The organism is Microbacterium sp. BG28 (assembly GCF_034044005.1).
Lineage (GTDB): Bacteria > Actinomycetota > Actinomycetes > Actinomycetales > Microbacteriaceae > Microbacterium.
Window position 1 is genome coordinate 1,012,565 of sequence record NZ_JAXCHA010000001.1, and the last position, 55,830, is coordinate 1,068,394.

Consider the following 55,830-nt stretch of genomic DNA (forward strand, 5'->3'; position numbering starts at 1 on the left):
TACGCGAGCATTTGGCGCGCTCTCACGTAGAGGTGCGCGGTGCTCTCGTCGCGCGCACCTCGACGGCCACTGCCACCGTCGGCGCTGATGGCCAGGCGAGCTATGAGTTCGACATCCGCTGGCAGCGGATGACAGCCGACATCCCGATGCAGCCGCGACTGGTGCACACCGGCTCGATCGCCGTCTTCGTGCAGCCCGGAGCGGACTCGGTGTTCGACATCATCGCCTCCCAGACCGAGGACGTCGTCGTCACACTGGACCCCAACATCCGTCCGGCCCTGGTCGGCGATGCGCGAACGGCGAGACGGCGCTTCGAGGAACTCGGACGATTCGCGGACATCGTCAAGCTGAGCGACGAGGACGCCGCGTTCCTCTACCCCGAGGAGCCGCTCGAGGCGGTTCTGGACCGCGTGCTCGGGTGGGGCGTCCGCATCGCCGCCGTCACGCGAGGCGACAAGGGAGCAACCCTTGCCTCCGCCAAGGGGAGTGTGAGCATCCCCGCCGCACCGGTCCAGGTCGTCGACACCATTGGCGCGGGGGACACCTTCATGGTCGGGCTGATCGACGGCTACCTGGACTCCGATGCGACCGATGGCTCGGCGTTGCACGCCCTCGGTTCCGCTGCCGCGGCGCTCGCCGCGCAGACCGTCAGTCGCGCCGGGGCGGACCTTCCCTGGCGAAGTGTGCAGAGCTGAGTGACGCTACCGAAGCGCACCGTATCGAGTTTGATAACGATTATCAGTAGGCGTAGAGTGACCGCCATGCCCCTGAAGACCCGACTTCTCCTCGCGCCCGCCCTCGTCGCCGGCGCCGCCCTCACGCTCGCCGGATGCGCGTCGGCCACGGCCGATCCGTCGCAGAGCTCCGCGTCCGACGGCGCGATCACCATCGTCACCTCGACGAACGTCTACAGCCAGATCGCCGAGGAGATCGCGGGGGATGCGGCCACGATCACACCCGTGATCTCGTCCGCCGCGCAGGATCCCCATGACTACGAAGCCACCGCGGCCGACCAGCTGACGGTGCAGAAGGCCGACCTGATCATCCAGAACGGTGGCGGGTACGACGCGTTCATGGACTCGCTCATCGACGCGAGCAAGTCCGAGGCGCCGGTGATCGTGGCCGCCGAGTACTCCGACAGCTGGCAGGGCACCGAGGCGACCGAGCACGACACGGACGAGCTCGAGGCGAGCCCGCACTCCGAGCTGGACCACGACCACGACCACATCGAGGGCTTCAACGAGCACGTCTGGTACGACCCGCACACGATCGAGCACGTGACCGAGGCCATCACCGAGGAGCTCTCGCGGCTCGTTCCCGACAAGGCGGAGACCTTCCAGGCGAACTCGACCGCGTTCCTCGCGCAGGTCGCCGGCCTCGAGAAGTCCCTCGACGACATCAAGGCCGCCCACGGCGGTGCCGAGGTCTTCGTGACCGAGCCGGTGCCCGGCTACCTGATCGCCGCCGCCGGCCTCGAGAACGCCACGCCGGACGAGTTCAGCGAGGCCGTCGAAGAGGGTCAGGACGTGCCCGCGGCCGTGCTGCTGGCGGCTCTCAACGAGGTGAAGTCGGGCGAGGTGAAGGTCGTCATCGCGAACGCGCAGGCCGGCGGCGCCGAGACGACGCAGATCATCGACGCGGCGGGTACGGCGGGTGTTCCGGTGCTCGAGTTCACGGAAACGCGTCCGGACGACCAGACTTACATCCAGTGGATGCAGAAGAACATCGAGGACCTCGCCGGGGCTCTCGACAAGTGACGAACGAGCGCGACCCGCTCGTCATCGCGTCCGCTGCGCTTCGGCGCGGCGGACGCGACCTCTGGCGCGGGCTGGATCTGACCGTCGCGCCCGGCGAGCTGGTCGCCGTGCTCGGACCCAGCGGCGCGGGAAAGACCACGCTGCTGCGGGCGATCCTCGGCCTCGACAGGCTCAGTGAGGGAACGATCACCGCTCTCGGGGCGCCGGTCACCCGGGCGGGGAACCGGCGCATCGGCTACATCCCGCAGCAGCGCCCGCTGCCGCGAGACACCTCGATGCGCGGCCGCGACGTCGTCGCGCTCGGCGTGGACGGTCACCGATTCGGTCTGCCGATCTCCCGCAGGCGCGACCGGGCGCGCGTCGACGAGCTCCTCGCCGCCGTGGGTGCCGAGACCTTCGCCGACCGTCCGGTCGGACTGCTCTCGGGCGGGGAGCAACAGCGGCTCCGCGTCGGGCAGGCGCTCGCCGACGACCCGCGCCTGTTGCTGTGCGACGAGCCGCTGACGAGTCTCGACCTCGCGAACCAGCAGGCCGTGGTGTCGCTGATCGACCGGCATCGCCGGGAGCGTCAGGCCGGCGTCCTGCTGGTGACCCACGACATCAACCCGGTGCTCGACACGGTCGATCGCATCCTCTACATCGCCGGCGGCACCTTCATGCTCGGCACCCCCGACCAGGTGCTCGACTCCGCCGTGCTCAGCGACCTCTATGGGGCTCCCGTGCACGTGCTCCGCGCGGGCGGACGCCTCGTCGTCGTCGGAGCGCCGGATGCGGAGCAGTCGCACCACCATCATCACGACCTCGAGGACCACGCATGAACTGGAGCGACGTCGGCGACGCGCTGTTCGGAGGCGTGGCCCAGTACGGCCAGATCCTCGAGCTCGTCCAGAACTCGGTGTGGGCGGGCGCCGTGCTCGGCATCGTCGGCGGTCTCGTCGGCGTGTTCGTGATGCAGCGCGACATGGCCTTCGCGGTGCACGGCATCAGCGAACTCTCCTTCGCCGGCGCCGCTGCCGCCCTGCTTCTCGGGTTCGACGTGGTGACGGGATCGATCGTCGGCTCGATGATCGCCGCCGCGCTCATCGGCTGGCTCGGCTCCCGCGCGCGTGACCGGAACTCGATCATCGGTGTGCTGATGCCCTTCGGCCTCGGCCTCGGCATCCTCTTCCTCTCGCTGTACAACGGACGAAGCGCCAACCGGTTCAGCCTGCTCACGGGCCAGATCGTCTCCGTGCAGACGGGACAGCTCGGCGTGCTGATCGCGATCGCAGTCGTGGTGCTGGTGGGCCTGCTGCTCATCTGGCGCCCGCTGCGCTTCGACTCGCTGGATCCCCAGTCGGCCGCCGCGCGCGGTGTGCCCACGAGGGCGGTCTCGCTCGCGTTCATGCTGCTGCTCGGGCTCATCGTCGCCGTCGCCGTGCACATCATCGGCGCGCTGCTCGTGCTCGCGCTGCTCGTGACCCCGGCCGCGGCCGCGATGCGCATCTCGACCGGACCGCTCGCCGTGCCGCTGTGGGCGGCCCTGTTCGGCGTCGTCTCCGCCGTCGGCGGCATCCTGCTCGCCGTGGCGGGCACCCTGCCGGTGAGCCCGTACATCACGACGATCTCCTTCGTCATCTACATCGTCTGCCGCGCGATCGGAGCACGCCGCGACCGTGTGACGCGTGCCGCCTGAGAACAGCGCCCGGCCCGCTGCCAGGGTGCGCGGGTAGGATTCGGGCATGGCTCAGCGCAACACCTGGCAGCGCGAGCGCGTCCGCGAAGCCCTCTCCGACGCGCAGGGCTTCGTCAGTGCCCAGACGCTGCACGCGCGGTTGCGCGACGACAACACCGGCATCGGCCTGGCCACGGTATACCGCGCGCTCGCGGGACTCGCCGCCGGTGGTGACGCCGACTCGCTGCAGAGCCCCGAGGGCGAGAACCTCTACCGCGCCTGCGTGACGAGCGGCCACCACCACCACCTCATCTGCCGGCAGTGCGGTCTCACCGTCGAGATCGAGGCCTCGGAGGTCGAGGAGTGGGCCCAGCGCACGGCCGCGAGCCACGGCTTCACCTCGGCCGAGCACGTCGTCGACATCTTCGGGCTCTGCGGTGCGTGCACCGCCGCCCGGGCGAATGAGCGTGACGACTAGCCGCACCGAGCGCGCGAGGTCGGCGTCCCCGCGACGCTCGTCCGGCTCGCGTACGTCCGTGGCGCTGAGTCTCGGACTGGCGCTCATCGTCGTCATGGCGGCGATCTACATCTTCGCGCCGCAGCTGCTCCCGGCGGACGTCCCCACGCGCCTCCAGGACGGGGTCACGCTCGCGCTCAGCGTGCTCATCGAGTCGCTGCCGTTCGTGGCGCTGGGAGTCGTGCTCTCGATTCTCGTGCAGGTGTGGCTGCCGGCCGGGGTCCTGGAGCGCTGGATGCCACGTCGCGCCTGGGCGCGACGTGCGGTGCTGTCGCTGCTGGGCATGATCGTGCCGGTGTGCGAATGCGGCAACGTCCCGTTCGCGCGCGGCCTGCTCATGCGGGGCTTCAACGTGTCCGAGACGATGACCTTCCTCATCGCGGCACCGATCGTGAACCCCATCGTGATCATCACGACCCACCAGGCCTTCGGCTTCAGCGACGGCATCCTCGTCGCCCGCCTGCTCGGAGGCTACGCGGTGGCGAACCTCATCGGGTGGCTCTACAGTCGCCACCCGTCACCCGACGCGTTGCTGACCGACCGCTTCCGCGCCACGTGCGAGGTCGTCGTTCACGAGCGCGGCGGCCGCGGGCGCCGTTCTCTGGCGCAGTTCCTCGTCGAGCTGCGCGCGGTCATGCCCGCGCTCGTCATCGGCTCCGCGCTCGCCGGCGCGGTGCAAGTGCTCGTGCCGCGCAGCGCGCTGCTGGCGATCGGATCGAACCCCGTGCTGTCGATCGTGGCGATGATGATGCTCGCGATCGTCGTCTCGATCTGCTCGAACATCGACGCCTTCTTCGCGCTCTCGTTCGCCTCGACGTTCACCCCCGGCTCGTTGGTCGCCTTCCTGGTGACCGGTCCGCTGGTGGACGTGAAGATGATCGCCCTGCTGCGTACGACCTTCTCCACCCGCGCGCTCGTCGGGATCGTCATCACGGTCCTGCTGTTCGCCTTCGCGCTCGGAGCGGTGGTGAACCTCCTTGCGTAGCGTGCTCACTCGCTGGCTGGGCGCAGGGCTCGCCGCCGCCCTCGCCGTCATCACCCTCGTGCTGGCTGTGACCGGCCGCATCGGCCTGTACATCAACCCGGACGGAGCGTGGTTCGCGATCGGCATGGCCGTGGTCGTGCTCGTCGGAACGGCGCTGAGCTTCGTGCTGCCGCTCGGGGCGGAGGACGACCACGGTCACGACCACGGCGACGCCCACGATGAGGATCACCCGCATGACGGGCACGAACGCCGGGTGTCGGCGGGAGCCGTCGCCGCGGTGGCCGGCGGCCTCCTCGCCTCCGGCGTCGTGGTGACGATGCTGGCGCTCCCGCCGGCATCCCTCTCGGCGGAGCTCGCCGCATCGCGCGACGTCGGCGCGCCTCCGCTGTTCGCGGGATCGGATGTGATCTCGCTCGCCTCCACCGGCGACACCTCGAAGTTCGGGGTGGGGGACTGGGCCGCGGTGTTCGCCACGGCGACCAATCCCGACGCGTTCGAGGGCGACGCGGTGACCCTCACGGGCTTCGTCAGCGGCGACATCGACGGCGGGTTCGATCTCAGCCGTCTCGTCATCACGCACTGCGTGATCGACGCGCAGCCCGCGCGTCTGGCCATCTCGGCGGATGCGGCCGCGCCGGCCACCGGGCAGTGGGTCACCGTGTCGGGCACGGTGCGCGCGACCGGATCCGGACAACTGGCGATCGTGGCCGAACAGGTCACGCCGATCGACGAGCCGAGCGATCCCTATGAGTACTGAGGCCCAGCGCCCGTCGCGACGCGAGCAGTCGCGGCGCCGCCGCGTCCGCACATATCTCGGGGCGTTCGCGATCGTGCTGACCGTGCTGGCGCTCGCGGGCGCCGCCGCGGGCGCGGTCGGGACCCTGCAGGGCCCGCGGGTGACGAACGTGCAGTTCGACCCGCAGGCGGCGGTGTCCACATCCGGCTCACGCCTCATCCTCACCACGACGCAGACCCTCACGGCGATCGACCCGTCGCAGGTGACCGTCAGCCCGGTCGCGGACTTCGCCGTCGAGACATCCGGCCGCAGCATCGGGGTGCGCTTCACGCTGCCCCTGCGCGACGACACCGACTACACGGTCACCGTCTCGGGTGTCGCGGGGCAGGGATCGGATGCCGCCGTCACCCTCACCGAGAGCTTCCGCACCCCACCGCTGTCGGTGTACCTGCTGCAGCGCGGCGAGGACGGTGAGCACGACACGGTCTTTCGCACCTCACTCTCCGGCGAGGACGCCGTTCCCGTCTTCACACACCGGCACATCGAGGACTTCCGCGCGACGAGTGCGCATCTCGTGATGTCGGTCGTCGACGACGACGGCTCGAACGAACTCATCGTGACCGACCCGGACGGCACGGAACAGCGCTCGCTGCCCCTTCCCGGCACGGGGCCCATTCAGGACCTGCAGACCGCCGATCGCGGTGAGACCATCGGCTACACCTATACGGACCCCGACATGTCGGCCGCGGGGGCCCGGGCGAGCGTGCTCTACACCGCCTCGCTCAAACCCGCCGATGCGGATACCCCGCCGACCCGCATCGACGTGTCGGGCGAGCCGGCGAGCGTCGCGCAGTGGAGCTTCGTCCCCGATACCGACAGCATCCTCATGCTCTCGTTCCAGGGCCGGTTGCTGCTCGCGCCGCCGTCGGGGGCGAACCCCGTCGATCTCGGGGCGGCCGCGCAGATCGAGGGCATCGCCCGCGGCTCGACCACGGCCATCGTGCTCCGCGCCGACGGCCTCGTCACGATCTCGCTCGTCGACGGCTCGGAGACGCCGCTCGTCTCGGCACAGGACGCGACGGGCTATCTCGGCGGCGTCGTGCCGCTCACCGGCGATCGGACGCTGCGGCAGTACACCGATCCGAACGGCGCAGGCTCCTCGCTCCTGCTGGTCGACGGCGAGGGTCACGCCAAACCGGTGTTCACGGTGGCGGCGAGCTCGGCGCTGCTGCAGACGTGCGTCTCGCCGTCCGGTCGCTACGCGGCCGTGCTCGTGCAGCCGGATGCGGCCAAGAACCCGTACGTGACGAGCTACGCCCTGCCGGTGCCCGAGACGGTCGAGACCCACATCCTGGATCTTGACAGCGAGACCGAGGTGTCCAGCCTCGGCGCCTTCGACATCTCGTGGTGCCAGGTTCCGCTGCGATGACGACGACGCACGTGCCGGCCACGCGCGAGGCGTTGAGCGCCCTACCGGTGGAGGTCGCGCCGCTCCTGCTCGACGCGCTGCTGGAGACCGAGCTCGACGGCGAACGCGTCGTGCTGCGCCTCAGCGAGGTCGAGGCGTACCACGGCCGCGGCACCGGTGACGTCCCCGACCCCGGCTCGCACGCCCGCATGGGGCCGACGCCGCGCAACGCCACGATGTGGGGCGAGCCCGGGCACCTCTACGTGTACCTGAGCCACGGCATCCACTCCTGCGTGAACGTGGTGTGCGGCCCCGAAGGGGTCGCCGGCGGTGTGCTCCTGCGCGGCGCGGAGGTCGTCGAGGGTGCGGATGCGGCTCGTCGCCGCCGCAGCGAGCGCGGTGTCGTGCGCCATGACCGCGACCTGGCGCGCGGGCCGGGACGTCTCGGCGACGCGTCGGGGCTCCGCCATCCCGTGCACGACGGCCTCGACGCCGTCAGTGACGGGAGTCGGGCGGGGGCGCGCGCCCGACTCCTCCTGCCGGTGAGTCCTCGCCGGGACATCGCCACCGGCCCGCGCGTCGGCGTGGCGGGTGTCGCCGGCGGCGACGAGTTCCCGTGGCGCTTCTGGATCCCCGACGACCCCACCGTCTCGGTGTTCCGCTGGGGCCGCGGTGCCGGACCCGGGCTCAGCGCAGCGCGGTGACCGCGGCGAAGGCCGCCTTGAGAGCCCGCATCCGCTTCTCGTAGCGGGCCGCGAGGAAGATGAGCGCCACCCCGCCGAGTCCCAGCCACAGCCACCAGAAGGCCACGTAGGCGGCGGCGATCCACGGCCACAGCTGCGCGATCGCGTGAACGAGCAGCACGACTGAGCCCACCACGAGCGGCGCCTGCAGAGCGCGGACCGCGCCGACGACGATGAGGACGATGGCCACGGTGCCCAGCGCGATCACGCGCCACAGGGCCGCGTCCGCGTCGAAGTCGTACGCGAGCGAGGGCAGCGTCAGCAGGGCGACCCAGCCGCCGAGCGCGGGCCATGAGCGCCGCGCGGGTTCGGCCCGCATCCGGGCGATGCCCACCGCGAGTCCCGCGAGAGCGGGCGGCAGCGTGATGACCTCGATCATCGTGATGACCGAGGGCGCCGTCGACGCGGCGGTGACGAGGGCGAAGGCGCCGGCGGCGCCCAGCAGCACGAGGCCGCTCCGGGGACGCAGCGCCCACCCCGCTGTTCCCGCCGCGCTCAGCACCACCATGATCAGCAGGACGCGGACCGTGAACGGCGCGCCCTCGAACGCGGCGAGCTCAGCGATCGTGAACGAGCCGACCGCCGCCGAGAGCACGATCATGGCGGCGATGTCGACGCGGCTGCCGGAACGCGTGCGCAGCGCGGCGACCGCGATGGCCGTGACGAGCCCGAGCGCCGCGAGCGTCCAGATCTCCGGTTCGATCGTGAAGAGCGCGCCCGGAAGATCCGTCAGGAGCAGGATGCGGGTTCCCGCCGCCGTGACCAGCGTCACCGCGCTCGCGACCGCCGCGACGGCCGCGACGCCCCGCCAGCGCTGGCGTCCGAGCACGAGGGCGGACGCCACACCGACCAGCGCCGCGGAGATCATCGTCACGGCCGTCGTCGCCGGCGCCCCGTCGAGCCGCAGGGCGACGGTCACGACCACGAAGGTCGAGCCGACCGCGGCGACGGAGGAGGGCACGCCCGTCCGCGCGCCGATCCGGACCATACCCACCGCCACGGCGACCGTGCCGATACCGGCGACCAGAGACGCGATCGTGGGTGCCGTCGCATCCGTTCCCGCGCTGCGCACCGCCATCGCCCAGACCGCGACGAGGAGTACGAGCGCGGAGGGCGTCTTGAGGCGGCCGATGTCGGGCAGGGGAGCCAGAACGAGGATGAGGGCGGCCGCGAGCGCCAGCGAGATCACCAGCCACGTGCGCAGCGGCTCGGCGGGAGCGAGAACGCTCGGCAGGGCGGTGATCGCGAGGCCGACCAGCCATGCGATGCGCTCGAGGGGGCTGGTGCGGTCGGCGCGGAGCGCGGCGATGACCGCCCCTGTCGCGAGCGCGACGCCGGCGGGCGCGAAGGCCAGCTCGACCTCGGCGAACACCCCGCCGGCGAGCATCAGGGCGCCGGCGGTCAACGCGACGGCCCACGTGGTCCAGCGCAGTGCCGGTGTCAGCGGGATGCGGTGCGCACCGGCGGATGCCAGGTGCAGGGCGAGCAGGACGAGAACCAGGGTCAGGCCGACCGCGAACGAGTCGTGCGTCGCGACGGCGCTGAGGACGGCGGCCGCGGCCACGAAGGTCGCGACGGGGCCGGCAACGGTCGCGACGCTCACCGCGGCGGCCGAGGTCTCCCGCGCGAGGCCGGCGCTCACGATCAGTGCCACCGCCACGGCGGCCGCCGCCCAGAGGCCGGCGATGTCGGGTCCGGTGATGACGAGGCCGCACGCCGCCAGGAGCAGTGCGCCGAGCGCCGTAGCGGCGGCGGCGACCCCGGGAGCGGACGAACGAAGCCGCGCCAGGAACGCCGACGCGCCGGCGATGGCCGTCGCGATGGCGGCCGCGACGATTCCGCGCGTCACGTCGTGGCTGAGGGCGGTGGCCGCGGGCGGCAGAAGCCCCATTCCCACGCCGAGCGCCGCCGCGACCGTCGCCTCGGGGATGCGGCCGAGCCTGCTCAGCAGGAGCGCGAACGCGACGAGGCCCACGGCCGGTGGAACGACGTACGCCTCCAGGGCGGCGTCGGGCCATGCCGACCCGAGCCACAGCCACAGCGCCGCGGTCGCTCCCGCGAACGCCGGCCAGGCCAGGAGACGTCGCGGAACTGCGGCGAGGGGAACCCCGCCCGCCTGCGGGGCGCGCCAGCCCCGGGTGACGGATGCGGCGCCGATCGCGATCGCGATGATCGCGACGAACGCGCCGCGCCACTCGGTCGGGACCGGGAAGAGCACCCGGCCGCCCGGGAGCGGAGTCGGCCACGCCGCCAGCAGGATCACGACCACCGCACCCAGATCTGCCGCGAGACGCACACGCGGCATGCGGGCCCGGAGCGCGAGGGCCGCCCCGCCGGCAATGACGACCGCGGCGACCGCGGCCGTCACGAGCGTAGCGGTGAACGGCGGCGCGACGACCAGGGTGAGCACCGTGACCGCACCGGACGCCGCGGCGGGCGCGACGAACGCGGCACTCGCCCAGGCGACCGGACTGTCGCGGTGCCGCGCGGTCAGCGCGATCAGCGCGCCGACTAGCAGGGCCACCCGGACGATGCCGAGGCCCGGTTCGAGCAGGGCTCGCTCGGCGAGCGGCGAGGCGCCCAGTGCCGCCGCCGCGGGGAGCGAGACGGCGAGCAGCACGGTCGTTGTGAGGGCGAGCGCCCGGCGCGATGGGACGTCGCGCCAACCGAGCAGCGAGGCGAGCGCCGACACCAGGGCGACCCACTGCAGCAGCACGAACGCGCAGCCGGCGGCGTCCGCATCCGATGCTCCGCCGAGCTGCACGGCCAGCGCGTTCGGCGCGACCGTCGACGACACCGCGAGCACGCCGATCGGAAGGACGGCGTAGGCGACGGCGAGCCCAGCCGTCGCGCGCGCGGCGAGCCGATGAGCCACGGGCAGCACTGCGGTGACGGCGACGGCGGTGACCCACAGCCAGATCGCCGACAGGCCGGTCAGGTAGGCGGCGCCGGCGCCGATGAAGCCCGCGGCGATCCATCCCACTGTGTCCGCACGCCTGCGCAGGGCCACGACGGAGGCCGCCGCCACGAGGACACCGCCCACGACCGCGGCGGCCGGTATCAGGGTGAGGGCCGCGGCGGAGGTCAGCAGGAGGGCGCCCACGATCGGCCGGAGGTGCCGCACGGCGTCTCGTCGTGCCACGGGAGAGATGAACAGGAGCACGCTGAGCACCGCCGCGGTGACGAGCGCGAGCAGCGGGATCTCGAGCGAGCTGCCGGCGGCCTCGAACGCCGACGTGCGCCATAGCGACCAGTTCCCGGAGATCGCGAGCGCTGCTCGCGCCGACCACATCACGATGTGCACCGCGAGCGAACAGACCGCGATCACCCCGGCGGCGATGGCGGCGGGAACCAGCCAGGGCAGCCGAACCCGTAGTCGATCCAGCGCGACCGCCGTGGCGACCGCCATCACCGGAGCCACGAGCACGCCGAACACGGGCAGATCGCTGCGGGCGGCGAGCTGCCACCCGGCGGTCGCGAGGGCGAGGGTCGCCAGCACGGATGCCGCAGCGCCGAGCCACGCGCCGGCGATGCGTTCAGGTGCCGCCGGGCGCAGCACGAACGCATAGGCGGAGCCGATCACGAGCACGCCGGCATTGGCCCAGATCGCCGCGCCGACACCCTCGACGAACAGCGGCGTCAGCAGTGCGCCCGCCGCGAGAGCGGACAGGCCGACGATCGCGAGCATCAGGCGCTCGACGGCGCCGGCCTCGCCCGACCGCGCCGAGGATGCGGGAGCGGGAAGCGCGCACGCGAGCCCGCCGACCGCGGCGCCCAGGAGTCCCGCGATCAGCGCCTCGGACGAGGGCAGTGCGAGGGCGCCCCCGACCAGGAACCCGATCCCCGCAGGGAGCGCGAGGGATGCGGCGAGATCGGGAGTGCGCAGACGGGAGAGACGGGCCCACGCCCGGCCGATGACGGCCACGGCGAGGGCTCCGATGCCCGCCCACACGGCCGGTCGGAGGCTTGCCGCGCCGAACAGATCGTTGGCGTACACCGCCCAGGTGTCGAGTCCCAGCAGCACGACGCCGAGCGCTGCGATGCCCTCCGCCGTCGCCGTGAGCCCCCGGCGCCGCAGGAGCGACGCGCCGCCGATCGTGAGGAGCGTGATCGCGCCCACGATGACCGCGCGCAACGCGATGCCGGCCACGAACCAGGCGAGCAGCAGGAAGAACACCGCCGCGACGCCGACGAGCGAGACGCCCACGATGAGCAGCAGCACCGGAACGGTGAGCCGGCGACGGCGGGGTGTCTGCTCAGCGGCCGGCGACTGCGTCCCCGGATGCGGGGATGCGGAGGTCGGGGGAAGCGGTGCGGAGCGGACGGGATCGACACGTGCGGCATCGGACGCGAGCCCGCGGGCGTCCGACGCATCGGGCGCGGCGGCGTCGACGGGCGCGGGAATGACGGAGATCGGCGGCATCGCTCGCTGCTGCGCGGCGACCGCGGCCTGCTCGGCGAGGGCGGCACGCTCCGCGAGGGCCGCCTGCCGTGCGGCGACGACGCTCTCGCGGACGGCGGTCATGATGCTCTGACGCGTGGCCTCCGCCTCCGCCATCGTCTGGCCGATCGCGAGGACCTGCCCCATGCGCGGATCGTCCAGCGGCTGCCCGCAGGCGGGGCAGGGCGAACCGCTGATCACCGTGAAGCAGGAGGGGCACTTGTGCGGATCGCCGAGCTCGCGCGCGGATGCGGGCCAGCGCCCGCGCTGCGGTGTATCCGTCATCGTCTCCCCCGATCCGACGGCGTCGCAGCCGCTCCGCCATCGTGGCAGTGCGGCGCCGGTCGAGAGCGCCAGCGCGCGGTGCGCTGTGGAGAACGCGGCGTGAAGGCCGGCGGGAGAGGGGCTTCGTCAAGGCGACACGCCGCGCATGCTAGACTGACTCCTTGTCTGTGCGCACTCCTGCGCGCAGTTCGTGTCCACATCCTCTTCCGGGTCGGAAACGGCCGGGTCGATCGTGGGCGCAGACAAGGGATCTTGGGTGGCGCCGTCCGGCGTCACGGTACAGAAGGAGACATCACCATGGCAGCAGTGTGCCAGGTGACTGGAGCGGTTCCCGGCTTCGGTCACAACATCTCGCACTCGCACCGCCGGACGAAGCGCCGCTTCGACCCGAACGTGCAGAAGAAGACGTACTACGTGCCCTCGCTGGGTCGTAACGTCAAGCTCAACGTCTCGGCGAAGGGCATCAAGGTCATCGACGCGCGCGGCATCGAGTCCGTCGTCAAGGACCTCATCGCGAAGGGTGTGAAGCTCTAATGGCGAAGAAGGCTCAGGACGTCCGTCCGATCATCAAGCTGCGTTCGACCGCCGGCACGGGCTACACCTACGTGACGCGCAAGAACCGTCGCAACAACCCCGACCGCATCGTGCTCAAGAAGTACGACCCGGTCATCCGCAAGCACGTCGAATTCCGAGAGGAGCGCTGATCCATGGCTAAGAAGAGCAAGATCGCGCGCAACAAGCAGCGCCAGGAGGTCGTCGACCGCTACGCCGCCAAGCGCGCCGAGCTGAAGAAGGCGCTCGTCTCGCCCGAGTCCACCGACGAGCAGCGCGAGGCCGCACGTGTCGGCCTGCAGAAGCTGCCGCGCAACGCGTCGCCCGTGCGCCTGCGTTCGCGCGACGTCATCGACGGCCGCCCTCGCGGTGTGCTGTCGAAGTTCGGCATCTCGCGTGTGCGCTTCCGCGACATGGCCCACCGTGGCGAGCTGCCCGGTGTGACCAAGTCCAGCTGGTAAGCACCAGCATTTCGCACGAAGGCCCGGAACCCTTGAGGTTCCGGGCCTTCGTCGTTCTCGGATTCCCCGTCGGGCCGATTCCGACCCATTTGGGTGATTTCGGGTGAGACACGCCGTCGGATGTGGGCGGTTCATGCCCAAAATCCGCGGAATCACGGGGTTCGTGGGTATATTCGTGCTCGGTCGATCCGACCAACCGGGGCCGAGCCCCGGACCGAAGTCAAGAAAGCGGCGTACCGCCGCCTGGAGGACAACCCACATGGCCGACAAGTCCATCACCAAGACCGAGCTCGTTGCGAGCATCGCCAGCGCCACGGGACAGAGCCAGTCCACCGTGTCGAGCGTGCTCGACTCCCTCTTCTCCACGGTCTCCGAGGCCGTCGCCAAGGGCACCAAGGTCTCCATCCCCGGCTGGATCGCGTTCGAGCAGGTCGAGACCTCCGCTCGCACCGGCCGCAACCCGCAGACCGGCGCCGAGATCGCCATCCCCGCCGGCAAGCGCGTCAAGGTGACCGCCGGTTCGAAGCTCAAGGCCGCCGTCAAGTAATCGACGACCGTCTGTGAGGGGGGAGCCGTGAGGCTCCCCCCTTTTCGTCGTCTGGGCGAGCTGACAGCGCACCGCGCCTAGGCTGGAGCAGTGATGACGACCGCCTCTGCCCGTGCCGCCGGCCCGCGCCCCGGCGGGGCGGGAGGGGGCTCGGCGACCACGCTGCGCGTCGCGGGCCCGGTCATCCTCGCAGTCACCGCCCTCGTGGCCCTCATCGTCGCCCTGGCCTACGGCGGGGGCGCGGCGCCGCTCGTCATCGCCGACGCCGGACCCGTCGTCCGCTGGGGCCTTCCCATCGCCACCCTCGTGCTGAACCTCGCGGCGGCGACCATGGTCGGCTCTCTGGTGCTGGCGCTGTTCGGCCTGCGGCCCGAAGACCGCGCCTTCGAGGTCGCGCTGGACACCGCATCCATCGGCGCCGCGGTGTTCACGGTCGCTGCCGCCGTCACCGGGTTCTTCACCTTCGTCAACGTCTTCAACGCGGCCCCGAGCGCGGATGCGGTCTTCGGGCAGCAGCTCGGCCGCTTCCTCGTCGAGGTCGAGCTCGGCCGCACATGGCTCATCACCACGGTCGCCGGCGCTGTGCTCACGGTGCTGACCTTCGCGGTGCGTGCGTGGACGCCGACCCTGCTGGTGGCCATCCTCGCGCTGGCCTCCCTCGTGCCGATGGGCACGCAGGGCCACTCCGGAGACCTGGCGAACCACAGCGTCGCCGTCACCTCGCTCGTGCTGCACATCCTGGCCGCCGCCGTCTGGCTGGGAGGCCTCCTGCTGCTCGTCGTGATCCGACCGGTCGTGGCGCGCTCGGGTCAGATCGCCCTGCTGCGGCGCTACTCCAGCATCGCCCTCGTCGCCTTCATCGTCGTCGCGGTCTCCGGATCCGTCCGCGCCTGGGTCAGCGTGGAGACGCTGCCCGCCCTGCTGAGCCCCTACGGCGGCATCCTGGCCGTCAAGGTCGTGGCCCTCATCGGACTCGGCCTGCTCGGCGCGTGGTACCGGCTGCGGCTCATCTCGCGGATGAACGAGAACGCGAGCGCCCGGCGGTTCTGGACGCTCATCGGTGTGGAGCTGGCGCTCATGGGCATCGCCAGCGGAGCCGCCGCCGCCCTCGCGCGCACACCCCCGCCCACCGATCAGCAGCCGCCGGTGGCGCAGACGCCCGCAGAGTTCCTCACCGACGCGCCCGTGCCGCCGGAGCTCACGCCGCTGCGGTGGATCACGGCGTGGAACTTCGACCTGCTGTGGCTGTTCGTCGTCGCCTTCGGGATCTTCCTGTACCTCGCCGGCGTGTGGCGCCTGCACCGCCGTGGCGACCGCTGGCCGATCTATCGCACGATCATGTGGGTCGCCGGCATGCTGCTGCTGCTGTGGGTCACCTCGGGTGCGGTGAACGCGTACCAGGAGTATCTGTTCAGCGTGCACATGGTCGGCCACATGCTGCTCACGATGGCGATCCCGCTGCTGCTCGTGCCCGGCTCGCCGGTCACGCTGGCACTGCGCGCCATCCGCAAGCGCGACGACGGCACGCGCGGCGGCCGCGAGTGGATCCTGTGGGCGGTGCACACGCCCTTCGCGAAGGTCGTCACGCATCCGATCTTCGCCGCCCTCAACTTCGTGGCGTCGCTGTGGATCTTCTACTACACGGACCTGTTCCGCTGGTCGCTCTACGACCACCTCGGACACATCTGGATGGTGACGCACTTCCTGATCACGGGCTACCTGTTCGTGCTGTCCCTCATCGGGATCGACCCGGTGCCGCTGCGCTTCCCCTACCCCTTCCGGCTGCTGACCCTCGTGGTCGTGATCGCGATGCACGCCTTCTTCGGCGTGGCGATCATGATGCAGACAGGCCTGTTCGCCGCCGAGTGGTTCGGCGCGATGGGTCGCACGTGGGGCGCGACACCGCTCGAGGACCAGTACGTCGGCGGCGGCGTCGCCTGGGGCGTCGGAGAGATCCCCTCCCTCATCCTCGGCATCACCGTGGCGATCCAGTGGAGCCGCAGCGACGAGCGCCTGCAACGATCCAACGACCGCCAGGCCGATCGCACCGGCGACGCGGAGCTCGAGGAGTACAACGCACGCCTGGCGGCCATCGCCGCCCGCGACGCGCGTCGCGGCCAGGGCTGACTCAGAGCCCCGGGTCGTAGCCGCCGATGCGGATCGACGCGGTTCCGTCGGGGAGGATGTCGATCGTGCCGTTCACCACGAACGGAACGTCCTCGGACACCTCGCGCAGCGAACCGTCGGCCAGGGAGCGCACCTCGAGATCGATGTGCGCGACCGCATCCGCGTCGGGGATGACCCATCCGGCACCGTTGGGAAGCACCTCGACGGTGGGCTGCTCGGTGATCGACCAGGTCGGGAGCTTCTCGACGCGGTTGCGTACGACGAAGCCGAACGGGCAGCCCGTCGGCTGCAGCACCTGCTGCGTGGTGCACGCGGTGAGGAACTCCTCGACCCGCTGCTGCACGACCTTCACGAACTCGTCCGTCGGCTTGGTCTGCACGGTGACGGGCACATTGACCATGGGTGCGTCCGCGAGAACGGCGAGCCCTTCGGAGGTCGAGAGGGCACTGTCGACGGTGACCGAGTAGAGGTTCGGTGAGAACACCAGCAGCGACACGGGCGCGACAGGATCGGCGTCGACGCCGTCGGGGGAGACCTGGCGGCGGTCCACGCGGAATCCGTTGACGTCGAAGGTGGACGAGCCGAGGACCATGAGGTTCATGACCGCGAGAGGGCTCTGGCTGAACCGCCACGTCGGGATGAAGCCGAGCGTCCCGTTGCTGCGGACCCGGAACGAGGTGGTCCCGTCGTGGCCGCCTGCGACGTAGCTGGCCGTCACGACGGTGTCGGCGCCGTCGGTCTGCTCGGACACCACGTGGGCATCGGTGAGCGAGTTGAGCGCGGCGCTTCGTAGGAGTGCATCGGATGCGGATGCGGGTAGTCCCGCATCCGTCAGCTCGGACGAATCGAGCGAGACGCCGGGCAGGGCCAGAGCGTCGGCGGCGCGGCCGGATTCGAGCATGCTGAGGTAGCGCTGCACGAACGCGGAGGGACTGTAGAACTCCTGGTACAGGGCCGCCGTTCCGGCGCCCAGTGCGGCGATCAGGAGGGCGCCGATGAGGCCGAGGGTCGTGAGATCGAACGCCAGGCGCGCGCCACGGCGCCGGGATCGTCTCAAGCGGCTCACGGGGCAAGTCTAGGAAAGGGTCCCCGCGAAAGCGCGGGGAGTCGCCGCGGGGCGTCACGTGGCCGCGCGGCGCCTAGCATGGATCGGTGAGCACCCCCGCCCTGTCCGCCGAACAGCAGGCGCTGTTCCGGCTCATCGAGGACACCCGGGAGCACGTGTTCGTCACCGGTCGCGCCGGCACCGGCAAATCGACGCTGCTGCAGCACCTGGCCTGGAACACGTCGAAGCAGATCGCCGTGTGCGCTCCGACCGGCGTCGCCGCCCTCAACGTCGAGGGACAGACCATCCACTCGTTGTTCCGGCTGCCCATCGGCCTCATCGCGAACAGCGAACTCGACCAGTCGGATGCGACCCGCAAGCTCCTCAACGCGATCGACACGCTCGTGATCGACGAGATCTCGATGGTCAACGCGGACCTCATGGACGCCATCGACCGGGCGCTACGCCAGGCGCGTGGCCGCCGGGCGGAAGCCTTCGGCGGCGTGCAGATGGTCATGTTCGGGGATCCGTACCAGCTGGCGCCCGTGCCGCCGCGGGGCGACGAGCTGCGCTACGTGCGCGACCACTACCACTCGTTCTGGTTCTTCGACGCGCATGTGTGGGCGGGGGAGTCGAGCGGCGACGGACTCATGGACATGGGGCGGTACGGCGCCGACCTCCACGTCGCCGAGCTGCGCGAGATCCACCGGCAGTCGGATCCGGGGTTCAAGGCCCTGTTGAACGCGGTGCGCTATGGCCAGGTGACCGCGGACATGGCGAAGATCCTCAACGACACGGGCGCCCGCACGCCCCCGGAGTTCTCGGCGGACGAGCCCATCATCACGCTCGCGACCCGCAACGACCGCGTCAACGCGATAAACCGGCGTCACCTCGACGCCCTCGCCGGGCGCGTGCAGACCGCGCGCGCAGAGGTCAGCGGAGACTTCGGGCGTGGAGAGGCCGCCTTCCCCGCCGAGCAGGAGCTGCAGCTGAAGGTCGGTGCGCAGGTCATGTTCCTGCGCAACGACACCCAGTCCTACGGCGACGGACCGCGCTGGGTGAACGGCACGATCGGCACGGTGGTCAAGATCGCCGGGAGCATCGTCCGGGTCGAGATCGACGGCCGCGACTACGACGTCGAGCCCGCGGTCTGGGAGCGTTTCCGTTACGCGTACGACGCCGCATCCCGTTCGCTCAGCCGGGAGGTCGTGGCCGAGTTCACGCAGTTCCCGCTGCGGCTGGCGTGGGCGGTCACGATCCACAAGTCGCAGGGCAAGACGTACGATCGCGCCATCGTCGATCTCGGCGCGGGCGCCTTCGCGCCCGGCCAGACCTATGTCGCGCTGTCCCGGCTCACCTCGCTCGACGGCCTGTACCTGTCGCGGCCGCTCCGGCCCTCCGACATCCGCGTGGACCCCGACGTGCAGCGGTTCATGTCCCGCGCCCGCGCCTGACCGCATCCCTCCGGTCCCGGTCACCCGCGAGGGCGGACGCCCGCGGGTCAGGCGGCGGCTTCGGCCTTCGCGCGGGCGAGGTCCTCGAACAGCTCCGTGTTGAACCGGTAGGCCAGCAGCACCTCGTCGATCACGCGCTCCTTCTCGGCCTCGTCCCAGGGGGCGGCGTCGAGCTGAACGCGGTAGTGCTCCTTGAACTCCTTCGGGTCGGCGATGTCCGCGAAGATGTAGAACCCGATGCCGTTGGTGTCGAAGCCGAACCTGCGCTGCATGAGCTTGCCGATGAACAGCCCGCCCGACAGGTCGCCGAGGTAGCGGGTGTAGTGGTGGGCGACGAACCCGCCCGGCCACGTCGCGCCGACCTGGTTGATGCGGTCGACGTAGCGGCGCGTTGTCGGCAGCGGTTCGATGCGCTCCCGCCAGTCGGGACCGACGAGGAACTCGAGATCGGCGGCGAGAGCGGGAAGGCGGGTGAGGCGCTCGCTGATGAACACCGCCGCCACCGGGTCGCGCCGCATCCGCTCGGCCGCCGACTCCAGCGCCTCGTAGATGAACCAGTGCTGCGCGACGAGCGCGATGTAGTCGTCGCGCGTGCCCTCGCCCTTGATCAGGTCGGACATGAATCCGGCACCCTCGCTGCCCGAGTGGGCACCGCTGGAACGCTCGCGGAGGGCTGCGGAGAACGGGATCGGCTCGCTCATGCGGCCCACTATACCTTCAGGTAAGCAGAACCTAAATCGTCAATTCGCCGAGGATGCCGGATGTGGTCAGTGCGGGCGCGGTTCGATGCCGAGCTCGGCGCACGCCGCGTCGTACAGCGCAACGATCTCGCGCCGCACCTCGGCCCGTTGGGTGATCGGCCCCCCGGGCCAGGTCAGCCGCATGTCGACGCTCGCGCCTCCGGCAGCCGTGATCACCCAGTCCCCGCCGTCGCCGTCGAATCCGACCATGCGGGCGCCGACCGGCGCCGGATGCGGGCCGAAAGCGCGTGCGAAGAGCATGTTGTCGTCGGAGTGGTCGGAGTTCATGTGCCCCAGGACCCCGGCCAGTGTCTCGTCGTCGAAAACGTGCGTCATGAAGCACAGCCTAGGAGTCGTGATGGTCTTGTGATGTGGGTGTGTTTGAATGCTGGAGCACGACCGCGGGGGTGAAATGCCGATCAGTTCCGGCTTCAAACGCGCTGCCGCCGCGATCGCCGGCGCAGCCGCCATCGTTCTCGCGCTCGCGGGATGCACGCAGGCCAAGAGTGTCGATATCGACATGCCCCCGCAGGTGGAGGGCGCCTTCCCCGCCGACACGCAGGCGCAGCTCGAGTCGGCGGTGGACTTCGCGATGGCCGCGACCGGTTCGACCGGCGCGATCGTCGGCGTCTGGGCGCCGTGGAGTGGATCGTGGGTGGCCGGTGTCGGCGATGCCTCGGTCGACGACGTGTTCCGGGTGGGCGATCTCACCCGCCCGATGATCTGCGACGTGCTCTACGAGATGGTGGATGCGGGCAAGGTCTCGCTCGACGACGAGGTGCGCACGTACGTCCCCAGTGTCGCCGGTCTCAGCGGCGTGACCCTCGGGATGCTGTGCGACGGAACGAGCGGTCTGGGCTCGTACGGCGCCGTGCTGCAGGACGACGCGATCGGGCTGCCCGCCCGTGAGTGGAACGCCGCGGAGCTCGCCGCCTACGGGATCACCGGGTTCGACCCGGCCACCGCAGGCGCCGCGTGGCGGGACTCCGATACGGGGTACGTGCTGCTCGGACTCGCGCTCGAGAACGCCGGCTCTCAGAGCGCCTCAGTCCTGCTCGACGAGCACGTGTTCGCGCCGCTGGGGCTGACTCACACGAGCCTGCCCGGGCGCACCGCCGCCAAGCCCGGACAGCCTTCGCTGACGGGTCTGCTGTCGCAGCCGGGCCCTGACGGCGCCATGAACTGCGCCGAGCCGCGCGACATGACAACGATGTCGTCCAGCTTCGGCTTCACGAACGCGGGAGTCGTCTCCACGATCGCCGATGTCGGCCGGTACACGCAGGCGCTCGCCGCCGGATCGTTCGGCGGCAAGGAGCGTTTCGCGTCGCCGATGCTCGTCTCGCCCGACCAGCCGTCGTGGCTCACCGCCACGGGCGGCGCCTTCCAGGCCGGCTCGCTCATCGGCCAGTTCGGGTCGGTGCCGGGATACATCACCGCATCCTTCGCCGACCCGACCACGGGAATGACCGTCTCGGTCGTGCTGAACAACTCGGCCGCCACCGACATGGTGGGCGCGTACCTCGCGTGGGAGCTCGCCTCCATCGCGTCCAAGGCGCCCGCGGCCAGCGGCCAGAGCGCCCCGGACGCGGGTCTGCCCTGGACCGCGCAGCAGTACCACGACGCGATCGCCGCTGCGGCCGTGTGCCCGCTGCCCGCTTCGTGACCGGTCGCTCCGGATCCACCTCCGCCGTCGCGCTGGTTCTGGTCGGCCTCGCCTGCCAGGAGGTCGGCGCCTCGCTGGCCGTTCTGCTGTTCGACGAGGTCGGGCCCCTCGGCATGGTCATGCTGCGGCTCGTCTTCGCGGCGATCGTGCTGCTGCTCATCGCGCGGCCGAGCCTGCGGGGGCACTCGCGGGCGGCCTGGCTCGCGGTCGTCCGGTTCGGGCTGGTGCTGGCCCTGATGAACGGGCTGTTCTACCTCGCTCTCGAGCGCCTGCCGCTCGGCGTCACCGTGACGATCGAGGTGCTCGGCCCGCTGACGCTGTCGATCATCGCGGCGCGTCGGGCCTCCGCGTGGCTCTGGGCGGGCCTCGCGTTCCTGGGCGTCGCCGCACTCGGCGGGGGCGGATGGGACCGCCTCGATCCGCTGGGTGTGGTCTTCGCCCTGGGAGCCGCCGCGAGCTGGGCGCTGTACATCCTCGCCTCGGCGCGCGTCGGGCGCGAGTTCGTGCGTCTCGACGGCCTCGCCCTGGCCATGGCCGTGGGCGCCCTGCTCTCCCTGCCTTTCGGCATCGTGGATGCGGGTGGCGCGCTGCTGCGCCCCGACCTGCTGGCGCTCGGAGCCGGGGTGGCCGTGCTGTCCTCGACGATCCCCTACGCGCTCGAGCTGTCGGCGCTGCGGCGACTGGCCGCATCCACGTTCGCGATCCTCATGAGCCTCGGACCGGCGACGGCGTCGATCGCCGGCTTCGTCCTGCTCGGGCAGCACCTGAGCGTGCTCGAGATCGCGGGCATCGCCCTGGTGATCGCCGCCAGCATCGGCGCAGTGCTGATGGCCCCGCGTGCCCGGCGCCCGGACGAACCGGTGGCCTGAGGCTCAGCCCGCGAGGATCGTGTCGATCAGATGATCGGCCACACCGGCGTCGACATCGAGCACGATGCGCGTGCGCACGCCATCGTGATCGCGCATCGCCACACGCTGGCCGCGCAGGTCGGCGATCGTCTGACCGCGCCCCGGTCCGTCGGTGACGTCGACCGTCACCGGCACGCGGGGTGCGCGAGAGGGGCTGATGCCGCCCACGATCGCGGCGGCGAGCGGGTCGTGCAGCGCGCACGTGCGGTGCCCGTAGGTGTCGCGATAGAAGTCGAAGTAGTGATCGAGGATCTGTCCGATGGCCGAGACGAACGGGCGTTCGTCGGCGACGAGCCTCTCCCGCTGCTGCTCGCTCATGGTGTGTTCCATGGTCGCGTCCAGGGGCACGAGCGTCACGTCCCAGTCGGCGGCCAGAAGGGCTGCCGCCGCCTGCGGGTCGTTGTAGACGTTCGCCTCGGCGGCTGCCGTGATGTTGCCGGGCGCGAGGGCCGCGCCGCCCATGGCCGTCACCGCGGCGACGCGCTCGGGCAGAGTGGGATCCGCCTCCAGGGCGTGCGCGAGGTTCGTCATCGGCCCGATCGTCAGCACGTGCAGGCGCCCGGCGTACGTGTGGGACAGGTCGATGAGCAGCTCGACGGCGGTGCGGGAATCGGCTGCACGGGGGCTCGGCGGCAGCTCGACGCCGCCGATGCCGTTCTCGCCGTGCACCCACTGAGCGCCGCCCCCGTAGGGGTGGTCGAGATGATCGTGTGCGCCCTGTGCCACGGGGATGTCGTCGCGGCCGGCGAGGGCGAGCAGATCGAGCGTGTTGCGCGTGGCCTCGGCGGCGGAGATGTTGCCGCTGACGGTGCCGACCCCGACGAGGTCGATCGTCGGGGAGGCCAGCAGGTACGCCAGCGCGACGGCGTCGTCGACGCCGGTGTCGCAGTCCAGGTAGACGGGGGTGGGCTCGGTCATCGTTCTCCTCGGTGGTCGCGGCGCGACCCCCTCGTCCGCCTGTTCGGTTATATCTCCTCCAGCGCCGAGGCGCCGCATCCGGGGCTTCGGTGCGTGGTGGAATGGGGGGATGCTCGGTCCCCTCTGCGTCGTCGGAAGCATCAACGTCGATCTGACGGCCACCACCGATCGGCTGCCCGGCGCCGGAGAGACGGTTCTCGGCGGACGGTTGCGGCGCGACCCCGGCGGCAAGGGCGCCAACCAGGCGGTGGCCGCGGCGCGTCTGGGGGCTCGCGTGCGCATGGTCGGTGCCGTCGGTGACGACACCGACGGTCACGCGATGCTGCAGAACCTGCGGGAGGCGGGCGTGGACACGAGCGATGTCTGGCTCGGCGACGATCCGACCGGAACCGCGCTGATCATCGTGGACGGGGCCGGTGAGAATCAGATCGTCGTGTGTCCCGGCGCGAACGACACCGTGCGACTCGACGGCGTGGCGTTCCAGGCGGACGAAGCGGTACTCGCGCAGCAGGAGATCCCGGTTTCCGCGATCTCGGCACTGGCCGAGGTACCCGGCTTCCTCGCGCTGAATGCGGCGCCCGCGCGCGAGGTGCCGCAGGCGGTGCTCGAGCGCGCGGACCTCGTGATCGTGAACGAGACCGAGTACGAGCTGCTGCCGGCACTCGCCGCCGCCCGCCGCGTGGCGGTCACCTACGGCTCCGACGGTGCAGCGCTGCGGGAGGGTGGCCGCGAGGTCGCACGGGTCAGCGCCCCCCAGGTCGCCGCGATCAACTCCGTCGGAGCTGGCGATGCGTTCTGCGCCGCGCTGACCCTCGCGCTGCACGCCGGGTGGGACGACGTCGCGGCTCTCACCGCCGCCTGCGCGGTCGGTGCGGATGCGGTCACCTACGAGGCGGCGCAGCCGCCTCTGCGCCGCCTCGAGACCTACCGCTGACACACCGCGGAGGTGCGCAGAGCGGGTCGGACCCGTGGGAATTGTCTGGACAGATGTCGAAGCACCGGGCGTGAGGCGCGGAGCTATCGTGAACGCACCCTCGGCCCCTGCGGCTCGAGAGCGCTCCCCTCAACGACGGCGAAACAAGACACCCTGGAGGCTTGCCATGGCTTACGTGACCACCGAAGACGGCGCAGAGATCTACTTCAAGGACTGGGGCAGCACCGATGCCCAGCCCATCGTGTTCCACCACGGCTGGCCGCTCTCGTCCGACGACTGGGACGCCCAGATGCTGTTCTTCCTCAGCAAGGGCTTTCGCGTCATCGCGACCGACCGCCGCGGCCACGGCCGTTCCTCGCAGATCGGCACCGGCCACGACATGGACCACTACGCGAGCGACGTGAACGCGGTCGTCGAGCACCTCGACCTGCACAACGCGGTCCACATCGGACACTCGACGGGCGGCGGTCAGGTGGCCCGCTACGTCGCGAAGTACGGCGAGCCCCAGGGTCGCGTCGCCAAGGCGGTGCTCGTGTCGTCCGTGCCGCCGCTCATGGTGCAGACCGAAGCGAACCCCGAGGGCACGCCGATCTCGGTGTTCGACGGCTTCCGTGAGGCGCTCGCCGCCAATCGTGCGGAGTTCTTCGAGGCCGTCGCATCCGGGCCTTTCTACGGCTTCAACCGCGAGGGCGTCACCCCGTCGCAGCCCGTCATCGACAACTGGTGGCGTCAGGGCATGACCGGCAGTGCGCTCGCCCACTACCTGGGCATCAAGGCGTTCTCCGAGACCGACCAGACGGAGGACCTGAAGGCCATCACGGTTCCGGTGTTCGTCATCCAGGGCGACGACGACCAGGTCGTCCCGTACAAGGATGCGGCGCTCAAGCAGCACGAGCTGCTGCAGAACTCGACACTGAAGATCTACGAGGGCTACCCGCACGGCATGCTGACCACGCACGCCGACGTGATCAACCCCGACATCCTGGCTTTCATCCAGGAGTGACCCCCTGACACCCGGCCCCGGCCCGCAGTCCGCTGCATGCCGGGGCCGGGTGTCGTCCGGGTGTGGCAGGCTTGCGAACTGCACCCCTTTCCCTCCCGAAGGATCGTCATGCCCATCGCCGCCGATGACCCCCGCCTGCTCTCGCCGTACATCGCGAAGGCGACCCGCTACGACGATGTGCCGTTCGCGCGAGCCGGCGCCAGCGGCGTGCGTCTGCCCCGTGTCTCGCTCGGGCTGTGGCAGAACTTCGGCCGAGGTCGGTCGATCGAGGCGCAGCGTGAGATCCTCCTCCACGCGGTCGACCGCGGCGTCGTGCACATCGACCTCGCGAACAACTACGGCCCGCCCTACGGCGCGGCCGAGACGACGTTCGGCACCGTGCTCGAGAGCGACCTGCGCCGCTACCGCGACGAGCTGTTCCTGACGACGAAGGCCGGATACGACATGTGGCCGGGGCCGTACGGTGACGGCGGATCACGCAAGTACCTGATGCGTTCGCTCGAGCAGAGTCTCACGCGGATGCGCACCGACTACGTCGACGTGTTCTACTCCCACCGCGTCGACCCCGAGACGCCCCTCGAAGAGACGATGCAGGCGCTCGTCGACATCGTGCGCAGCGGCAAGGCGCTGTACGTCGGCATCTCCAACTACCCGGCCGAGCTCACGCGTCGCGCCCACGCCCTGTTGGCCGCGGAAGGTGTGCGCCTGCTCGTGCACCAGCCCCGCTACTCGCTCTTCGACCGCACCCCCGAGGCGAAGCTCTTCCCCGCGCTGCGGGAGCTGCAGGTCGGCAGCGCCGTGTTCTCGCCGCTGGCGCAGGGTCTGCTGACCGCCAAGTATCTCGACGGCACGGTCCCGGCCGACTCGCGCGCCGCCGACAGTCACTTCCTCAACAGCAGCGCGCTCACCGACGAGTACCTGCGCCGCATCCGTGGCATCGACGGCGTCGCACGGGATGCGGGTCTGTCGATCCCGCAGCTCGCGATCGCGTGGGTGCTGCGCGACGAGGTCGTGACCACCGCGATCATCGGTGCCTCGCGCCCGGGCCAGATCGATGACGCGATCGCCGCGAGCAAGGCGGAGCTCTCGCCCGAGGTCGTCGCCGCGCTCGACGAGTTCGCCGCGCCCGTCGGCGGCTCGGTCAACTGACGCGGGTTCACCGCGGGCACCTCACCCGCGGCAGGATGGACGCGGAGGCACGAATGTCGCGAAACGACCAGAAGAAGCTGGCGCAGCACCGGCGGATCGTAGAGCTGCTCGAAACCGAGCCGCTCTACGTGATCACCCGGGCGCTGCAGAACGTGCCGCGCAAGCGCGAGACCACGGAGGGCGGAGCACGCGCGGCCGTCGAACGCTGGAATGCGCTCCTGCGCACGCACGACGTCGACGGCCTGCGGCAGGCGCTCCTCGGCGACGATGACGAGAGTCGCGCCATGCGCAACAATTCGGTGTTCGGCGGCATCGTGCCCCGCGACGAGGACGCGACGTGAGTCGTGTGCTCGTCGGCATCGAGACCGGCGGCACCAAGATCGTCTGCGCCGCGGCGCCGGAGGGCGACCCTCGCCGCATCCTGAGCCGGAGCTCCGTGGCGACCGGTGCGCCCGACGCCACGCTCTCCGCAGTCGGCGCCTTCATCCGGTCGCTCGACGACGAGATCGCCGGGGTCGGGATTGCGGCCTTCGGTCCGCTCGACCTCGACCCCGCCTCGCCGACCTACGGATCCATCACCTCCACACCGAAGGCGGGGTGGGACGGCGTCGACGTGCTGGGCCGCATCCGCGCGGCAGCCTCGGGTGCCCCCGCCCGCATCACGACCGACGTCACAGGGGCCGCCCTCGGCGAGCTGCAGTGGGGCGCCGCGCAGGGCGCGAGCGACGTCGCCTACGTCACCGTCGGCACCGGTGTGGGTGCCGGGCTCATCGCGGGCGGCCGTGCGCTGGTGGGCACGGGGTGGCCCGAGATCGCTCACCTTCCCGTCGCACGGCACCCCGACGACGTCTTCGCGGGTATCTGCCGCTTCCACGGCGACTGCCTCGAGGGCGTCGCGTCGGGCCCTGCTGTCCGCGCGCGCAACGGCGTCGACACCCAGGAGCTGGATGCGGCCTCCCGGGCGAAGAGCAACGAGATCACTGCGTTCTACCTCGCCCAGCTCGCCGCCACGCTGTACTTCACTCTCGGCATCGAACTGATCGTGTTCGGCGGCGGCGTGCTCAAGACGCCCGGGTTGATCGAGGCTCTGCAGGAGGCCGCCGCCGTGCGCGTGGGTCCCGCAGGGGCGCGGGGCTCGTCACGGGACCTCGCCATCGCCCGCACCGAGCTCGATGGCGAGGCCGGGCTCTACGGCTCTCTGCTGCTCGCCGAGCAGGCCGCCGCGGGCTGAGCCCCCGCATCAATCTGCGGTGATGGGGGAAATGTATGAGAACGCTGACAGCGGTTGTGGGTGGGACGCCCACCTCAAAGCACGGCGAGTGTTTCATCTGGGCTGGTGACGCAGAACATGCAGTTGTCGCAGTCGACGCTGGCGGCTCCGCGCAGGTGGGTAGAGATGGCGGTGAGCGTAAACCGCGCATTCTTGTTCTGAGCCATGACGACCATGACCATATCGGCGGTGCGGTGGCCCTCATCAAGGCTGCTCGAGGGACTCTCCGGCAGCTTTGGGTTCCGGCTGAATGGGCCATCCTCGTTCGACAAGTGGCTAGCACCGATGCATCCAGCATCGCGGGAGCCGCAGAGAGTTGGGTGACGCTCGATGAGGTGGAGCGCGAGGTGGCGATTCAGCTTGTAATCACCGCTGACGAGGAGCCTCGCGTCGGGCTTGAATCGCAGCTCTCGGCGGCTAAGCGGAACCTCGAGTCGTGGAACTCAGTCGACGTCAATGCCCCGCGCAGTTCCCAGTCGCTCAACGCTCTCCTCCATGAGAGACCACCCTACGGAGCGAGGGGCTGGTCAGAAGTGTTGAGGCGCGTCCAGAAACGTGCACGGGCGCTCATCAGGATCTTTGATGAAGCGATTCTTCATCAAGTGCAAATCCGCTTCTTCTCTGTGGATCTCGCCCGGGAACTCGATGGTCGTCATTGGGAAAGCAGCGGTCAGTCTGGCGTTGTGACGATCGCGAATGCGCTGGAGGCGCCTCATGCGCTCGCGGTTCAGATACCGGCAGGCATTCCGTATGCGTTTGCGCTCACCCACTTGACTGTTCAGAATCGTCGCGCACTGTGCACCCTTCTTTGGACCAAAAAAGCTATGCCGTCGCCCAGCGTTCTGATCTGGAGTGACACCGATGGGCAGTGGCTTTGTAGCGCCCGTAGGCGGGGTTTCGCGGAAGTGACTGCGAAACTCCTGGCTTGTTCCGCACCGCATCATGCGTCTGCGAACGATGCTCACAATGAGGTTTGGGTAGAGATTTCAGCTGCGCCCGCTGATTTGATTGTTTTGAGCGCGGGTGGACAAGCCAATCAGCGTGTCCGTGCCGAGTACAACGCTAAGAAGAAGAACCGGTGTTGCACGTGGTGTCGTGCTGTGGCCAACCAGTACCAGGAGGTGTCGATCTCATTCGAGAGCGACGCTAGGTTGCAGCAGGCCTGTATCGGTCGGCACTAATCGGACGAGGAGCGAATGCCGCGGGAGAACACCGCGCACCAAAGGGGTCTACGCCGAGCGCCGCGCTCGTCGGTCGAGGGTCAGCTGCGTCGCCACGACCGCCAGCACGACGGCGGCGCCGGCGGCGGCCAGCAGGACCGGGCTCAGGATGTCTCCCGTCGGCGCGGTCGTACTGCCTGCCGCATCCTGCCAGGGCCAGAGAGCCCGGAGGGAGCCGAGCATGAGCCCGGTCATGATCGCCAGCATCGTTGCGTGGAATCGGGTGAGCAGCATCCGCAGGATGTTGACGAACAGGCTGAGGCCGACGACCGCGCCGATCGCGAAGGCGAGGATGTAGGGCACGTTGCGCTCGTTCAGGGCGACGAGCGTCGTCTCGTAGAGGCCGAACACGAGCAGCAGGAAGGCACCTGACAGGCCGGGGAGCACGAGAGCGCAGACGGCGACGGATGCGGCGAGGGCGACGACGGCGAGCGGCGGATCCTCGAGGGTTCCCGACGGCAGGCCGGTCAGGAAGAAGGCGGCGACCGCCGCGCCGAGGGCGACAATGGCGAGGCGCCAGGTCCAGTCGCGTCCCAGCATCCGGATCGGGATGAGCAAGGATGCGGCGATCATGCCGCCGAACACCGCGCGGGTCTCGGTGGGGAAGTCCTGCACCAGCGGGGCGAGCAGCTTCGCCCCGAGGACGACCGCGAGCACCATCCCCAGGAGCACCGGCACGACCACCGCCCAGCGCACGGCGCGGAAGTGGGAGGCGGCGCGCGCCAGACCGTTGCGGCGGAAGACGTCGGTCAGCGCGAGCGTGCCGCGCACGACGTGACTGGCCGCTTCGATGAGCGTGGCGTAGACGCCCACGATGAGGGCGACCGTGCCGCCGCTGACCCCCGGAACCACCTCCACCGCGCCGATCAGGGTGCCGCGGACGAGATCCACGGCGGGTCGGAGGGGTGAACGTCGGTCGGCAAGGGTGTCGGCCATACCTCCCCACGCTACGGGAGGCGTCTGTGAGGGGGCTGCTCGGGCAGGATGGAACCGCATCCCGAACGGCGTGTGGAAGGCGGGCGGACATGGCGGCGGACGAGACCCGGACCTACCCCGAGGGGCCCTGGTATCTCGGCGGCTCTCTCGATGTCTCCGTGTTCCTCGTGCCGGAGCACGAGCTGCCCCCGTTGGCGCTGCCGCGGGGCCGTCGCCCGCTGATGGTGGGACGTCGGGTCGTGGTGGGCGTCGCGTCGGTGCGGTACGTGCCCGGCGGCGTGCTGGCCTACGACGAGCTGCTCGTCGCGATCCCCACCCTCGGTGCGGGCGGCGCGGCGGTGACGATCCCGCAGATCTGGGTGAACAGCGACGCTTCGCGTCGGGGTGGGCGGGAGCTGTGGGGGATCCCGAAGGAGCTCGCCGACTTCTCCCGTTCCGGTTCCGTGACGACGATGAGCGTCGACGGGAGGGACGTCATGAGCGTGCGGGCGCGCCGCGGATCGCCGCTTCTGCCGGGGATGCGACAGATTCCGCTGCCCGTGCTGCAGGTGCTCGACGGCGTGCGCACGCGCTCGGTGAACCGCGTCATCTCGAAGGTGTCGGGTCTGCGGACCTCGTGGCGCTTCGCCGCCGATGGGCCGCTCGGATACCTGCGTGGCCGGCGACCGATCATGAACATCGCGCTGCACGACGGATCGGTCGTGTTCGGCATGGATGTCGAGCGCAGCGCCGAGAGTGGGGATGCCGCGCATCCGGCCGACCGGGGTGTCGCCGTCGTCACGGGTGGCGCGCGGGGGATCGGATATCAGGTGGCACGCGACCTGGGCGCGGCGGGCTACACCGTCGTGATCGGCGACCTGGACGAGGCCGAGACGGTGGCCGCGGCGGAGAAGCTGGGCCGGGGCGCCGTCGGTCTCCGGCTCGACATCACCGACGCCGACCTCGTCTCCACGGTGGTGGACCACATCGAGACGGAGGTCGGTCCGATCTCCGTGTGGGTGAACAACGCGGGCATCATGCCGACGGGGCGGTTCGCGGAGCAGGATGCGGATGTGGCCCAGAAGACGATCGACGTCGACTACACGGCGCTCGTGCGCACCACATCCGCCGTGCTGCCGCGGATGCTGGCGCAACACCGCGGCACGATCGTGAACCTCGCCAGTGCCACGGGGCTGAAGCCGCTCGCCGGTCTCGCCGTCTACTCCGGCGCGAAGGCCGCGGTCATCGGATTCAGCGACGCCCTGCGGCGAGAACTGCGCGGCACGGGCGTGGACGTGCACGTCGTCCTCCCGAACCTCGTCTCTACGCCGATGGGCGCGGGCATCACGCCGCCGAAGGTCTCGCCGGCCGTGACCCCGCAACAGGTGAGCCGAGCGGTGGTCGACGTGATCGGCTCGTCGCGCTTCGCTGTCACGGTGCCGCGGGTTCTGAGTCCGGTGCTTCGCTTCTCGCGGCTGCTGCCAACCGCGGTGCAGGACTGGCTGGACGATGTGATCGGCACCGACCGCATCGGCCTCGGCGGCGACCCCGAGGTGCGCGCCCGCTACCTGCGTGAGGTGGATCAGCGGCTCTCTCGTGCCTGAGGTCGTTGCCGCAGACTTCACGGGTACGCCGGCCGACCCCGGAGCGTGGAGGCTATGGATGCTGCGTCGTGTCGCCCCGCGTATGATCGCACCGCTTCGACGAGCTCTCGCCGACATCGCGACCGCTCGCCGACACCTTAAAGCCCGGGCAGCGCGACTCACCGACTATGCCGCCCTGATCGTCGCTGGTGCGACGTCTGCAGCGGTCGCCATGATCGACTTGGACCACGCCGCGGATGCGGTAGATACGCAGTAAGGAACACCCATGCCCCGCACCCCGAAAGCCGCCCCGGCGCCGTCGACCATGAAGGAGCTGAAGGACACGCTCTGGAAGGCCGCCGACAAGCTGCGCGGCTCGATGGACGCCTCGCAGTACAAAGACGTCATCCTCGGCCTCGTGTTCCTGAAGTACGTCTCGGATGCCTTCGATGAGCGTCGCGCCGGCATCCGCACCGAACTCGCCTCCGACGGGTACGACGATAACCAGATCGCGGAGCTGATCGACGACACCGACGAGTACACCGGGCGCGGGGTGTTCTGGGTGCCCGCCATCGCGCGATGGGGCTATCTGGCCGAGAACGCGAAGGGCATCGGTCCATCGATGGACGCGCCCGAGAAGTCGATCGGCGCGCTCATCGATGAGGCGATGGATGTCGTCATGCAGGCGAACCCGCAGCTGTTGGGCACGTTCCCGCGCATCTTCAACCGCGACAACGTCGATCAGCGCCGGCTCGGTGAACTGATCGACCTGTTCAACTCCGCGCGGTTCACGACGCAGGGCCAGGGCGGGGTTGACGGGCGTCGCGCCCGCGACCTGCTGGGCGAGGTGTATGAGTACTTCCTTGAGAAGTTCGCCGCCGCCGAGGGCAAGCGGGGCGGAGAGTTCTACACGCCCGCCGGTGTCGTGCGGGTGCTCGTCGAGGTGCTTCAGCCCACGCACGGGCGCGTGTACGACCCCGCCTGCGGGTCTGGTGGCATGTTCGTGCAGGCCGAGAAGTTCATCGACGCCCACCACGGCGAAGGATCCGACATCTCGGTCTACGGGCAGGAGCTGAACGAACGCACCTGGCGGATGGCGAAAATGAACCTCGCCATCCACGGGCTCACCGGCAACCTCGGCTCCCGTTGGGGTGACACGTTCGCCCGCGACCTGCATCCCGACTTGCAGGCCGACTTCGTCATGGCGAACCCACCCTTCAACATCAAGGACTGGGCCCGCAACGAGTCCGACCCGCGCTGGCGATTCGGCGTTCCCCCCGGAGGCAACGCGAACTATGCCTGGATCCAGCACGTCCTCTCCAAGCTCGCCCCCGGCGGTCAGGCCGGCGTCGTCATGGCAAACGGGTCGATGTCGTCGAACTCCGGCGGTGAGGGCCAGATCCGCGCCGAGATCGTCGAAGCCGACCTGGTCTCCTGCATGGTCGCACTACCGACGCAGCTGTTCCGCTCCACCGGCATTCCGGTGTGCGTGTGGTTCTTCGCGAAGGACAAGGGGAAGCGTGCCGGCGAGGTGCTGTTCATCGACGCTCGAGGGCTCGGCCACATGGTTGACCGTGCCGAGCGCGCGCTCTCGGATGAGGACATCGCCCGCATCGCCGACACCTACCACGACTGGCTCGGCCGCACCCCGGTCGTTGAGCGAGAAAGCGAAATGACCGAGTCGAAACGCCCGACCGCCTACGAGAACATCCCCGGCTTCTGCTACTCCGCGACGCTCGCCGAGATCAAGGCGGCGGACTACGCACTGACGCCCGGGCGCTATGTCGGAGCGGCCGAGGCCGAGGACGACGGCGAGCCGATCAAGGAGAAGCTCGCACGGTTGCGGGCAGAGCTCGAGGCGCAGTTCGCCGAATCGGCACGATTGGCTGAGGCTGTGCGCGAGCAGTTGGAGCGCGTCGATGTCGTCGGCTGAGCGGAGGCTGTGCCGGCTCGGCGACGTCACGGTCAGCCAGAACTCGCGGCGGCGTCCCGTTAAGAGCACTGAAAGGAGCTCCGGCCCGTACCCGTATTACGGAGCGTCGGGGATCGTGGATTACGTCGACTCTTACCTGTTCGAGGGGCTTCACCTTCTTATCGCAGAGGACGGCGAGAACCTTCGCTCGAGGACCACGCCGGTTGCATTTCTGGCCGACGGCCAGTTCTGGGTGAACAACCACGCTCACGTTCTCCAGGGCAACTCTTTCAGCGACACCCGGTACTTGGCGTACGCAGTCGGGCAGTTGGACCTATCGAGGTACTTGACGGGCTCGACCCAGCCAAAGCTCACCAAAGGCGCGCTTGAATCCGTGATGCTCGACTTGCCGCCCCTCGCCGAACAGCAGGCGATCGCCGAGGTGCTGGGCGCCCTTGATGACAAGATCGCCGCCAACACCGCCCTTGCCGCCAATGCAGAACGGCTTCTTCGAGCCGAGGTCGACGTGGCCTGGTTACGCAGGGAGGACAGATCATCCACGCTAGCTGAGTTCGTTGACTTCAATCCAAAGGTCAGTGTGCCGCGCAGTGAGTCCGCGGTCTACGTTGACATGAAGCGGCTTCCCGAGTCAGGTTGGTCTATCGACGGGTACGACCATCGCGAGCCGCGAGGCGGGGCACGCTTCCGGAACGGCGACACACTTCTCGCTCGAATCACTCCGTGTCTCGAGAACCGAAAGACTGGCTTCGTCGATCATTTGGAGGACGATGAAGTCGGTATTGGCTCAACTGAGTTCATTGTCATGCGCGCGCGCCATGGCATCGCAGCGCCCGTTTCATTTCTCCTGGCTACGGAAGCACGATTCCGAGAGTTCGCGATTCAGCACATGATCGGCACCTCCGGACGTCAGCGAGTGGCTGCTTCCGACCTCGCGGCGTTCGAGTTGCCGACGCCCGACTTCGCTTGGCTGGATCAGTTCGGCGAACGCGTCGATGCGCTCTTCGCCGCGGTTGCTGCGCAAGCACGCGAGAACCGCACCCTTGCCGCGACGCGCGACGCGATGTTGCCGCAGCTGATGTCGGGCAAGCTGCGTGTCCGTGATGCCGAGAAGGCGGCGGCGGAGGCAGGCGCCTGAGCCCCCAGCGACGCCGATACCCGATACATTCAGAAGACTGCACCGTTGCATGAATCTTGGGGGATTCACCGCATGACCGAGTACTCCGAACTCCATGAAGCGCCTGAAAGTGACCCGGGGAGCGAGATCGAGCTGATCAGCGATGGCGACGGGCTCGTCGTCATCGGCCCGCCGGCGGCCGTCGACCTTTTCGTCGCGTCGGCGGGGGTACCCTCACGCGAGCTCGATCTGCGACGACTGAACTCGGCGGTCGCGAAGGGCGGGTCGGCGATACACACCGCCTCGGAGGTTTCGGCCAACGCCGGACGGTGGATGAAGCTGACCGAGGAGTCGGCGCGTGCTGCCCACAGCGCGAATCTCGTTCAGCGTTCGGGTGGGCAGTTCGTCCAAGCCACGACCCGCGGGGCGAGCGGCCAATTCACCAAAAACCTGCAATTCATCAAGCCCGCGAATGCGGGTGCGTTCCTCACCAACCCAGCGATTCTCGCTGGGGTCGGCGGCATCATGGCGCAGTACGCGATGCAGAAGCAGATGGAGGAGATCACCGAGTACCTCGCGAAGATCGACGCCAAGGTCGATGACATCCTCCGGGCCCAGAAAGACGCCGTGCTCGCCGACATGATCGGCGTAGAACTGATGCTCGACGAAGCGATGGTCGTCCGCGCAGAAGTCGGCCGCGTCTCGGAAGTCACCTGGTCGAAGGTGCAAGGCTCGGCCGCGACCATCGCTCGCACCCAGGCTTACGCGCTGCGTCAGCTCGACGCGCTGGCAGAAAAGCTCGAGAAAGAGACAAAGGTGGGCGACCTCGCCGAGCTGTCGAAGCAAGCGCAGGACACGGTCGTCGAGTGGCTTGCCGTCCTTGCGCGCTGCTTCCAGCTGCAGGACGCGATGGCGGTACTGGAGATCGATCGTGTGCTCGAGAGTTCACCCGACGAGATCGATAGTCACCGGCTTGCCTTGCATACGGCGCGTCAGCGGCGACAGGATGCGATCTCAAAGGCCACGTCGAACCTCGTTTCGAGGATGGACGCGGCAGCCACGCGCGCAAACGCCAAGGTGCTGCTGAACCCGGTCTCGGCCAAGGTCGTCGTGAAGGCGAGCAACGAGGTCGCGTCTGGTGTCAGAGACCTTCACCTCATTCTCGGGCTCGCTGACGAGCGTGACCTCCTCGAAGCCCGCCGCTGGTCAGCCGCGGCCGCCGATGCGCGTGATGACATGGTCGGCGCGAGCAAGGCCGGCCTGCAAGCCGCCGGTCGCTTCGGCACCGAGACGCTCGAGAGCGCCCGCCAATCGACAGGGCGGCTGGCAGAAAGGCTCGCGAGCCGGCTCCAGCGCACCAGTGACTCCTCGTCAGCGGATACCGGAAGCCACCTCGAAGAGGAACCATCATGAGCTTCGCGGTCGTCGATTTCGAGACCACGGGCATCCTGCCGTCGTACCACCACCGGGTCGTCGAGATCGGGGTCACGCACGTCGAGGATGACGGCACGATCACCGCGCGCTGGGAGACGCTGGTCAACCCCGAACGCGACCTGGGGCCGCAGAGCATCCACGGCATCCACGCCGCTGACATCCTGGATGCGCCCGTATTCTCCGACATCGCTGCGGAGTTCGCCGATCTGCTGCGCGGACGGGTGTTCGCGGCGCACAATGCGACGTTCGATCTGCGGTTCTTGCACGCTGAGTTCGAATGGGCCGGGTACTCGCTGCACGCCGATACGCCGAGCGTCTGCACGATGGCGCTGGGGTCGAGCTTCGGTCTCGGAGCGTCCTGCTCCCTGGTACATGCATGCGTCACCTGCTCCATCGAGCCCGGCCTCTCGCACAGCGCCGGCTCCGATTCTTACGCGACCGCCCAGCTGCTCTCGCACTACCAGCGGACGAGTTCCACGTGGCCCGGATGGGCAGAGTACTGGCAGCGCACTGCCCAGGCCGGGCGTGCTCACGAGTACCCCTCGGGGCGCCGGACAAGCACAACGGCCAAGCCTCGGTCTGCGGCACCTGTCATCCCCGCGAGCTTTCTCGAGCGAATCTCGACCGAGCCTGCGCGGGGCGCCGTGGAGGGAGCAGCGGCGCAATACATAGCCCTTCTCGACCGCTGTCTGCTGGACGGAATCATCTCGGTGAGCGAAGGCGCCCAACTCGCTGCGGTAGCCACGGAGCTCGGACTCACACGAACTGTGGTCCACGGCATCCACCGCGACTACTTCTTCGAACTTGAACGACGCGCGTGGGCAGACGGAGTGCTGACGGAGGAGGAGAAGGCTGACCTCCGTGCCGTGGGCGCGTTGCTGCAGCTCGATGCGGACGACATTGCTGCCGCCGTCGATGATGTGCGGCCCGAGGCCGACGCCCTCGCCTCGGAAGAATTCGCTCTCGCGACGGGCGATCTGATCGTGCTTACCGGCGACATGGTGCGCCCGCGCGAAGCATGGGAGGCAGAACTGCGCGACCGCGGCTACCTGCCTCACCCCACCGTGACCAAGAAGGTCAAGCTCGTCGTCGCCGCCGATCCTGACTCGCTCTCGGGAAAGGCGAGGAAGGCGCGCGATTACGGGATCCCGATCGTCAGCGAAGACGGACTCACGAAGCTGCTCGAAAGGCGATGATCCATGACCGCGCTGCCTGAATCTGCGTGGGAGCAGGACGCTCTCGAGATGCTCGCCGAGCCGCTGGGGTGGCGACCGGCGAAGGGCGACGAAGTCGCACCTGGGAGCGGCGAGCGCGATACGTGGGATGACCTGCTGATCCGCCCGCGCCTGCTCGACGCGCTCCGGCGGCTCAACCCAGGGATTCCCGGCGAGTACCTCCAGCAGGCGGTCGCGGAGATCGCGGCGCCGAAGTCGCAGGATGCGATCACCGAGAACCACCGCATCCACCAATACCTCGTTGGCGGATATCCGCTGAGCTACATCGACAGCGACGGCATCGAACAGAACCCGCGGCTCCGACTGCTCGGCGCTGAACCGTCCGACAACGACTGGCTCGCGGTGAATCAGCTGACGCTGCGGCGCGGCGACCTGCACCGGCGCTTCGACATCGTGCTGTTCGTCAACGGGATGCCGCTGAGCATCCTCGAGCTGAAACGCGCGGGGTCAGCATCCAGCGGTGTCGCCCCTGCACACGCGCAGCTGCAGACGTACCTGCGTGAGTTTCCGATGGCGTTCCGATTCTGCGTGCTCACGCTCGCGACCGACGGCATTGATGCGAAGTACGGTACGCCGTTCACACCGTTGAACCACTTCGCGCCATGGAACGTCGACGACGATGGCGTGCCGCTCGTACAGCCGCGGATCGAGACGGGTGTATCGGTCGAGCCGATCGACGACGCGCTCAGCGGCCTGTTCAATCAGGAGCGGTTCCTCCAGCTCGTGCGCAACTTCACCGCGTTCGACGAGAACGCCGACGGACTCACGAAGCGCATTGCGAAGCCGCACCAGTATTTCGCGGTGACGAAGGCGGTCGGCTCGACGGTGCAGGCGGTCGAGACCAACGGCAAGGCCGGTGTGGTCTGGCACACGCAAGGGTCGGGCAAGTCCATGGAGATGGAGCTGTACGCGAACCTCGTGTCGCGGCATCCGAAGCTGAAGAACCCCACCGTCGTTGTCGTCACGGACCGCACCGAGCTCGACGGGCAGCTGTTCCAAACCTTCGATCAGAGTCTGCTGCTTGCCGAGAGGCCCATCCAGGTGCGTGAACGCGCGCAGCTGCGCGACGAGCTGCGCAACCGTGTGACCGGCGGCATCTACTTCACGACGCTGCAGAAGTTCGGGCTCACCGAGGCAGAGAAGGCCTCGGGTACACAGCATCCGCTACTGACCGACCGGCGCAACGTGATCGTTGTCGTCGATGAAGCCCACCGCAGTCACTATGACGACCTCGATGGCTACGCCCGTCACCTGCGCGATGCGCTGCCGAACGCGACGCTCATCGCCTTCACCGGTACGCCGATCTCCTTCGCGGAGCGCGATACGCGCACAGTGTTCGGCGACTACATCGACATCTACGACCTCACACGGGCGGTCGACGACGGCGCGACCGTGCCTGTGTACTTCGAGCCGCGGCTCATCAAGGTGTCGCTCACCGAAGGTGCGAGCGACGACGATATCGACCGTGCCGCCGACGAATACACCGTCGGGCTGGATGACACCGAGCGGGCGCGGCTCGAGGCATCCGTCGCCGTCGTCAACGCCGTATACGGCGCGCCAGAACGAATCGAGACGCTCGCAGCCGACCTCGTTCGGCACTGGGAAGAGCGGCGTGAGCGGATGAAGCCATTCCTCGCATCCCCCGGCAAAGCACTGATTGTTGGGGGCACACGCGAGATCTGCGCGCGACTGTACGCGGAGATCGTTCGTCTGCGGCCTGACTGGCACTCCGACGCGCTGGATACCGGCAAGATCAAGGTCGTCTACTCGGGGTCGGCATCCGACCAGCCGCCGGTCAGCGACCACGTGCGCCGAGACTCCGAGAACAAGGCGATCAAGGCGCGGTTGAAGGATGCCGACGACGACCTCGAACTGGTCATCGTCAAAGACATGATGCTGACCGGGTTCGACGCTCCGCCGCTCCATACGCTCTACCTCGACCGGCCGCTCAAGGGTGCCCTGCTGATGCAGACCCTTGCGCGCGTGAACCGCACATTCCGAGGAAAGAAGGACGGGCTGCTCGTCGCGTATGCGCCGCTCGCCGATAACCTCGCGAGCGCGCTCGCGGAGTACACGACATCGGATCAGCAGAACAAGCCCGTCGGCCGGGATGTCGACGAAGCAGTCGCGATCGCGATCGAACTCGTCGCGGAGATCCGCGAGATGCTCGGCGGTTGCGAGTGGCAAGCGATCGTCGCGCGCGGCGGCTCTCGCGCCTGGCGGACAGCAGCAACGACCGCAACCAACTTCCTGCGAGACGCGGCGAGTGCGCTGAACGACCCTGCACTCGCCAACCGCCGGCTGTCGGTGCGGTATCGCACCGCGACCGGTCAGCTGGCTCGGGCGTGGGCACTCGCGTCTGGCCGCGACGGGCTCGCTGAACTGCATGACGAGATCGCCTTCTACGAAGAGGTCCGCGTCTGGATGGCGAAGTTCGACGCCGCCGAGCGACAGTCTCGCGACGAACCGATTCCCGAGGAGATCTCGCGTCTGCTCGGAGCGCTCGTCGCCGATTCGATCGCTCCCGGCGAGGTTCTGGACATCTACGATGCGGCCGGACTTCCGCGGCTCGCACTGGACAACCTCGGCCCCGACTTCCTGACGAAGGCGCAGTCCGCCCCGAACGCGCATCTCGCGATCGAGGCGCTCCGCAAATCGCTGACCGATGCCGGCGTGAGCGCAACCCGCGGCAACCTCGTGCGCCAGCGGGCGTTCTCAGAGCGGATCGCCGAGATCATGAACCGCTACACGAACCAGCAGCTCACATCCGCCGAGGTCATCGCGGAGCTGGTCGAACTGGCGAAGGATGTTGCCGCCGAGGCATCCCGTGGCGCGACCTTCTCCCCGCCGCTTTCGAGTGACGAACTGGCGTTTTATGACGCCGTCGCCACCAATGAATCGGCGGTCGATGTGCAGGGCGAAGACGTGCTCGCGCAGATCGCCCGGGAGCTCGTTGCCGTGATGCGCCGCGACGTCCGCACCGACTGGACCGTACGCGACGACGTCCGCGCGAAGCTGCGGTCGTCGATCAAGCGGCTGCTCGTGAAGTACAAGTACCCGCCGGACAAGCAGCCCGAGGCGATCAAGCTCGTCATGGACCAGATGGAGTCGATGGCGCCAAGATTTGCGGACGAACGCGGATGACCAGAGTCGAAGCACTGACAGATCCACAGTGTGCAGCCACCGCTGGCGGTCGCCAGTCGTCGCAGAAAGGCAAAGAAGTTGAGTGAATCCACGACGAGCTTCACGGCGAGTTCGATCGGCCTCTTGACCCTTCTCAAATCCGGCCACGATGGGCGCTTGCAGCTGCCCGACTTTCAGAGGAGTTGGGTGTGGGATGAGGAACGCATCCGCAGCCTCATCGCGTCCGTGTCCCGAGGATTCCCGGTGGGTGCGGTCATGACGCTCAAGACGGGTGGTGCAGTCGAATTCAAGCCACGTGTTTTGGAGGGAGCTCCGCTCGAGGCAGGGCAGAAAAGTCCTGAGTCACTCCTGCTTGACGGTCAACAGAGACTCACATCTCTCTATCAGGTTCTGATGCGAAAAGAAGTGGTCCAGACCATCACCCCACGCCGTCAAAGAGTCAAGCGGTGGTTCTATCTCGACATCGAGAAGTGCCTGGACGAAACGGTTGACCGCGATGAGGCGGTAGTCAGCGTCCCTGAAACCCGCCGCTTCACGTCAGATTTCGGGCGCGTGATCGAGCAGGATCTGTCGACGCAGGAGCTGGAGTTCGAGCAGGGTATGTTCCCGCTCAGCGCTGTGGTCGGCTGGTCCGACTGGAACCAGGCGTTCGTCAACTGGGCGATGAAGCTCGATGACTTCCAAGAGCGGTTCCGTCGGGTGAACCAGTTCTATGAGCGGATAGTCAAGAACTTCACCGAGTATCTCGTCCCGGTCATTGAGCTCGCTGCAGCCACGAGCAAGGAGGCCGTATGCGTGGTGTTTGAGAAGGTCAACACCGGCGGAAAGCCGCTTGATGCATTTGAACTCATCACCGCGATGTATGCCGCGGACGGCTACGAGCTTCGAAAGGACTGGTACGGGGGCGAGGGCGTCGCGGGTAGACATGAGCGCTTTCGGTCGGCGCTGAAGCTGCCCTCGGCCTCCGAGGGAGTACTCGCCGGAGTAGGGAACACAGACTTCCTGCAAGCGGTCTCGCTCTTTTACACCCGCGATGTCAGAGCGCGTGCGCTCGACGAGGGGAAGAGCGGGAAAGAGTTGCCCAAGATATCGGCGACGCGGCAGTCCCTCCTCGACCTGCCCCTGGAGGCGTACTTGCTCTACCAGTCGAAGGTCGAAATCGGATTCCTTGAAGCGGCAAAGTTCCTGGTGCGCCTTGGGATCTACCGGGTGAAGGACCTTCCGTACCAAACTCAGGTCGTTCCGCTGGCCGCGATCTTGGCTGAGCTCGGCGCGGAAGCTGACTCTCCCGCCGTTATGGAGAAGATTCGCAGATGGTACTGGAACGGGGTGTTTGGAGAGCTCTACGGGTCGTCCACGGAGACCCGGGTGGCTCGCGACTTCATGGAGGTCGTTGCGTGGGCTCGCGGTGGCGAGCTTCCCACAACCGTGCATGAAGCCACGGTTCGTGCGGACCGTCTGCAGACCATGCGGATGAGGCTCTCGGCTGCCTACAAAGGGGTCAACGCGCTGCTCATGCACGAGGGGGCGGAGGACTTCCGTTCGGGGCAGGCCTTCTCGCAGACGATCTTCTTCGACGAGAACGTCGATATTCACCACATCTTCCCTCAGGACTGGTGCAAGAATCAGGGCATCGACCGGAACTCCTACGATTCGATCATCAACAAGACGCCTCTAGCTGCGAGAACAAACCGGATCATTGGAGGGGTCGCTCCTTCTGAGTACATGAGCCGCATTGAGAAGGAAAACACGGAGCTCACGCCCATTGACTTCGATAATCGGCTGCGATCTCATCTCATCGATCCCGAGCTCTTGCGCGCCGACGACTTCTCTGCCTTCATGACGGCACGTCAGCGTGCGCTCGTTGGCCTAATCGCAGCTGCCATCGGTAAGCCCGTCATTTTCACAGATGAAGCTCTACCGGACGAGCAGATCGATGAAGATCCGACCGAGATAGACGCGCTCGGCCCGGAAGTGATCTAGTCCGCATCACCGAATGCTGACCGGCACGAGTCGCCTGCCGTAAGGACGCTCGGCGAGGTAGCCCTGGAGTACATAGGCAGGGCGGCCTTCAACAACCTCTTCGTCGCATGAGTAGTAGTACGGCGGGTGAAAGTGCGCCGGCATCGTCCCCACCGCCTTCTCCACACGCGGCTGCGCCGCGGGTGGAGCCTTGGCGGCGTGGGCCCACCCAAGGGTTCGATTCGCTCTGCCGGTAGATACACGAAGCGGCCCGGACGAGCCGGACCGCTTCGTGTATTGGAGGGGCTGACGGTCCCCGACGCCCTCCACGTCCCGCTGCGCGGGCCGCGGAGCCTCTGCGTCGTGGGCCCAATCGAAGACGCGGGCTTCGCCCGCTCTCGATTCCCGCGGCACTGGAAATGACTGAAGGCCCGGACGAGCCGGGCCTTCAGTCATTTGGAGGGGCTGACGGGAATCGTCCCCACCGCCTCCTCCACACGCGGCTGCGCCGCGCGCGGAGCCTCTGGCGGCGTGGGCCCACCCAAGGGTTCCATTCACTCTGCCGTTACATGGAAATAGCGGCCCGGACGAGCCGGACCGCTATTTCCATCAGAGGGGCTGACGGTCCCCAACGCTTCTCCACACGCGGCTGCGCCGCGCGCGGAGCCTCTGCGTCGTGGGCCCAATCGAAGACGCGGGCTTCGCCCGCTTTCGATTCCCGGCGGCACTGGAAATGACTGAAGGCCCGGACGAGCCGGGCCTTCAGTCATTTGGAGGGGCTGACGGGAATCGTCCCCACCGCCTCCTCCACACGCGGCTGCGCCGCGCGCGGAGCCTCTGGCGGCGTGGGCCCACCCAAGGGTTCGATTCGCTCTGCCGGTAGATACACGAAGCGGCCCGGACGAGCCGGACCGCTTCGTGTATTTGAGGGGCTGACGGGAATCGAACCCGCGCTGTCTGCTTGGGAAGCAGAAGTTCTGCCATTGAACTACAGCCCCGCACTCTGAGTCGCGCGGAATCACGCGGCTCGGGAGGGTGTGACCAGCCTAACCCCTGGATGCGAGAAGGCGAAAGTCACCGTTTACTCTCCGCTTTCACGTTGAACTGCTCGAGCAGCGCCGTGAGGTCGGGTGCATCCATGACCGGCACGGCGTAGTGCTGCTCGGTCGTGAGCAAGCTCGCGTGGCCGAGCTGATGCTGGGCCTGCTCGATGCCGTCGTGGTCGCGCACGAACGTGGCGACGGTCGAGCGGAACTCTTTCGGCACCCGTCCCTCGAAGCGCGTCCCACGGAGCGCGGCGTGCCACTGCGTGCGGAAGTTGTCGGGGATCCGCGGCGTGCCGGTCGACGACGGGAACACGAGCGAGGACACCGACTGCACACGCCTGCGCATGAGCATGGTCACCGCGAACGGCGGCAGCTTGAGGCGGATCTGCTTCCGGCTCTTGCGGCCGTGCTGAATGACCCAGCGGCCCGCGGCGTCCTTCGCCATCGTGTCCTGAAGCGTGAGCGTCGGCGGCGACGTCGTGAAGTCGATGTGCCGCCAGTCGATAGCGAAGATCTCGCCAGGCCGCGCGCCCGTCGCAAGGAACATGTCGACAGGGTCGGCGAGGTCGCTCACGCGGGCTCGGCCGGAGTTGTCCTTGCCGGCGTCCCAGTCTGCGAGGATCGCGCGCAGTTCGGCGACGTCCTCGATGCTGAACACGCCGATTTCGGATGTCGGCTTCGGGACCGGTGCGACGGAGCGCATCGGGTTCGTGTCGATCGCGTCGTGCCGCGCGGCCATGTCGAGCATGCCGGAGAGCAGCACGGTGCAGATGCTCGCGGTCGAGTATCCCGAGTGCTTCGCCTTCGTCTTGATGAACCGATCGAGCTTCCCGACCGTGCACTCTTGCAGTCGCCATTCGCCGATGCCGGCGACGACGTGCGTCGTGAGCACGGAGGAGTAGCGGCGGATCGTTCCGTTCGGGTGCACCTTCGCGTCGCGGAACTCTTGCCACCACATGTCGGCGACGGTGCTCAGGCGAGACTCGCGGGTGATCTCCTCGCCGGAGATCGGGCCTAGACGGTCGCGCATCGCTTGCTTCAGTGCGTCTTCGGCGGCGGTCTTCGTGCGCCCGGTGCGCTGGATGGGTCGCGTGACGCCGTCCACGTCGCGGTAACGCGCGCGCGCCTCGTACTTGCCGGGGGCCAGCTTCTTGACGTTGATCGTGCCCCACGTCTCGAGGGTGAGGGGTGGCCTAGGCATATGCCCTCCTCTCGCGCCGTAGACGCCACTGTGCAGCGCCCAAACGGGCGTGCACGTATGTGACCCCCCGCATGGGTGTCAAGCAGTGCTGCTCGAAGCTGCGAATGACGTCGACGGTCACGCCGAACTCCTCCGCTAGAAACTCGTGGTCCATGCTCACCCGACACAGGGCGGCGTAACGCTCAGGGTCGATCAGTAGACGCGCCGCGTACGCATCCGCTTGACGCTCGTTGGCTTCGCTGTCGCACGTGTGGCCGTGGTGGTGATGGCCGAGTTCGTGTGCGATGACCGAGCGGCGCTCGAAGGCGGTCAGCTTGATATCGAAGTAGATACGAGCCTCGTCGGGTGAGTACATCCCGAGCACGCCCTCCTCGAGGTGCGCTGCGTGCACAGTGAGCCCCTGCTGTGCCGCCAGGTGCAGTAGTGCGCGCATCTGGTCCCCCCGGTAATCGATCTACTTGCGGTTGCCGCGCTTCGCGGCCAAGCGAAGGTCGCCCTTCTTCGGAGGGTTCTCCTCGATGTCGAAGTCCTCATCATCAACGGCGGCGCCGACATCGCGGCGGTTGACGTCGCGGCCAAGCTCGCGGATCACGCTCGCTACTGCCGGTTCCCGGCGGTCGGTAGGGATCGCTTCGATGAGCGTCCCTATCATCGTCAGCCAAAGCTCGGTCTGCGGCTCGAAGGACGGGTCGTCCGTCAGCCCAAACACAGTGAGCACCTTCGCCAGGTTCTCCGCCTGCGGAACCTTCGCGCCAGTCTCGAGCGTGTTGATCGTGGCTCGAGAGACGCCCGCAGCCTTCGCAAGCTCCGCCTGCGTCATGCCCGCTTCCTGGCGGAGGGACTTGACGCGCGAGGCAAGCTCCTGGCGCTCGGCCATGGTCATGTCCGCGAACGATTTCTTTGACATGGCATGAGCCTACAACCATTGATATCAAGCGGTCAAAGCGGCCCAGGATTTGACCTGACGCAGCCGACATGCGGAGAACTTTGACGTTTGGTGCTTGCAGGCATGTCGCCGAGTTCGTAGACTCGGCGACATGCAGGGGCAAGCAACACACACAGGGTCGTCGATCCGCGTTCTTCGCAAGCAGGCGGGGATGACGCTCGCGGATCTCGCGGCGTCGGCGGGGACGGCGATCGCATATCTGAGCCGTGTCGAGACGGGCAAGGTCACACCGACCAATGCCTTCGTCGCACAGGTGACGCGTGCAATCGCGGATCGCCTCGCGGGGGTCACGGAAGCGCCGCGGATGGGGATCGCCGCATGAGCGCAATCGAGTGGCTGACGCCGAAGCAAGCCGCCGAAGTGACCGGGTTCACCGAGGGCACGCTCGCCGCCTGGCGTTCGCGCCGCAAGACGGAGCCCGGCCTCGGCCCCAACTTCCGCAAGGTCGGCCGCGCGATCCGCTATGAGCGCGCCGAACTCGACCGCTTCATCGTGTCGGGCGGGCACGCAGCCGCCTAGACGCTCTCGCTGCCGGGGTCCGCCGGCCGCCCCTCAGACGGGGGCGAGAGCACGCAGTCAGCAGGCCGATTCAGGGCCGTACCGCTGGCACGCATCCGCACATTGACAACTCCACAGGGATAACCCTCACCGAGGGATACGGGGAAGACGGCTCGTCACGCGCTCAGCGCAGGCCGCTCCCAAAACGGACACGAAACGCGATGACGCGCGGGGCAAACCAACGGACGTGTTCAGGACGACAGGTGAGGGGACGAGGGATCAGCGCACCGAACACGCGCGCAGCCTCCATCGGACGGAATGCCGGGACGACCGGCCTCTTGCGCCCTTCCGAGGTGTCGCACCGTGTGACGTGCAGATCCCAGCCCTGACCGACCGGAGGACTCGTGTCCAACGTCGGCAATGCGCGGGTTCGACTCCCGCTCAGGGCACGGGGGTGAGCAGCAGGCGAGCCCATGACGAAAGGACGGGGCCGTGAGCACCGTTGCACCCGCGCCCACCGTGGCGCCCCAGACAGAGCCCGACACGACCCGCGCCGCCCTCGAGCTGGTGGCGGCGCGGCACGGGTTGACCGTCGAGCAGTGGGAGGAGCGCGCAGCGTTCCTCGACCGGCAGGAAGCGCGACACCGCGCGACCGCCAACCTCATGCGGCAGACGCCGCGCTACCGAGAGAGGTTCGCAGCGTGAGCATCCGAATCGCAGTCGAGCGTCGCGCCGCGGCGTTCGCGAAGATCGCGCCCTACATGAGCGAAGAGAAGCGGCGCACGCTCGCCGAGGAGATCGCCGAGGAGCTGCGACCGTTCCGCGCATCGGGTGGCGCGACGCAGCCGGCCGCGCCGGAGCCGGTCGAGCAGCCGCTCCCGCCGATCGTCGATCCGCCGGGAACGCTCAGTGTCGTGTCGTTCCTCGCCGAGCGGGGATTCCAGTCGGCGGCGCTCGTGAAGGCGACCGGCAGGCTCACGTCGATCTTGTCGCGTGAGTGGGTGGCCCGCTACGGCGACGATCCCGAGCACCCGGTGGGGGTCATCCCCGCGACTGAGCGGCCGCTGCTGGAACGTCTCTACGACCAGCACGACCTCGAGCTGCTGCTGCTGTCGAAGGTCGCCTGATGCCCGATCCGTACGCCGTGATCGTCGGCCTCGTCGTGGTGATCCTCGTGTGGGCGTGGCTCACAGATGGACATTTCGACGACGACGACCCGAGCCGCCCTGCCACCTGAGAGGACACATGACCATCACCAAGCCGATCGCGCTCGTCAGTTCCAAGGACGAGAACGCGTGGCACAAGGGGCGCCGATCAGGCGTCACGAAGACCGACGTCGTGCGCCTCATCTCCGGGGGCATCCGCACGAAACAGCAGATCTACGCCGAGAAGCAGGGCGAGGGCCGGTTCCACGGCAATCAGCACACCGAGCGCGGTCATGTGCTCGAGCCTGTCGTGCTCGAGTGGGTCGAACGGAACCTCGGCATTCCCGAATCGGGCACCCTGTACGCGCACGGCGAGAACCGCCGCCACCTCGCCACTCCCGACGCCTACGAGTGGGTCGACGGCGAGGGCTCCCTCGTCGAGATCAAGACGCACTCCGGCTCGTGGGCGACCGGCGTCCCGCTGAAGATCCTCCGCGACATCTACTGGCAGGCATACGTGCTCGGCGCCGGCTATGCCGCGCTCGCGCACTGGGAGGTCGACGAGGAGGGGCAACCGCTCACGATCGAGCCCGAGCTGATCGAGATCCCGCTCGACGCCGACGAGACGGCGCGGCTCATCGCCGCCGCCGAGGACTACCTGGCCTGGGTCGATGCCGGCCGCCCCGAGTTCGACGAGGCCGGCGTGCCGCTCGAGATCCGCGAACTCATCGCCCGCAACGTCGCAGCGAAAGCGGAGATCGACGAGACGGATCGGCTGATTCGCGAGTTCATCGCCGCCGACCCCGAGCGGGCCGAGAAGGGGCTCAAGCTCAACGTTCCCGAAGGGTCGCTGAGCTTCACCGTCTCGACGTCGAGCGAGTTCGACAAGGCCGCCTGGAAGGACGCCAGTCCGAACGCCTACGCGGCGTGGGAGGCCGCGCAGAAGGACCACCGCAAGCCCAAGCAGCGAACCTCGCTGCGCATCGCGCCGCCGGCCGCGGAGGAGCCGGCACAGATCAAGGAGGCCGCGTGAACGGCGACAACATCCCGACCGTCCCTTCCCCGGAGGTCGCCGCATTCGTGGCGACGAACCGAGCGGAGCGTCGCAAGGCAGCGCAGCAGGACGCCCGCGCGGCCCGCCAGGTGCGTCGCCGCAACGTGCGCATCGAGCGCGCCCTGAGCAAGTACCCGGAGGAGTCCGCAGCATGACCCGTCTCACGATCACCGTCGCCTCTGCGCTCGGCATGGCCGAACTCGCGCCCACCGCCCCGGAGGAGCGCGGCGTGCCCGACGAGTACGAGCCGCCGAAGCGCCTCCGCTTCCGCCGCCGCGACCGCTTCCGCCCCCACGGCACCGACAGCGTCGGCATCGTGCTGACCGACCCGCAGCGCAACCGTCGCTCGGTGCAGTTCCGGTATCGGCACGACCCCGACACGGTGCACACCCTCAAGGCGCACGAGTTCAACGAGCGCTTCGCCAGCATCATCCCGATGCGCAAGCCGCAGAAGCAGTCGACGCAGCCGCGCGTGCTGCCGCCGCGCCGCCCACTCCCCGCGGGCCTGATCCCGACCCCCGGAAAGGTGGCCGCGTGACCGACACGAACGAAGACGCCAAGGGGCTGACCGTCGCCGAAGCCCGCGCCGTGGTGCAGGCATCCGGCCAGCTCGAGGGCATCGAGGGGCCACTGTTCCTCGCCGACAACGAGATGGAGTGGCTGCCGTACTTCGTGGCCCGTTACACGCCGGATGCGCACCCGATGGCGGCGAAGGTGATCGTGACGCGCGCGGGCCAGAAGCCGCGAGAGGTCGTGATCTCGTGGGACGAGTACGCCGAGATCATCGAGCCGAATCCTGAGCAGGCGGAGCGCGAGCGCGACTGGAACGCGACGCGTGCTCGTAAGCCGATGTCTGTGTTCGGTGCCGAGGTCGAGCGTCACGCCTACCGTGTGGTGTTCGCGGACATCGTCGAGCCGCTGATCGCCGCCAAGCGCGCCGCGCCCGCGCCGGTCACGGTAACCAACATCGTGAACGCGACGCAGGCCGACGTCGTGCCGGACGGTCGCGACTGGCTCGCCGACGTCGACAACGCGACCACGCCGCAGGAACTCGACGTGCTCCACGAAGAGGCGCGCGAGGCGGGCGTGCTGAAGCTCAACGCCCCGCTGATGAGCGCGTTCTCGAAGCGGCTCAGCGAGCTGACCGCGAAGGCGCCCCCTGCGCCTCCGGCCACCCCCGCCGACATCGTGCTGCCGAGCGCTGCCGCGCCGTCGCCGCTCGCTGTCGCCCGCGCATCGAAGCCGCTCACCGCGAGCGCTCCGCCGCAGCGGGACCGCAAGCGCCGCCGGCCGCAGAAGCCGCAGGCGGCGTAACCGGATGGCCTACACAGTGCCCGGCACGGGCGAGGTGCTGCCGATCACCGAAGGGTGGACGCAGCTCCGCGCCCGTGCCGAGCGCATGCGGGAGTACAAGCCGGAGACGCCCGCCGAGGTCGACCGGCTCATGCGCGGGATCGAGGATCTGAGCTTCGAGCTGGCCGACTTCCTCGTGGCGGTGAACAACGAGCGCTATGACGCGGAGATCGCTTACTCGAAGCGCAAGAACGCGGCCCTTGCCAAGTACGGCGAGGGGCAGCGTTCCGTCACCGTCGCGAAGGCGCTCGCCGAGAGCGACGCAGAGGCCGAATACCGCGACTGGCTCGCGAAGAAAGCGATCTACCACCACGTCGAGGACATCTCGAAAGCACTCAGCACGAAGCACTACGGGCTGATGAACACGAACAAGGGCATCCAAGCGCAGCTCGGAAGCGCCCACCGGAGGGGTATCTAGTGGCAAAGAACAAGGATCAGAAGCGCGCCGAGGCGGCCGAACGGCAGGCGCGTTACGACGCGATGCCGACGTTCGACAAGCTCGCCGTCGTGCACGCGCGACCCGGAGAAGCGGGGCGTGAACGAGCCAGACTGCTGAAGCGAGTCGGGGTAGCCTCATGACGCTGTATCTCAAGCTGTCGCGGCGCCGGGCGCTGAGGCTTTGGCGCACGCGCAGCGACCTCCGCTCCCGGTTCCTCTGGCGCCTCGGGTTCTTCGCGCTCGCTGACTGGGAGCTTGAACTCCTTGCAGAGGGGGACAAGACCCAGCGCGTCGTTCGCTGGCACGTCTACACCTGATGCGTCGCGACACGGTGTCGGCGTACCGGCGCCGAGCACGAGACACCGAGCTGAAGGTCGATCAGTCCGTTGCGGCGGTGCAAGCCGAGCGCGACGCGGACTGGCAAGCGCGAAAGGCTGCCGCACAGCAAGCGACGACCGCCGAACGGGACCGCACGCCGCCGAGCCGGGCGGAGCTTGTCGGCGCAACGCTCGTGCGCGACCGTTACGGCTGGCACCGCATTGCCAAGGTCAACAGGACGACCGTCGATGTGTACATCGGGCCGGGCGTCACGAAGCGGCTTCAGGTCGACCGCGTTCTCGAGGCGAGTTCGTCCCCCTGAGCGGCCGTCTCATCCTCACCGGGCGCACGCTCGCCGAGCGGAACCGTCTCATCGACGACCGCGAGATGCAGGCGTGCGCCCGGTGCGGCGTCGTGATCTGGAACAACGGCTCACGGCATCACCGCCTGCTGCGCTCTCGCAACGGCGGCGACGAAGTCTCAAACGGCGTCCTCATGTGCGGATCCGGCACGACCGGCTGTCACGGATGGGCGCACGCAAACCCTGCCGACGCGACCGCGATCGGCTTCATGGTCCCGTCCGGCGTCCTGCCGGGCATGTGGCCGATTCTGCACGCCCTCTACGGATGGGTCGTGCTCTACGACGACGGGACCGCCGAGGGGGTGGATCCCGCAGCATGGAAGGAAGCGCTGGGATGGCCCGCACCCGCTCGAATCTGATCCACCTCGACGAGGAGCGCATGGCGCGCCGCGGCGAGCGGCCGATGGATGGCGCCGAGACGTTGGATGAGCTGGTCTATCTGCTCGATGCGGGCGTGCATCCGTACCTCGCGGCGCAGATGCTCGGCAAGACGTGGGCGGCGCTGCTGAAGCTCGCCGATCGCTACGGCCGTTCAGAAGAGATCGTGCGAGACGACCTCGACGCGTGGCGCCGCTACAGTGCACCCGACAGGCGCCCCGCCGCATGACGTCGTCCGTCTTCGCGCTCGCCGCCGCTCGGTATCACGAGCTGCGCAGTGACTACGAGCTGGTGCTCGAGGCCGCTTACGCGAGCGCGGAGGCGGCCACGAACGGGCACATGCTGAATCGCCGCGCGCGTGAGGCGGGGATCTCTTCGTGGGATCTCTTCACGCACAACGGCACCTTTGCGCGGGCGTACGCCAGCGAGGAACTGCTCGAGCACTGGGCGAGTAACCCGCGGCCGACGTTCAGCTCGTACGAGGCGCAGATGCAGGAGCCGGGGTGGCTGTAGACGCGCAGCCGTGGAGCACGCCGCGCTCGAGGGCCGCGACGCGGGCTGATCTCGCCTCGATCGACGCACGGCACGCGCGGCATCCGGCATGCCGTCTCTGCGGTCAGCGCGCGCTCAAGCTCGACACCTTCGGGCTCTGTTCGAAGATCACCGTCGCTCATCAAGCGCGACGTGGCGCCCCAGCGGTCAAGCCGCGCGGGCGCCGATAGACGCACCGGGAAGGGGGCGCCATGTTGGTAACGATCTACGCCGTGTACTGGCCGCGGCATGGCGTCCTCAAGGTGGGTCGAACCCGCAGCGGAGCGCGGATCCGCGGGTTCGTCGAGACGGGCGCCGAGGTGCTGCTGATGATGCGCGATAGCCCCGTCGAGCACGAGCGTGCGGCGCTCGATTCGCTCCGGGCTGCGCACCCGCAAGCGTTCACGACCTGGCGAGAGTCCGAGGTCGTCCTGCCGCGGGGACGCGGCTACACCGAGTGTTTCCGGGTGGCGTTCGCCGAGCTGGCCGACGCCGTCCGCACGATCCTGAGAGGCATCGTCCTGTATGACATTGAGCAGACCTCGAACGCTCACGGTCGAAGCGTTCAAGCAGATCCGACGCCTGCCGCCCCTGCTGAGGGCGACCGCCGAGGGTCTGCGGATGCACGCCGACGACGAGGGACGCGGGTTCGTCGAGCTGAGGCAGATCCTCGCCGACGTGTACCCGACCGAGTCGAGCGTGACCGAGTCGACGCTGGTCGACCATCTGCTCGAGCTGGCCGAAGCCGACGTGATCACCCTCTACGAGGACGCGCGCGGGCGGTCCTGCTATTCGTTCAGCTTGTGGGGGCGTGTCGATCGCGCGAACGAGTCGAAGATCGAGCCGGCCCCCGACTTCGCGACGTCCTCGCGAACGGCTCGCGAGGAGCGCCTGGCGGAGGAGAGCGGGAGAGCGAGAGAGCGAGAGCGAGCGGGCGAGAGCGAGCGGGCGAGAGCGGGAGAGTGTGAGAGTGAGGACGCCTCGCGAATGTCTCGCGAGGGTCTGCCCCCCGACCCCTTCTGCTCGGAGCATCCGGGTGGCGTCGAGTTCCCCTGCATCGCCTGTCAGAACGCTCGCCTTCGGAATCAGCACTACAAGGATCGGCTGCGGTGGGAGATCGCGCAGCGGGTCAGTGGTGCCGCGTGAGCCGCGCTGAGCACACCTACTCGGTGGGCGAGACGTCGGTGACGCTCGTCGTCCCGGACGGTGTCGAAGTCCCGCCGTGGATGCGACTGAAGCTCGATGGTGCCCTCGTTGTCTTCGAGCACACAGGCGTGAGGAACATCCGCGCCGCGGCGAAGCGCCGCACCCGCCAGCCGGGCACGGCGCAGCGGATCCCGGCCGACTGGCGACCGGATGCCGCCGTGCTCGAGAAGGCCGCGGCTGACTTCCCTTCGGTGAACCTCGAGCACGAGTCGGCGCAGTTCGTCGACTACTGGCTCGGTCAGGGGCGGCCGATGGTCGATTGGGTCGCTACGTGGCGGCGGTGGATGCGCAAGCAGCACGCCGAGAACGTGGCGAAGGGCTGGAAGCCGCAGGCGACGCCGCGTGACGAGGACGCGAAGGCTCGCTGGCTGCGCGAGCACGGAGTGACGGCCGAGGAGTACGAACGCCGGAAGGGAGATGCCGAGTGGCTGGACATGATCAACCGTCGCGGCCGGGTGGCGTGAGTCACTTCGACCGCGAAGCCGAGCGCGCCGCGCTGGGCGCGATGATGCTCGATTCCCGCCGCGTGTGGGACGTGCTCGACGTCGCGCAGCCGGGTGACTTCCACGACCCCGTGCACGAGGTGATCGCCACGGCGATCCATCGGCTCGCGACCCGCGGCAGCGGTACCGACGCGGTGCTCGTCGAGGCGGAGGTCGCGGCGATGGGCGACCATCTGCCGCGCGGGCCGGGCTACCTCTTCGAGCTGTCCAGCTCGGTCACCACCGCCAGCAACGCGGCGTACTACGCCGAGCAGATCGTGGAGCACGCGCAGCGTCGCAGGCTCGCGGATGCCGCATCGACGGTGAACGCGCTCGCCGCGGATCGCCGACAGCCTGTCGCGGAGCAGATCGAGAGCGCGCGCGCCGCGGTCGACGCGGTGGCGCGGAGGCGTGCCGCGACCGTGCGGCCGGTCGGAGACTCGATCGACGATCTCTTCGCGGCCATGACCGAGCCGCCCGTGTACACGCCGACGCCGTGGCGGTCGATCAACGACCTGATCGGTGGGCTGCGTCCTCGAGCGTTCTACGTGGTGGGTGCGCGGCCGGCGTCCGGGAAGACGATCATGGCGCTGAACATGGCGACCGCGCTGGCGGTGAATGGCAACGTCGCGGTGTCGTCGCTCGAGATGGGCGAGGAGGAGTTGCAGAAGCGTCTCGTCTCCCAGCTCGGCGAGGTGCACATGACGCACCTCGTCAACAACGCGCTGGACGACGACGACTGGCGCCGCGCGCAGATCGCTCGACCGAAGATCATGCGGCTACCGCTGTTCGTCGATGATCGGCCAGGGCAGACGCTCGCGCAGATCCGCAGTCATGTGCGGTCGGTGGCGCATGAGGGGCCGCTAGCGGGCGTGGTCGTCGACTACCTGCAACTCGTCGAGACTTCGGACCCCCGAAAGGACCGCCGCACGCACCTCGGCGAGGTGTCCCGCGCCCTCAAGGTCATGGCGAAGGAGTTCGACTGCCCGGTGATAGCGCTCGCGCAGCTCAATCGGAAGTCGGAGGAGCGCGCCGGTAAGAAACCGATGCTGAGCGACCTCAAGGAGACGGGCGACATCGAGCAGGACGCCGACGTGGTGCTGCTGCTCTCTCGAGACACCGACGACCCCGACCGTCTCGGCGAGGTCGACGTACAGGTGGCGAAGAACCGTCACGGCAACACGGGCGAGATCGCCCTGGCCTGGCAGGGACACTTCGCCCGCATGAAGGACATGGGCGCCGACTGGGCGCCAGGAATGTGAGGAACAGATGACGAGTTCGACGATCCGCCTCGACGCGTTCGTGGCGAACGAGCCGAAGCTCGGCCGGCTGCCGAACGGCACCCCCGTGCTCGATCTCCGGCTGCCGCACACGCCCCGCCGGCTCAACGAGCTGACGAAGCAGTGGGAGAACGTCGGCGAGACGACGTGGCACAGCGTCTCCCTCTTCGGTGACGAGGCCGAGCTGTACGCGCCGCACGTCGGCAAGGGAACGCGCGTCGTCGTGACAGGCACGCCGGAGCTGCGACTGTGGAGCAAGGATGGCCGACACGGCGGTGAGATCGTGGTCAAGTCGGCGAGCATCGCGCTCAAGCTGCGGCCGAAGCCGAACCCGGCTGCGCCGCCGGCCGACGATGCGTGGGCGACGCCGACCGGCGGGCAGGACGAGACGCCCTGGTGATGCAGCCGTGCGCGCGCGGCTGTCTGATCCACCTCGCTGAGTGCCCGTCGTACGGCAAGAAAGGCGGCGACTGCCGCGGGTGCGCGCCGAGCATGTGCAGCGGTGACTCGCTCATCTGTAGCCGCTGCTACGGCCGCACGCGGGCGATGCTCGAGGCGGTGCCGGACATGGCCGCGCACCTCCGGGCGCTCACGAACCCGCTCAAGGGCACGCAGTACGACCGAGACTCGGGCGGCGGTGGCGGCAAGCTGCACGCGCCGCCGCCCGTCCCGGTCGAACTGCTCGACGCGGCCGACTTCATCGTGACTCTCCTCTGGTCGACGACCGTCGTCGTGCGCGGCGAGATGCCCGAGGGGCGCATGCAGGTTCCGGTCGCGGCTGACGCGGTCGACCTGTACGTGTTCACGCGAGACGCGCGAGACGAGATCCTGCGGGGCCTGTCGGCGCTCTCGCGGCGGCCGGAGATCGTGCCTTTCGCGGATGCGGTCATCGGTCTGCCGGAGACGCGCGACGAGTGGACGCTGCGAACGATCTTCGAGCGATGGTCGCTCGTAGAGGCGCCGTGGTGGGCTGCGCAGCCGTGTCCCGCCTGCGACAAGAAAGCGATCAAGGTCACGCCGGCCCCGACGCCGGCCGCCGAGACGAGATACCGGTGCGAAGCCTGCAAGTGGGTCGCACCCGACGATGTCGACGGGCTCTGGGCCGCAGGCTTCAGCCGTCGAGAAGGGAAGGCCGCTTGAGCGCTCGAGCGTGCGCATGGTGCCGCGGCCGTATCCCCGAGGGGAAGCGAGCTGACTCGGTGTGCTGCTCGACGAGGTGCCGGCAGGCCCGCCATCGCTTCACCTCGGGCGTAGGTGTCGCGCCTGACGTCGGCGACGACGTCTTGCGGCTGGCGTACGCGGATCCGCCCTATCCGGGGCTGTCGCGGCGCTACTACGGGAACCACCCCGACTATGCGGGCGAAGTCGATCACGCCGCGCTGATCGGCCGCCTGTCGCAGTTCGACGGTTGGGCGCTCTCAACGTCTGCGCGAGCACTTCAGAGCGTCCTCGCCATGTGCCCGCCCGGCGCTCGCGTCGGGGTCTGGGTGCGCGGTGAACGGCCGACGCGTAGTGCAGGACCTCTCAACGCGTGGGAGCCGGTCATCTACTGGGGCGGCCGGCGTGACGCGTCGCGTTTCACCACGGCGGGCGAGAAGGTGTCGCGTTTACCAGGTGAACGCGACGCGTCGCGTCTCGCCGGCGCAAGGCGACGCGTCGCGCCCGCCGGTCACCACGACGCGTCGCGACCGGCGGCCGCGGAACGCGACGCGTCGCTCGCGGCCGCCGCCGACGCGTCGCACGGATCCTCGCGACG

At 68.8% G+C, this 55,830-nt stretch carries 61 protein-coding genes and 1 tRNA gene (2 of these 62 only partly in view); 51 read left to right on the forward strand and 11 right to left on the reverse strand.

The window, feature by feature from the left end; translation table 11 throughout:
* From SK224_RS05140 to SK224_RS05180, 9 genes are all read left to right on the forward strand, one after another.
* Positions 1-695, forward strand: partial view of a PfkB family carbohydrate kinase gene (locus tag SK224_RS05140; RefSeq protein WP_320433688.1) — the 3' portion only. The gene continues 205 nt to the left of window position 1, outside the view; 695 of the gene's 900 nt are visible here — the last part of the coding sequence; its start codon lies beyond the left edge, outside the window; it ends in the stop codon at positions 693-695.
* A 66-nt stretch (positions 696-761) separates the two neighbouring features.
* Complete coding sequence (locus SK224_RS05145) at positions 762-1,757, forward strand: metal ABC transporter solute-binding protein, Zn/Mn family (protein WP_320433689.1); 996 nt, start codon at positions 762-764, stop codon at positions 1,755-1,757.
* On the forward strand, positions 1,754-2,575 hold the full coding sequence (locus SK224_RS05150; RefSeq protein WP_320433690.1) for a metal ABC transporter ATP-binding protein: 822 nt from the start codon (positions 1,754-1,756) through the stop codon (positions 2,573-2,575). Before SK224_RS05145 ends, SK224_RS05150 begins: the two co-directional genes overlap by 4 nt.
* Entirely contained in the window at positions 2,572-3,432 is an 861-nt protein-coding gene (locus SK224_RS05155; RefSeq protein WP_320433691.1) for a metal ABC transporter permease, read from the forward strand. The genes SK224_RS05150 and SK224_RS05155 overlap by 4 nt, the downstream gene beginning before the upstream one ends.
* A gap of 46 nt (positions 3,433-3,478) precedes the next feature.
* Positions 3,479-3,889, forward strand: coding sequence for a Fur family transcriptional regulator (locus tag SK224_RS05160; RefSeq protein WP_137418581.1), 411 nt, complete (start codon positions 3,479-3,481; stop codon positions 3,887-3,889).
* On the forward strand, positions 3,873-4,913 hold the full coding sequence (locus tag SK224_RS05165; RefSeq protein ID WP_320433692.1) for a permease: 1,041 nt from the start codon (positions 3,873-3,875) through the stop codon (positions 4,911-4,913). Before SK224_RS05160 ends, SK224_RS05165 begins: the two co-directional genes overlap by 17 nt.
* A 1-nt stretch (position 4,914) precedes the next feature.
* Positions 4,915-5,670 carry a TIGR03943 family putative permease subunit gene (locus SK224_RS05170; RefSeq protein ID WP_320433693.1) on the forward strand — a complete coding sequence of 252 codons (756 nt, stop codon included), beginning with the start codon at positions 4,915-4,917 and terminating at the stop codon, positions 5,668-5,670.
* On the forward strand, positions 5,660-7,078 hold the full coding sequence (locus tag SK224_RS05175) for a hypothetical protein (RefSeq protein WP_320433694.1): 1,419 nt from the start codon (positions 5,660-5,662) through the stop codon (positions 7,076-7,078). The genes SK224_RS05170 and SK224_RS05175 overlap by 11 nt, the downstream gene beginning before the upstream one ends.
* Positions 7,075-7,761, forward strand: a complete 687-nt coding sequence (locus SK224_RS05180; protein ID WP_320433695.1) for a DNA-3-methyladenine glycosylase — start codon at positions 7,075-7,077, stop codon at positions 7,759-7,761. Before SK224_RS05175 ends, SK224_RS05180 begins: the two co-directional genes overlap by 4 nt.
* On the opposite strand, the gene SK224_RS05185 is transcribed toward SK224_RS05180, so the two are convergent.
* On the reverse strand, positions 7,745-12,526 hold the full coding sequence (locus tag SK224_RS05185) for an SCO7613 C-terminal domain-containing membrane protein (RefSeq protein ID WP_320433696.1): 4,782 nt from the start codon (positions 12,524-12,526) through the stop codon (positions 7,745-7,747). The genes SK224_RS05180 and SK224_RS05185 overlap by 17 nt on opposite strands.
* A 297-nt stretch (positions 12,527-12,823) precedes the next feature.
* Here SK224_RS05185 and rpmB point away from each other — a divergent pair, with 297 nt between their 5' ends.
* The 5 genes from rpmB (at position 12,824) to SK224_RS05210 (ending at position 16,213) form a co-directional block, all read left to right on the forward strand.
* A complete protein-coding gene (gene rpmB, locus SK224_RS05190; protein WP_137418587.1) occupies positions 12,824-13,060 on the forward strand; it encodes a 50S ribosomal protein L28 in 237 nt (78 codons plus the stop codon).
* Positions 13,060-13,230, forward strand: a complete 171-nt coding sequence (gene rpmG / locus SK224_RS05195; RefSeq protein ID WP_005051772.1) for a 50S ribosomal protein L33 — start codon at positions 13,060-13,062, stop codon at positions 13,228-13,230. Before rpmB ends, rpmG begins: the two co-directional genes overlap by 1 nt.
* 3 nt (positions 13,231-13,233) lie before the next feature.
* Positions 13,234-13,539, forward strand: a complete 306-nt coding sequence (rpsN, locus tag SK224_RS05200) for a 30S ribosomal protein S14 (protein WP_137418588.1) — start codon at positions 13,234-13,236, stop codon at positions 13,537-13,539.
* 259 nt (positions 13,540-13,798) lie between these two features.
* Positions 13,799-14,086 carry an HU family DNA-binding protein gene (locus tag SK224_RS05205; RefSeq protein ID WP_137418589.1) on the forward strand — a complete coding sequence of 96 codons (288 nt, stop codon included), beginning with the start codon at positions 13,799-13,801 and terminating at the stop codon, positions 14,084-14,086.
* Positions 14,087-14,179: 93 nt separating this feature from the next.
* Positions 14,180-16,213 (forward strand): cytochrome c oxidase assembly protein, encoded by a 2,034-nt coding sequence (locus SK224_RS05210; RefSeq protein ID WP_320433697.1) that lies wholly within the window; start codon positions 14,180-14,182, stop codon positions 16,211-16,213.
* 1 nt (position 16,214) lies between these two features.
* On the opposite strand, the gene SK224_RS05215 is transcribed toward SK224_RS05210, so the two are convergent.
* Positions 16,215-17,279, reverse strand: coding sequence for a hypothetical protein (locus SK224_RS05215; RefSeq protein WP_320433698.1), 1,065 nt, complete (start codon positions 17,277-17,279; stop codon positions 16,215-16,217).
* Between the two features lie 86 nt (positions 17,280-17,365).
* Between SK224_RS05215 and SK224_RS05220 the strand changes: the two genes are divergently transcribed.
* The gene (locus SK224_RS05220; RefSeq protein ID WP_320433699.1) at positions 17,366-18,712 is read left to right on the forward strand and encodes an ATP-dependent DNA helicase; all 1,347 of its coding nucleotides are present in this window, start codon (positions 17,366-17,368) and stop codon (positions 18,710-18,712) included.
* Between the two features lie 47 nt (positions 18,713-18,759).
* On the opposite strand, the gene SK224_RS05225 is transcribed toward SK224_RS05220, so the two are convergent.
* Positions 18,760-19,413 carry a heme oxygenase (biliverdin-producing) gene (locus SK224_RS05225; protein WP_274286868.1) on the reverse strand — a complete coding sequence of 218 codons (654 nt, stop codon included), beginning with the start codon at positions 19,411-19,413 and terminating at the stop codon, positions 18,760-18,762.
* A gap of 66 nt (positions 19,414-19,479) precedes the next feature.
* Entirely contained in the window at positions 19,480-19,788 is a 309-nt protein-coding gene (locus SK224_RS05230; RefSeq protein WP_234074009.1) for a DUF2470 domain-containing protein, read from the reverse strand.
* A 76-nt stretch (positions 19,789-19,864) separates the two neighbouring features.
* On the opposite strand from SK224_RS05230, the gene SK224_RS05235 reads away from it, so the two are divergent.
* Both SK224_RS05235 and SK224_RS05240 read left to right on the forward strand, forming a co-directional pair.
* Positions 19,865-21,115, forward strand: a complete 1,251-nt coding sequence (locus SK224_RS05235) for a serine hydrolase domain-containing protein (RefSeq protein ID WP_320433700.1) — start codon at positions 19,865-19,867, stop codon at positions 21,113-21,115.
* Positions 21,112-21,984, forward strand: coding sequence for an EamA family transporter (locus SK224_RS05240; protein WP_320433701.1), 873 nt, complete (start codon positions 21,112-21,114; stop codon positions 21,982-21,984). The genes SK224_RS05235 and SK224_RS05240 overlap by 4 nt, the downstream gene beginning before the upstream one ends.
* A 3-nt stretch (positions 21,985-21,987) precedes the next feature.
* Here the strand turns inward: SK224_RS05240 and SK224_RS05245 are convergent, their stop codons facing one another.
* Positions 21,988-22,941 carry a nucleoside hydrolase gene (locus tag SK224_RS05245; RefSeq protein ID WP_320433702.1) on the reverse strand — a complete coding sequence of 318 codons (954 nt, stop codon included), beginning with the start codon at positions 22,939-22,941 and terminating at the stop codon, positions 21,988-21,990.
* Between the two features lie 109 nt (positions 22,942-23,050).
* On the opposite strand from SK224_RS05245, the gene SK224_RS05250 reads away from it, so the two are divergent.
* The 5 genes from SK224_RS05250 to SK224_RS05270 all read left to right on the forward strand — a co-directional run bounded on the left by SK224_RS05250 (position 23,051) and on the right by SK224_RS05270 (position 27,258).
* Positions 23,051-23,875, forward strand: coding sequence for a ribokinase (locus tag SK224_RS05250; protein ID WP_320433703.1), 825 nt, complete (start codon positions 23,051-23,053; stop codon positions 23,873-23,875).
* Positions 23,876-24,041: 166 nt separating this feature from the next.
* A complete protein-coding gene (locus tag SK224_RS05255; RefSeq protein ID WP_320433704.1) occupies positions 24,042-24,878 on the forward strand; it encodes an alpha/beta hydrolase in 837 nt (278 codons plus the stop codon).
* Between the two features lie 108 nt (positions 24,879-24,986).
* Entirely contained in the window at positions 24,987-26,027 is a 1,041-nt protein-coding gene (locus SK224_RS05260; RefSeq protein ID WP_320433705.1) for an aldo/keto reductase, read from the forward strand.
* A gap of 35 nt (positions 26,028-26,062) precedes the next feature.
* On the forward strand, positions 26,063-26,368 hold the full coding sequence (locus tag SK224_RS05265; RefSeq protein ID WP_320433706.1) for a hypothetical protein: 306 nt from the start codon (positions 26,063-26,065) through the stop codon (positions 26,366-26,368).
* Complete coding sequence (locus SK224_RS05270) at positions 26,365-27,258, forward strand: ROK family protein (RefSeq protein ID WP_320433707.1); 894 nt, start codon at positions 26,365-26,367, stop codon at positions 27,256-27,258. The genes SK224_RS05265 and SK224_RS05270 overlap by 4 nt, the downstream gene beginning before the upstream one ends.
* 74 nt (positions 27,259-27,332) lie before the next feature.
* Here the strand turns inward: SK224_RS05270 and SK224_RS05275 are convergent, their stop codons facing one another.
* Positions 27,333-27,464 (reverse strand): hypothetical protein, encoded by a 132-nt coding sequence (locus SK224_RS05275; protein WP_320433708.1) that lies wholly within the window; start codon positions 27,462-27,464, stop codon positions 27,333-27,335.
* A gap of 153 nt (positions 27,465-27,617) precedes the next feature.
* Here SK224_RS05275 and SK224_RS05280 point away from each other — a divergent pair, with 153 nt between their 5' ends.
* On the forward strand, positions 27,618-28,478 hold the full coding sequence (locus SK224_RS05280; RefSeq protein WP_320433709.1) for a hypothetical protein: 861 nt from the start codon (positions 27,618-27,620) through the stop codon (positions 28,476-28,478).
* Between the two features lie 48 nt (positions 28,479-28,526).
* Here SK224_RS05280 and SK224_RS05285 read toward each other — a convergent pair whose 3' ends face one another.
* On the reverse strand, positions 28,527-29,453 hold the full coding sequence (locus SK224_RS05285) for a DUF368 domain-containing protein (RefSeq protein WP_320433710.1): 927 nt from the start codon (positions 29,451-29,453) through the stop codon (positions 28,527-28,529).
* Positions 29,454-29,542: 89 nt separating this feature from the next.
* On the opposite strand from SK224_RS05285, the gene SK224_RS05290 reads away from it, so the two are divergent.
* The 7 genes from SK224_RS05290 (at position 29,543) to SK224_RS05320 (ending at position 41,858) form a co-directional block, all read left to right on the forward strand.
* A complete protein-coding gene (locus SK224_RS05290) occupies positions 29,543-31,036 on the forward strand; it encodes an SDR family NAD(P)-dependent oxidoreductase (protein WP_320433711.1) in 1,494 nt (497 codons plus the stop codon).
* A 265-nt stretch (positions 31,037-31,301) separates the two neighbouring features.
* On the forward strand, positions 31,302-32,948 hold the full coding sequence (locus tag SK224_RS05295; protein WP_320433712.1) for a class I SAM-dependent DNA methyltransferase: 1,647 nt from the start codon (positions 31,302-31,304) through the stop codon (positions 32,946-32,948).
* Entirely contained in the window at positions 32,935-34,083 is a 1,149-nt protein-coding gene (locus SK224_RS05300; protein WP_320433713.1) for a restriction endonuclease subunit S, read from the forward strand. The genes SK224_RS05295 and SK224_RS05300 overlap by 14 nt, the downstream gene beginning before the upstream one ends.
* Positions 34,084-34,155: 72 nt before the next feature.
* Positions 34,156-35,475, forward strand: a complete 1,320-nt coding sequence (locus tag SK224_RS05305; protein ID WP_320433714.1) for a hypothetical protein — start codon at positions 34,156-34,158, stop codon at positions 35,473-35,475.
* Positions 35,472-36,692 carry an exonuclease domain-containing protein gene (locus SK224_RS05310; protein WP_320433715.1) on the forward strand — a complete coding sequence of 407 codons (1,221 nt, stop codon included), beginning with the start codon at positions 35,472-35,474 and terminating at the stop codon, positions 36,690-36,692. Before SK224_RS05305 ends, SK224_RS05310 begins: the two co-directional genes overlap by 4 nt.
* A 3-nt stretch (positions 36,693-36,695) precedes the next feature.
* Positions 36,696-39,875 carry a type I restriction endonuclease subunit R gene (locus SK224_RS05315; RefSeq protein WP_320433716.1) on the forward strand — a complete coding sequence of 1,060 codons (3,180 nt, stop codon included), beginning with the start codon at positions 36,696-36,698 and terminating at the stop codon, positions 39,873-39,875.
* Between the two features lie 30 nt (positions 39,876-39,905).
* Positions 39,906-41,858, forward strand: coding sequence for a DUF262 domain-containing protein (locus tag SK224_RS05320; RefSeq protein WP_320433717.1), 1,953 nt, complete (start codon positions 39,906-39,908; stop codon positions 41,856-41,858).
* 906 nt (positions 41,859-42,764) lie between these two features.
* On the opposite strand, the gene SK224_RS05325 is transcribed toward SK224_RS05320, so the two are convergent.
* The 4 genes from SK224_RS05325 to SK224_RS05340 all read right to left on the reverse strand — a co-directional run bounded on the left by SK224_RS05325 (position 42,765) and on the right by SK224_RS05340 (position 44,991).
* Positions 42,765-42,835, reverse strand: a tRNA-Gly gene (locus SK224_RS05325).
* 76 nt (positions 42,836-42,911) lie between these two features.
* Positions 42,912-44,084, reverse strand: a complete 1,173-nt coding sequence (gene xerC, locus SK224_RS05330; protein ID WP_320433718.1) for a tyrosine recombinase XerC — start codon at positions 44,082-44,084, stop codon at positions 42,912-42,914.
* On the reverse strand, positions 44,077-44,517 hold the full coding sequence (locus SK224_RS05335; RefSeq protein WP_320433719.1) for an ImmA/IrrE family metallo-endopeptidase: 441 nt from the start codon (positions 44,515-44,517) through the stop codon (positions 44,077-44,079). Before SK224_RS05335 ends, xerC begins: the two co-directional genes overlap by 8 nt.
* A 21-nt stretch (positions 44,518-44,538) precedes the next feature.
* Positions 44,539-44,991 (reverse strand): helix-turn-helix transcriptional regulator, encoded by a 453-nt coding sequence (locus tag SK224_RS05340; protein WP_320433720.1) that lies wholly within the window; start codon positions 44,989-44,991, stop codon positions 44,539-44,541.
* Positions 44,992-45,121: 130 nt separating this feature from the next.
* On the opposite strand from SK224_RS05340, the gene SK224_RS05345 reads away from it, so the two are divergent.
* The 21 genes from SK224_RS05345 to SK224_RS05445 all read left to right on the forward strand — a co-directional run.
* Positions 45,122-45,352 (forward strand): helix-turn-helix transcriptional regulator, encoded by a 231-nt coding sequence (locus SK224_RS05345; RefSeq protein WP_320433721.1) that lies wholly within the window; start codon positions 45,122-45,124, stop codon positions 45,350-45,352.
* A complete protein-coding gene (locus tag SK224_RS05350; protein ID WP_320433722.1) occupies positions 45,349-45,549 on the forward strand; it encodes a helix-turn-helix domain-containing protein in 201 nt (66 codons plus the stop codon). Before SK224_RS05345 ends, SK224_RS05350 begins: the two co-directional genes overlap by 4 nt.
* A 471-nt stretch (positions 45,550-46,020) precedes the next feature.
* A complete protein-coding gene (locus SK224_RS05355; RefSeq protein WP_320433723.1) occupies positions 46,021-46,233 on the forward strand; it encodes a hypothetical protein in 213 nt (70 codons plus the stop codon).
* Positions 46,230-46,655 carry a hypothetical protein gene (locus SK224_RS05360; RefSeq protein WP_320433724.1) on the forward strand — a complete coding sequence of 142 codons (426 nt, stop codon included), beginning with the start codon at positions 46,230-46,232 and terminating at the stop codon, positions 46,653-46,655. Before SK224_RS05355 ends, SK224_RS05360 begins: the two co-directional genes overlap by 4 nt.
* Before the next feature lie 118 nt (positions 46,656-46,773).
* Positions 46,774-47,706 carry a YqaJ viral recombinase family protein gene (locus tag SK224_RS05365; RefSeq protein ID WP_320433725.1) on the forward strand — a complete coding sequence of 311 codons (933 nt, stop codon included), beginning with the start codon at positions 46,774-46,776 and terminating at the stop codon, positions 47,704-47,706.
* Positions 47,703-47,882: a hypothetical protein gene (locus tag SK224_RS05370; RefSeq protein ID WP_320433726.1), complete on the forward strand. Its 180-nt coding sequence runs from the start codon at positions 47,703-47,705 to the stop codon at positions 47,880-47,882. The genes SK224_RS05365 and SK224_RS05370 overlap by 4 nt, the downstream gene beginning before the upstream one ends.
* Positions 47,879-48,265: a hypothetical protein gene (locus SK224_RS05375; protein ID WP_320433727.1), complete on the forward strand. Its 387-nt coding sequence runs from the start codon at positions 47,879-47,881 to the stop codon at positions 48,263-48,265. Before SK224_RS05370 ends, SK224_RS05375 begins: the two co-directional genes overlap by 4 nt.
* Positions 48,262-49,041 carry a hypothetical protein gene (locus tag SK224_RS05380; protein WP_320433728.1) on the forward strand — a complete coding sequence of 260 codons (780 nt, stop codon included), beginning with the start codon at positions 48,262-48,264 and terminating at the stop codon, positions 49,039-49,041. Before SK224_RS05375 ends, SK224_RS05380 begins: the two co-directional genes overlap by 4 nt.
* 4 nt (positions 49,042-49,045) lie before the next feature.
* The gene (locus tag SK224_RS05385) at positions 49,046-49,498 is read left to right on the forward strand and encodes a hypothetical protein (protein ID WP_320433729.1); all 453 of its coding nucleotides are present in this window, start codon (positions 49,046-49,048) and stop codon (positions 49,496-49,498) included.
* Complete coding sequence (locus SK224_RS05390; protein WP_320433730.1) at positions 49,498-49,659, forward strand: hypothetical protein; 162 nt, start codon at positions 49,498-49,500, stop codon at positions 49,657-49,659. Before SK224_RS05385 ends, SK224_RS05390 begins: the two co-directional genes overlap by 1 nt.
* Complete coding sequence (locus tag SK224_RS05395; RefSeq protein WP_320433731.1) at positions 49,656-49,835, forward strand: hypothetical protein; 180 nt, start codon at positions 49,656-49,658, stop codon at positions 49,833-49,835. The genes SK224_RS05390 and SK224_RS05395 overlap by 4 nt, the downstream gene beginning before the upstream one ends.
* Entirely contained in the window at positions 49,835-50,158 is a 324-nt protein-coding gene (locus SK224_RS05400) for a hypothetical protein (RefSeq protein ID WP_320433732.1), read from the forward strand. Before SK224_RS05395 ends, SK224_RS05400 begins: the two co-directional genes overlap by 1 nt.
* 92 nt (positions 50,159-50,250) lie before the next feature.
* Positions 50,251-50,556 (forward strand): hypothetical protein, encoded by a 306-nt coding sequence (locus SK224_RS05405; RefSeq protein ID WP_320433733.1) that lies wholly within the window; start codon positions 50,251-50,253, stop codon positions 50,554-50,556.
* A complete protein-coding gene (locus SK224_RS05410) occupies positions 50,532-50,804 on the forward strand; it encodes a hypothetical protein (protein WP_320433734.1) in 273 nt (90 codons plus the stop codon). Before SK224_RS05405 ends, SK224_RS05410 begins: the two co-directional genes overlap by 25 nt.
* Positions 50,801-51,088, forward strand: a complete 288-nt coding sequence (locus SK224_RS05415; protein WP_320433735.1) for a hypothetical protein — start codon at positions 50,801-50,803, stop codon at positions 51,086-51,088. Before SK224_RS05410 ends, SK224_RS05415 begins: the two co-directional genes overlap by 4 nt.
* Positions 51,089-51,637: 549 nt before the next feature.
* Positions 51,638-52,252, forward strand: a complete 615-nt coding sequence (locus tag SK224_RS05420) for a hypothetical protein (RefSeq protein WP_320433736.1) — start codon at positions 51,638-51,640, stop codon at positions 52,250-52,252.
* Positions 52,249-52,776, forward strand: a complete 528-nt coding sequence (locus SK224_RS05425; protein ID WP_320433737.1) for a hypothetical protein — start codon at positions 52,249-52,251, stop codon at positions 52,774-52,776. The genes SK224_RS05420 and SK224_RS05425 overlap by 4 nt, the downstream gene beginning before the upstream one ends.
* On the forward strand, positions 52,773-54,056 hold the full coding sequence (locus SK224_RS05430; protein WP_320433738.1) for a replicative DNA helicase: 1,284 nt from the start codon (positions 52,773-52,775) through the stop codon (positions 54,054-54,056). The genes SK224_RS05425 and SK224_RS05430 overlap by 4 nt, the downstream gene beginning before the upstream one ends.
* 7 nt (positions 54,057-54,063) lie before the next feature.
* Positions 54,064-54,474: a single-stranded DNA-binding protein gene (locus tag SK224_RS05435; protein ID WP_320433739.1), complete on the forward strand. Its 411-nt coding sequence runs from the start codon at positions 54,064-54,066 to the stop codon at positions 54,472-54,474.
* Between the two features lie 167 nt (positions 54,475-54,641).
* On the forward strand, positions 54,642-55,214 hold the full coding sequence (locus SK224_RS05440; protein WP_307321129.1) for a hypothetical protein: 573 nt from the start codon (positions 54,642-54,644) through the stop codon (positions 55,212-55,214).
* A 143-nt stretch (positions 55,215-55,357) separates the two neighbouring features.
* On the forward strand, positions 55,358-55,830 hold the 5' portion of the coding sequence (locus SK224_RS05445; protein ID WP_320433740.1) for a hypothetical protein. The gene runs 217 nt beyond the window's last position; only the first 473 of its 690 coding nucleotides appear in the window; the start codon lies at positions 55,358-55,360; its stop codon lies off the right edge, out of view.

Bases quoted from the DNA above. Each gene is read 5' to 3' on its own strand.
- SK224_RS05145 (WP_320433689.1), top strand. From the start codon at position 762: ATGCCCCTGAAGACCCGACTTCTCCTCGCGCCCGCCCTCGTCGCCGGC.
- SK224_RS05155 (WP_320433691.1), top strand. From the start codon at position 2,572: ATGAACTGGAGCGACGTCGGCGACGCGCTGTTCGGAGGCGTGGCCCAG.
- SK224_RS05160 (WP_137418581.1), top strand. From the start codon at position 3,479: ATGGCTCAGCGCAACACCTGGCAGCGCGAGCGCGTCCGCGAAGCCCTC.
- SK224_RS05165 (WP_320433692.1), top strand. From the start codon at position 3,873: ATGAGCGTGACGACTAGCCGCACCGAGCGCGCGAGGTCGGCGTCCCCG.
- SK224_RS05175 (WP_320433694.1), top strand. From the start codon at position 5,660: ATGAGTACTGAGGCCCAGCGCCCGTCGCGACGCGAGCAGTCGCGGCGC.
- SK224_RS05180 (WP_320433695.1), top strand. From the start codon at position 7,075: ATGACGACGACGCACGTGCCGGCCACGCGCGAGGCGTTGAGCGCCCTA.
- SK224_RS05185 (WP_320433696.1), bottom strand. From the start codon at position 12,526: ATGACGGATACACCGCAGCGCGGGCGCTGGCCCGCATCCGCGCGCGAG.
- rpmB (WP_137418587.1), top strand. From the start codon at position 12,824: ATGGCAGCAGTGTGCCAGGTGACTGGAGCGGTTCCCGGCTTCGGTCAC.
- rpmG (WP_005051772.1), top strand. From the start codon at position 13,060: ATGGCGAAGAAGGCTCAGGACGTCCGTCCGATCATCAAGCTGCGTTCG.
- rpsN (WP_137418588.1), top strand. From the start codon at position 13,234: ATGGCTAAGAAGAGCAAGATCGCGCGCAACAAGCAGCGCCAGGAGGTC.
- SK224_RS05205 (WP_137418589.1), top strand. From the start codon at position 13,799: ATGGCCGACAAGTCCATCACCAAGACCGAGCTCGTTGCGAGCATCGCC.
- SK224_RS05210 (WP_320433697.1), top strand. From the start codon at position 14,180: ATGACGACCGCCTCTGCCCGTGCCGCCGGCCCGCGCCCCGGCGGGGCG.
- SK224_RS05225 (WP_274286868.1), bottom strand. From the start codon at position 19,413: ATGAGCGAGCCGATCCCGTTCTCCGCAGCCCTCCGCGAGCGTTCCAGC.
- SK224_RS05230 (WP_234074009.1), bottom strand. From the start codon at position 19,788: ATGACGCACGTTTTCGACGACGAGACACTGGCCGGGGTCCTGGGGCAC.
- SK224_RS05235 (WP_320433700.1), top strand. From the start codon at position 19,865: ATGCCGATCAGTTCCGGCTTCAAACGCGCTGCCGCCGCGATCGCCGGC.
- SK224_RS05245 (WP_320433702.1), bottom strand. From the start codon at position 22,941: ATGACCGAGCCCACCCCCGTCTACCTGGACTGCGACACCGGCGTCGAC.
- SK224_RS05250 (WP_320433703.1), top strand. From the start codon at position 23,051: ATGCTCGGTCCCCTCTGCGTCGTCGGAAGCATCAACGTCGATCTGACG.
- SK224_RS05255 (WP_320433704.1), top strand. From the start codon at position 24,042: ATGGCTTACGTGACCACCGAAGACGGCGCAGAGATCTACTTCAAGGAC.
- SK224_RS05260 (WP_320433705.1), top strand. From the start codon at position 24,987: ATGCCCATCGCCGCCGATGACCCCCGCCTGCTCTCGCCGTACATCGCG.
- SK224_RS05265 (WP_320433706.1), top strand. From the start codon at position 26,063: ATGGACGCGGAGGCACGAATGTCGCGAAACGACCAGAAGAAGCTGGCG.
- SK224_RS05275 (WP_320433708.1), bottom strand. From the start codon at position 27,464: ATGGCTCAGAACAAGAATGCGCGGTTTACGCTCACCGCCATCTCTACC.
- SK224_RS05285 (WP_320433710.1), bottom strand. From the start codon at position 29,453: ATGGCCGACACCCTTGCCGACCGACGTTCACCCCTCCGACCCGCCGTG.
- SK224_RS05290 (WP_320433711.1), top strand. From the start codon at position 29,543: ATGGCGGCGGACGAGACCCGGACCTACCCCGAGGGGCCCTGGTATCTC.
- SK224_RS05295 (WP_320433712.1), top strand. From the start codon at position 31,302: ATGCCCCGCACCCCGAAAGCCGCCCCGGCGCCGTCGACCATGAAGGAG.
- SK224_RS05300 (WP_320433713.1), top strand. From the start codon at position 32,935: ATGTCGTCGGCTGAGCGGAGGCTGTGCCGGCTCGGCGACGTCACGGTC.
- SK224_RS05305 (WP_320433714.1), top strand. From the start codon at position 34,156: ATGACCGAGTACTCCGAACTCCATGAAGCGCCTGAAAGTGACCCGGGG.
- SK224_RS05310 (WP_320433715.1), top strand. From the start codon at position 35,472: ATGAGCTTCGCGGTCGTCGATTTCGAGACCACGGGCATCCTGCCGTCG.
- SK224_RS05315 (WP_320433716.1), top strand. From the start codon at position 36,696: ATGACCGCGCTGCCTGAATCTGCGTGGGAGCAGGACGCTCTCGAGATG.
- xerC (WP_320433718.1), bottom strand. From the start codon at position 44,084: ATGCCTAGGCCACCCCTCACCCTCGAGACGTGGGGCACGATCAACGTC.
- SK224_RS05335 (WP_320433719.1), bottom strand. From the start codon at position 44,517: ATGCGCGCACTACTGCACCTGGCGGCACAGCAGGGGCTCACTGTGCAC.
- SK224_RS05340 (WP_320433720.1), bottom strand. From the start codon at position 44,991: ATGTCAAAGAAATCGTTCGCGGACATGACCATGGCCGAGCGCCAGGAG.
- SK224_RS05345 (WP_320433721.1), top strand. From the start codon at position 45,122: ATGCAGGGGCAAGCAACACACACAGGGTCGTCGATCCGCGTTCTTCGC.
- SK224_RS05350 (WP_320433722.1), top strand. From the start codon at position 45,349: ATGAGCGCAATCGAGTGGCTGACGCCGAAGCAAGCCGCCGAAGTGACC.
- SK224_RS05365 (WP_320433725.1), top strand. From the start codon at position 46,774: ATGACCATCACCAAGCCGATCGCGCTCGTCAGTTCCAAGGACGAGAAC.
- SK224_RS05375 (WP_320433727.1), top strand. From the start codon at position 47,879: ATGACCCGTCTCACGATCACCGTCGCCTCTGCGCTCGGCATGGCCGAA.
- SK224_RS05385 (WP_320433729.1), top strand. From the start codon at position 49,046: ATGGCCTACACAGTGCCCGGCACGGGCGAGGTGCTGCCGATCACCGAA.
- SK224_RS05395 (WP_320433731.1), top strand. From the start codon at position 49,656: ATGACGCTGTATCTCAAGCTGTCGCGGCGCCGGGCGCTGAGGCTTTGG.
- SK224_RS05400 (WP_320433732.1), top strand. From the start codon at position 49,835: ATGCGTCGCGACACGGTGTCGGCGTACCGGCGCCGAGCACGAGACACC.
- SK224_RS05410 (WP_320433734.1), top strand. From the start codon at position 50,532: ATGGCCCGCACCCGCTCGAATCTGATCCACCTCGACGAGGAGCGCATG.
- SK224_RS05415 (WP_320433735.1), top strand. From the start codon at position 50,801: ATGACGTCGTCCGTCTTCGCGCTCGCCGCCGCTCGGTATCACGAGCTG.
- SK224_RS05435 (WP_320433739.1), top strand. From the start codon at position 54,064: ATGACGAGTTCGACGATCCGCCTCGACGCGTTCGTGGCGAACGAGCCG.
- SK224_RS05440 (WP_307321129.1), top strand. From the start codon at position 54,642: ATGGCCGCGCACCTCCGGGCGCTCACGAACCCGCTCAAGGGCACGCAG.